Source organism: Streptomyces sp. NPDC050806 (assembly GCF_055586425.1).
In genome coordinates this window covers 1-57,671 of record NZ_JBVJIF010000009.1, presented here as the reverse complement: position 1 = coordinate 57,671, position 57,671 = coordinate 1, and the positions used below count along the sequence as shown (strand labels likewise).

The 57,671-nt window shown below is 72.2% G+C and carries 44 protein-coding genes, 2 tRNA genes and 1 pseudogene (1 of these 47 running past the window's edge); 33 read left to right on the top strand and 14 right to left on the bottom strand.

Annotated features, from left to right (window positions below; all coding sequences use genetic code 11):
- The 8 genes and pseudogenes from nadD to phsA form a co-directional block, all read left to right on the top strand.
- On the top strand, nt 1-318 hold the 3' portion of the coding sequence (nadD, locus tag ACZ6WH_RS27565; RefSeq protein ID WP_361557582.1) for a nicotinate-nucleotide adenylyltransferase. The gene continues 306 nt to the left of window position 1, outside the view; 318 of the gene's 624 nt are visible here — the last part of the coding sequence; its start codon lies off the left edge, out of view; its stop codon occupies nt 316-318.
- Nucleotides 319-356: 38 nt separating this feature from the next.
- On the top strand, nt 357-2,153 hold the full coding sequence (locus tag ACZ6WH_RS27560) for an LCP family protein (RefSeq protein WP_469731478.1): 1,797 nt from the start codon (nt 357-359) through the stop codon (nt 2,151-2,153).
- A gap of 224 nt (nt 2,154-2,377) precedes the next feature.
- Complete coding sequence (gene rsfS, locus ACZ6WH_RS27555) at nt 2,378-2,812, top strand: ribosome silencing factor (RefSeq protein WP_361557576.1); 435 nt, start codon at nt 2,378-2,380, stop codon at nt 2,810-2,812.
- The gene (locus ACZ6WH_RS27550; protein WP_361557772.1) at nt 2,809-3,462 is read left to right on the top strand and encodes a histidine phosphatase family protein; all 654 of its coding nucleotides are present in this window, start codon (nt 2,809-2,811) and stop codon (nt 3,460-3,462) included. The genes rsfS and ACZ6WH_RS27550 overlap by 4 nt, the downstream gene beginning before the upstream one ends.
- A gap of 147 nt (nt 3,463-3,609) precedes the next feature.
- Nucleotides 3,610-3,682 (top strand) — tRNA-Ala (locus tag ACZ6WH_RS27545).
- Between the two features lie 256 nt (nt 3,683-3,938).
- A complete protein-coding gene (locus ACZ6WH_RS27540; protein ID WP_103834116.1) occupies nt 3,939-4,097 on the top strand; it encodes a hypothetical protein in 159 nt (52 codons plus the stop codon).
- A gap of 3 nt (nt 4,098-4,100) precedes the next feature.
- Nucleotides 4,101-4,334, top strand: a complete 234-nt coding sequence (locus ACZ6WH_RS27535) for a hypothetical protein (RefSeq protein WP_361557572.1) — start codon at nt 4,101-4,103, stop codon at nt 4,332-4,334.
- Between the two features lie 328 nt (nt 4,335-4,662).
- Nucleotides 4,663-6,399 (top strand): annotated as a pseudogene (gene phsA, locus ACZ6WH_RS27530) (O-aminophenol oxidase PhsA); the annotation flags it as partial.
- On the opposite strand, the gene ACZ6WH_RS27525 reads toward phsA, so the two are convergent.
- On the bottom strand, nt 6,365-7,819 hold the full coding sequence (locus ACZ6WH_RS27525; RefSeq protein WP_469731475.1) for a glycosyltransferase 87 family protein: 1,455 nt from the start codon (nt 7,817-7,819) through the stop codon (nt 6,365-6,367). The pseudogene phsA and the gene ACZ6WH_RS27525 sit on opposite strands and share 35 nt — an antisense overlap.
- A 230-nt stretch (nt 7,820-8,049) precedes the next feature.
- Between ACZ6WH_RS27525 and ACZ6WH_RS27520 the strand changes: the two genes are divergently transcribed.
- Nucleotides 8,050-8,122 (top strand) — tRNA-Ala (locus ACZ6WH_RS27520).
- Between the two features lie 186 nt (nt 8,123-8,308).
- Here ACZ6WH_RS27520 and ACZ6WH_RS27515 read toward each other — a convergent pair.
- Together ACZ6WH_RS27515 and ACZ6WH_RS27510 are read right to left on the bottom strand one after the other, a co-directional pair.
- Nucleotides 8,309-9,880, bottom strand: coding sequence for an NADH-ubiquinone oxidoreductase-F iron-sulfur binding region domain-containing protein (locus ACZ6WH_RS27515; RefSeq protein WP_469731473.1), 1,572 nt, complete (start codon nt 9,878-9,880; stop codon nt 8,309-8,311).
- Complete coding sequence (locus ACZ6WH_RS27510) at nt 9,877-11,043, bottom strand: hypothetical protein (RefSeq protein ID WP_469731471.1); 1,167 nt, start codon at nt 11,041-11,043, stop codon at nt 9,877-9,879. Before ACZ6WH_RS27510 ends, ACZ6WH_RS27515 begins: the two co-directional genes overlap by 4 nt.
- A 342-nt stretch (nt 11,044-11,385) precedes the next feature.
- On the opposite strand from ACZ6WH_RS27510, the gene ACZ6WH_RS27505 reads away from it, so the two are divergent.
- The 6 genes from ACZ6WH_RS27505 (at nt 11,386) to ACZ6WH_RS27480 (ending at nt 22,583) form a co-directional block, all read left to right on the top strand.
- Nucleotides 11,386-13,338 (top strand): S53 family peptidase, encoded by a 1,953-nt coding sequence (locus ACZ6WH_RS27505; RefSeq protein WP_469731469.1) that lies wholly within the window; start codon nt 11,386-11,388, stop codon nt 13,336-13,338.
- Nucleotides 13,339-13,641: 303 nt separating this feature from the next.
- Complete coding sequence (gene leuS / locus ACZ6WH_RS27500; RefSeq protein ID WP_469731467.1) at nt 13,642-16,521, top strand: leucine--tRNA ligase; 2,880 nt, start codon at nt 13,642-13,644, stop codon at nt 16,519-16,521.
- A 155-nt stretch (nt 16,522-16,676) separates the two neighbouring features.
- Nucleotides 16,677-17,420, top strand: coding sequence for a hypothetical protein (locus ACZ6WH_RS27495; protein WP_432854267.1), 744 nt, complete (start codon nt 16,677-16,679; stop codon nt 17,418-17,420).
- A 108-nt stretch (nt 17,421-17,528) separates the two neighbouring features.
- Nucleotides 17,529-18,374 carry a DegV family protein gene (locus ACZ6WH_RS27490; RefSeq protein ID WP_469731465.1) on the top strand — a complete coding sequence of 282 codons (846 nt, stop codon included), beginning with the start codon at nt 17,529-17,531 and terminating at the stop codon, nt 18,372-18,374.
- A gap of 148 nt (nt 18,375-18,522) precedes the next feature.
- Complete coding sequence (locus ACZ6WH_RS27485; protein ID WP_469731463.1) at nt 18,523-19,494, top strand: ComEA family DNA-binding protein; 972 nt, start codon at nt 18,523-18,525, stop codon at nt 19,492-19,494.
- Nucleotides 19,491-22,583: a ComEC/Rec2 family competence protein gene (locus tag ACZ6WH_RS27480; protein ID WP_469731461.1), complete on the top strand. Its 3,093-nt coding sequence runs from the start codon at nt 19,491-19,493 to the stop codon at nt 22,581-22,583. The genes ACZ6WH_RS27485 and ACZ6WH_RS27480 overlap by 4 nt, the downstream gene beginning before the upstream one ends.
- Here ACZ6WH_RS27480 and ACZ6WH_RS27475 read toward each other — a convergent pair.
- Complete coding sequence (locus ACZ6WH_RS27475; protein WP_469731459.1) at nt 22,513-24,030, bottom strand: PstS family phosphate ABC transporter substrate-binding protein; 1,518 nt, start codon at nt 24,028-24,030, stop codon at nt 22,513-22,515. The genes ACZ6WH_RS27480 and ACZ6WH_RS27475 overlap by 71 nt on opposite strands.
- A gap of 267 nt (nt 24,031-24,297) precedes the next feature.
- Here ACZ6WH_RS27475 and ACZ6WH_RS27470 point away from each other — a divergent pair, with 267 nt between their 5' ends.
- Both ACZ6WH_RS27470 and ACZ6WH_RS27465 read left to right on the top strand, forming a co-directional pair.
- Complete coding sequence (locus ACZ6WH_RS27470) at nt 24,298-24,783, top strand: RrF2 family transcriptional regulator (RefSeq protein WP_469731457.1); 486 nt, start codon at nt 24,298-24,300, stop codon at nt 24,781-24,783.
- Nucleotides 24,783-25,697, top strand: a complete 915-nt coding sequence (locus ACZ6WH_RS27465; protein WP_469731454.1) for an arylamine N-acetyltransferase family protein — start codon at nt 24,783-24,785, stop codon at nt 25,695-25,697. Before ACZ6WH_RS27470 ends, ACZ6WH_RS27465 begins: the two co-directional genes overlap by 1 nt.
- Nucleotides 25,698-25,866: 169 nt before the next feature.
- On the opposite strand, the gene ACZ6WH_RS27460 is transcribed toward ACZ6WH_RS27465, so the two are convergent.
- Nucleotides 25,867-26,118 carry a hypothetical protein gene (locus ACZ6WH_RS27460; RefSeq protein WP_362207583.1) on the bottom strand — a complete coding sequence of 84 codons (252 nt, stop codon included), beginning with the start codon at nt 26,116-26,118 and terminating at the stop codon, nt 25,867-25,869.
- A gap of 118 nt (nt 26,119-26,236) precedes the next feature.
- Between ACZ6WH_RS27460 and holA the strand changes: the two genes are divergently transcribed.
- Nucleotides 26,237-27,223, top strand: a complete 987-nt coding sequence (holA, locus tag ACZ6WH_RS27455) for a DNA polymerase III subunit delta (RefSeq protein ID WP_469731452.1) — start codon at nt 26,237-26,239, stop codon at nt 27,221-27,223.
- A gap of 246 nt (nt 27,224-27,469) precedes the next feature.
- Here holA and ACZ6WH_RS27450 read toward each other — a convergent pair whose 3' ends face one another.
- Nucleotides 27,470-28,333 (bottom strand): hypothetical protein, encoded by an 864-nt coding sequence (locus ACZ6WH_RS27450; protein ID WP_469731450.1) that lies wholly within the window; start codon nt 28,331-28,333, stop codon nt 27,470-27,472.
- 541 nt (nt 28,334-28,874) lie between these two features.
- Nucleotides 28,875-29,141, bottom strand: coding sequence for a 30S ribosomal protein S20 (rpsT, locus tag ACZ6WH_RS27445; RefSeq protein WP_361557529.1), 267 nt, complete (start codon nt 29,139-29,141; stop codon nt 28,875-28,877).
- A gap of 396 nt (nt 29,142-29,537) precedes the next feature.
- On the opposite strand from rpsT, the gene lepA reads away from it, so the two are divergent.
- Both lepA and ACZ6WH_RS27435 read left to right on the top strand, forming a co-directional pair.
- Nucleotides 29,538-31,406 (top strand): translation elongation factor 4, encoded by a 1,869-nt coding sequence (lepA, locus tag ACZ6WH_RS27440; RefSeq protein WP_432854239.1) that lies wholly within the window; start codon nt 29,538-29,540, stop codon nt 31,404-31,406.
- A gap of 405 nt (nt 31,407-31,811) precedes the next feature.
- Nucleotides 31,812-33,725 (top strand): AMP-dependent synthetase/ligase, encoded by a 1,914-nt coding sequence (locus tag ACZ6WH_RS27435; protein ID WP_469731446.1) that lies wholly within the window; start codon nt 31,812-31,814, stop codon nt 33,723-33,725.
- A gap of 69 nt (nt 33,726-33,794) precedes the next feature.
- Here the strand turns inward: ACZ6WH_RS27435 and ACZ6WH_RS27430 are convergent, their stop codons facing one another.
- Together ACZ6WH_RS27430 and ACZ6WH_RS27425 are read right to left on the bottom strand one after the other, a co-directional pair.
- Nucleotides 33,795-34,382 carry a response regulator gene (locus tag ACZ6WH_RS27430; RefSeq protein WP_469731444.1) on the bottom strand — a complete coding sequence of 196 codons (588 nt, stop codon included), beginning with the start codon at nt 34,380-34,382 and terminating at the stop codon, nt 33,795-33,797.
- Between the two features lie 26 nt (nt 34,383-34,408).
- Entirely contained in the window at nt 34,409-38,461 is a 4,053-nt protein-coding gene (locus ACZ6WH_RS27425; protein WP_469731950.1) for a HAMP domain-containing protein, read from the bottom strand.
- A 199-nt stretch (nt 38,462-38,660) separates the two neighbouring features.
- Between ACZ6WH_RS27425 and ACZ6WH_RS27420 the strand changes: the two genes are divergently transcribed.
- Both ACZ6WH_RS27420 and hemW read left to right on the top strand, forming a co-directional pair.
- Nucleotides 38,661-40,664, top strand: coding sequence for a SpoIIE family protein phosphatase (locus tag ACZ6WH_RS27420; RefSeq protein WP_469731442.1), 2,004 nt, complete (start codon nt 38,661-38,663; stop codon nt 40,662-40,664).
- 45 nt (nt 40,665-40,709) lie between these two features.
- Nucleotides 40,710-41,942 carry a radical SAM family heme chaperone HemW gene (gene hemW / locus ACZ6WH_RS27415; RefSeq protein WP_432854224.1) on the top strand — a complete coding sequence of 411 codons (1,233 nt, stop codon included), beginning with the start codon at nt 40,710-40,712 and terminating at the stop codon, nt 41,940-41,942.
- 12 nt (nt 41,943-41,954) lie between these two features.
- On the opposite strand, the gene ACZ6WH_RS27410 is transcribed toward hemW, so the two are convergent.
- Both ACZ6WH_RS27410 and ACZ6WH_RS27405 read right to left on the bottom strand, forming a co-directional pair.
- Complete coding sequence (locus ACZ6WH_RS27410) at nt 41,955-42,788, bottom strand: DUF3097 domain-containing protein (RefSeq protein ID WP_469731439.1); 834 nt, start codon at nt 42,786-42,788, stop codon at nt 41,955-41,957.
- A gap of 39 nt (nt 42,789-42,827) precedes the next feature.
- Complete coding sequence (locus tag ACZ6WH_RS27405; RefSeq protein WP_432854218.1) at nt 42,828-43,562, bottom strand: MBL fold metallo-hydrolase; 735 nt, start codon at nt 43,560-43,562, stop codon at nt 42,828-42,830.
- A 272-nt stretch (nt 43,563-43,834) separates the two neighbouring features.
- On the opposite strand from ACZ6WH_RS27405, the gene hrcA reads away from it, so the two are divergent.
- The 4 genes from hrcA (at nt 43,835) to ACZ6WH_RS27385 (ending at nt 48,064) form a co-directional block, all read left to right on the top strand.
- Nucleotides 43,835-44,851: a heat-inducible transcriptional repressor HrcA gene (gene hrcA / locus ACZ6WH_RS27400; RefSeq protein ID WP_432854215.1), complete on the top strand. Its 1,017-nt coding sequence runs from the start codon at nt 43,835-43,837 to the stop codon at nt 44,849-44,851.
- On the top strand, nt 44,852-45,985 hold the full coding sequence (dnaJ, locus tag ACZ6WH_RS27395; RefSeq protein ID WP_361557504.1) for a molecular chaperone DnaJ: 1,134 nt from the start codon (nt 44,852-44,854) through the stop codon (nt 45,983-45,985). It begins immediately after the preceding gene.
- 232 nt (nt 45,986-46,217) lie between these two features.
- Nucleotides 46,218-47,324, top strand: a complete 1,107-nt coding sequence (locus ACZ6WH_RS27390; protein WP_469731437.1) for a nitronate monooxygenase — start codon at nt 46,218-46,220, stop codon at nt 47,322-47,324.
- Nucleotides 47,321-48,064, top strand: coding sequence for a 16S rRNA (uracil(1498)-N(3))-methyltransferase (locus tag ACZ6WH_RS27385; protein ID WP_469731435.1), 744 nt, complete (start codon nt 47,321-47,323; stop codon nt 48,062-48,064). Before ACZ6WH_RS27390 ends, ACZ6WH_RS27385 begins: the two co-directional genes overlap by 4 nt.
- A gap of 30 nt (nt 48,065-48,094) precedes the next feature.
- Here ACZ6WH_RS27385 and ACZ6WH_RS27380 read toward each other — a convergent pair whose 3' ends face one another.
- Nucleotides 48,095-48,523: an OsmC family protein gene (locus tag ACZ6WH_RS27380; protein WP_432854206.1), complete on the bottom strand. Its 429-nt coding sequence runs from the start codon at nt 48,521-48,523 to the stop codon at nt 48,095-48,097.
- Nucleotides 48,524-48,787: 264 nt separating this feature from the next.
- On the opposite strand from ACZ6WH_RS27380, the gene ACZ6WH_RS27375 reads away from it, so the two are divergent.
- The 3 genes from ACZ6WH_RS27375 to ACZ6WH_RS27365 all read left to right on the top strand — a co-directional run bounded on the left by ACZ6WH_RS27375 (nt 48,788) and on the right by ACZ6WH_RS27365 (nt 51,316).
- Nucleotides 48,788-49,639 carry a hypothetical protein gene (locus tag ACZ6WH_RS27375; RefSeq protein WP_469731433.1) on the top strand — a complete coding sequence of 284 codons (852 nt, stop codon included), beginning with the start codon at nt 48,788-48,790 and terminating at the stop codon, nt 49,637-49,639.
- Nucleotides 49,640-49,709: 70 nt separating this feature from the next.
- On the top strand, nt 49,710-50,069 hold the full coding sequence (locus tag ACZ6WH_RS27370; protein WP_361557490.1) for a histidine triad nucleotide-binding protein: 360 nt from the start codon (nt 49,710-49,712) through the stop codon (nt 50,067-50,069).
- Nucleotides 50,070-50,335: 266 nt separating this feature from the next.
- Nucleotides 50,336-51,316, top strand: a complete 981-nt coding sequence (locus ACZ6WH_RS27365; RefSeq protein ID WP_469731431.1) for a ribonuclease Z — start codon at nt 50,336-50,338, stop codon at nt 51,314-51,316.
- Here the strand turns inward: ACZ6WH_RS27365 and ACZ6WH_RS27360 are convergent.
- On the bottom strand, nt 51,304-52,080 hold the full coding sequence (locus ACZ6WH_RS27360; protein WP_469731429.1) for an HAD family acid phosphatase: 777 nt from the start codon (nt 52,078-52,080) through the stop codon (nt 51,304-51,306). The genes ACZ6WH_RS27365 and ACZ6WH_RS27360 overlap by 13 nt on opposite strands.
- A gap of 134 nt (nt 52,081-52,214) precedes the next feature.
- Nucleotides 52,215-53,030, bottom strand: a complete 816-nt coding sequence (locus ACZ6WH_RS27355; RefSeq protein WP_469731427.1) for an IclR family transcriptional regulator — start codon at nt 53,028-53,030, stop codon at nt 52,215-52,217.
- A 127-nt stretch (nt 53,031-53,157) separates the two neighbouring features.
- Here ACZ6WH_RS27355 and ACZ6WH_RS27350 point away from each other — a divergent pair, with 127 nt between their 5' ends.
- The 4 genes from ACZ6WH_RS27350 to ACZ6WH_RS27335 form a co-directional block, all read left to right on the top strand.
- Nucleotides 53,158-54,093 carry a 5-dehydro-4-deoxyglucarate dehydratase gene (locus ACZ6WH_RS27350; protein WP_469731426.1) on the top strand — a complete coding sequence of 312 codons (936 nt, stop codon included), beginning with the start codon at nt 53,158-53,160 and terminating at the stop codon, nt 54,091-54,093.
- The gene (locus tag ACZ6WH_RS27345; protein WP_469731424.1) at nt 54,090-55,412 is read left to right on the top strand and encodes a glucarate dehydratase family protein; all 1,323 of its coding nucleotides are present in this window, start codon (nt 54,090-54,092) and stop codon (nt 55,410-55,412) included. Before ACZ6WH_RS27350 ends, ACZ6WH_RS27345 begins: the two co-directional genes overlap by 4 nt.
- A gap of 60 nt (nt 55,413-55,472) precedes the next feature.
- Complete coding sequence (locus ACZ6WH_RS27340; protein ID WP_469731422.1) at nt 55,473-56,876, top strand: MFS transporter; 1,404 nt, start codon at nt 55,473-55,475, stop codon at nt 56,874-56,876.
- Between the two features lie 121 nt (nt 56,877-56,997).
- Nucleotides 56,998-57,671: alcohol dehydrogenase catalytic domain-containing protein (locus ACZ6WH_RS27335; RefSeq protein WP_469731420.1), on the top strand; the 674-nt coding region annotated here is incomplete at its 3' end.

Sequence of the window (57,671 nt, the reverse complement as noted above, 5' to 3'; positions counted from 1 at the left end):
GAGCACACGGACGCTGATCTCTTCTTCATCACCGGCGCCGACGCGCTCGGCCAGATCCTGACCTGGCGGGACGCGGAGGAGCTGTTCTCGCTCGCGCACTTCATCGGGGTGACCAGGCCCGGCCACGTGCTGGCCGACCCCGGCCTGCCCGAGGGCGGGGTCTCCCTGGTCGAGGTGCCGGCCCTGGCCATCTCCTCGACCGACTGCCGGGCGCGCGTCGCCCAGGGTGAGCCGGTCTGGTACCTGGTGCCGGACGGCGTGGTGCGCTACATCGACAAGCGCCGTCTCTACCGGGACGACCGCGACGACGACCGCTGACGACGACCGCCGACGGGGCCGACGGAAAGAGGGCACCGGTGAACGACCGACAGGATCCGTACGCGCCACGGGACCCGTACGCCCAGGACCCCTACGAAGGGGGTCAGGAACAGCAGAACGGGCCCGGGTACGCCTACGACGCCTATGGGCAGCCGGTGTACCAGGAGGCGCCGAGCCAGTACGACCCCTATGGCACGCCGTACGGGCACCAGCAGGGCCAGGGGTACGAGCAGCCGTACGGCGGCCGGGCCCAGGGATACGGCCAGGGCGGCTACGAGCAGGGGCACGGCCAGGGCTACGACCCGTACGGCGGCTACCAGCAGCCCGTACAGCAGGCCCAGCAGCAGAGCTGGGTGCCGCAGCAGCCGCAGTACGGGCAGCAGGAGTACGTCCAGCCGCAGCCCCACGAAGCGCAGCCCTCGTACGAGCCGCAGGCCCCGTACGAGGCACCGGCTCCGTACGAGGCGCAGGCCCCGTCCGGCGGCCGGCCCGCGCACGACGCGGCCCCTTCGGGCCCGGCGCAGGCCCGGTCGGCCGGCGCCGGCAGCCGCGGTGACGGCACGGACCGCCCGTCCGGTGAGGAGTACCGCACCGAGCAGTTCTCCTTCATCGAGGAGCAGGACGAGGACTCCGAAGACGTCATCGACTGGCTGAAGTTCACCGAGAGCCGCACCGAACGGCGCGAGGAGGCCAAGCGCCGCGGCCGCAGCCGCATCATCGCGCTGACCGTCGTCCTCGTCCTGCTGGCCGCGGGCGGCGTCGGCTACCTGTGGTGGGCCGGCAAGCTCCCGGGCCTGGGCGGCGCCGCCACCGGGGACGCGGCCGCCGCCGCGGGCCAGAAGCGTGACGTGCTGCTGGTCCACCTCCGGCAGACCGGCAGCGAGGAGAGCTCGACTGCGCTGCTCGTCGAGAACGAGACCACGCACAAGGGCACGACCGTCCTGCTCCCCAACAGCCTCGCGATCACCGGGGACGACGGCCAGGCCACCACCCTCGGCAAGTCCGTGCAGGACGCCGGCACCGAGCCGACGCGCGACTCCCTGAACACGCTGCTGGGCGCCGACATCAAGGCGAGCTGGCGGCTGGACACGCCGTACCTGGAGAACCTCGTCGAGACGGTCGGCGGCATCACCGTGGACGCCGACGCCACCGTGCCCGGCGCCAAGAAGGGCGACGACCCGCTGGTCAAGGCGGGCAGGGGGCGCGTCATGAACGGCCAGGCGGCCGTCGCGTACGCCACCTACCGGGGCCCCGGCGAGCTGCAGACCAAGCAGCTGGCGCGCTTCGGGCAGGTGATGCAGGCCACCCTGAAGCGGATGTCCAGCGACGCGGACGGTGCGACCGCCACCGTGAAGGCCCTCATGCAGGTCCTGGACCCGCCGCTCACCGTGGGCCAGCTCGGCAGCTCCCTCGCGCAGCGCGCCGAGCTCGCCAAGACCGGCGCGTACCGGACGACCGTGCTGCCCGTGCAGCAGGACGGCACGCTCAGCGCGGGGACCGCCTCCGACGTGGTCAAGGACGTCCTGGGCGGCAAGGTGAAGAAGACCGACCCGAGCGCGACCGCCAGGGTCGGCGTCCGGAACGCCTCGGGCAGCCAGAAGGCGGTCGGACAGGCACAGGCCGCGCTGGTCAACGGCGGGTACTCCTTCGTGGACGGCGGCACCGCAGCGGGCTCCCTGTCGGCGTCCCGGGTGACGTACGCGGACGAGGCGTACAAGCCGCGCGCCGAGGAGGTCGCGAAGACGCTGGGCCTGCCGGCGGGCGCGGTGAGGAAGGGCAAGGTCGCCTCGAACGCCGACATCACGGTGCTGCTGGGGAGCGACTACAAGGGGTGAGCGACGCGGGGCGGGGGCCGGCCACGACAGCGGCCCCCGCGCCCGCCGCGCTTCTCCCCTTCACGGCCTGACCAGCAGCGATTCCCGCTTGTCCACAAGCTCGCCGGGGTTTCAGCGGTCCGTGAGACCCTTGAGGGGTACTTGACCGCTGACTCGGCTGCGGTCGGCGGGCCTTCCCGCGGACGGGGCCGGGCAGCATCGCCACCGACCCGGAAGTTTGGCTTGTGACCGCCACGGACCGCTCCATCGAGCTCATCAACGCCGCCGCGCAGGCGGCCGCCGACAAGCTCGCGCACGACATCATCGCGTACGACGTCAGCGACGTCCTCTCGATCACCGACGCCTTCCTGCTGGCCTCGGCGCCCAACGACCGCCAGGTCAAGTCGATCGTCGACGAGATCGAGGAGCGGCTGAACAAGGACCTGGGCGCCAAGCCGGTGCGCCGCGAGGGCGACCGCGAGGCCCGCTGGGTGCTCCTGGACTACGTCGACATCGTCGTCCACGTCCAGCACAGCGAGGAGCGCGTGTTCTACGCCCTGGAGCGGCTGTGGAAGGACTGCCCCGAGCTGGAGCTGCCCGAGGACGCCAAGGCGACCCGCGGCAAGGCTGCGGAGCACGCCGAGGAGACCGCCGCCGAGCAGGACGGAGAGCTGCGCTGAACGGCACGAAGGGGGGCCGTGGCCGCAAGATCGTCCTGTGGCGGCACGGCCAGACGGCATGGAACCTGGAGCGGCGCTTCCAGGGCACCACGGACATCGAGCTCACCGAGGCGGGCGTCGAGCAGGCCCGCCGCGCCGCTCGGCTGCTCGCCGCGCTGAAGCCGGACGCGATCATCGCTTCCGACCTCAAGCGGGCGCGGCGCACGGCCGCTGAGCTGTCGGAGGTCACGCGTCTTGACGTGACGCACGACGAGGCGCTGCGCGAGACGTACGCGGGCGCCTGGCAGGGCCTGACGCACGAAGAGATCATGGCCGCGTACGGCGAGCAGTACGCCGCCTGGAAGCGCGGCGAGCCGGTGCGCCGTGGTGGCGGCGAGCTGGAGACCGAGGTCGCGGACCGCGCGGCGCCGCTCGTGCGGCTGGCGGCAGACAAGCTGCCCGACGACGGCACTCTGGTCGTGGTGAGCCACGGCGGCACGATCCGTACGACGATCGGCCGGCTGCTGGGCCTGGAGCCGCACCACTGGGAGGGCCTGGGCGGCCTGTCGAACTGCTGCTGGTCCGTCCTGGGCGAGGGCGCGCGCGGCTGGCGCCTGCTGGAGCACAACGCCGGCACCCTTCCCGAGCCGGTGCTCGGCGACGACGACTGACGCCCGGCGGACCGGTCGGCGGTGGCTCTCCGGGGGCCGTCCGGCGGCCGGCCGGACCCGGATTTCACATCTGGGCAGGTCGCAGGCTAAAGTTCTTCTTGTTCGCGGCGCCGCCGGGGAAAACCCCGAAGGAGCGGAACAAGACCCGGGGCTATAGCTCAGTTGGTAGAGCGCCTGCATGGCATGCAGGAGGTCAGGAGTTCAATTCTCCTTAGCTCCACAACCCGGATGATCCCGCCCTCTGGCGGAGACGGAGAGCGATTCTCCGCCTCGCCAGGAGGCGGGATCACTGCTGTTTCCGGGCTTTGAGGGCGCGTTCCTCGCCGTGCGCGCCGTAGTGAGCGCCCGCGCGATGGCCTGTGCGTAACTGCGCGGCGACAGCGGGAAGCCCGTCCGAACCGGCGAGGCTGCGGGCCTGACCTGGTCGGCGGTCCGTGGCAGAATCGGACGGCGCCGGCAGGGGAGGAGAGAACGCGATGCCCACGAGCATCATCGAGGAGGTCCGTGACCTGCTCGGCGTTGCCACCTCCGCGCTGCAATGCCCTTCCTGCGGCTCGCCGCACGTGGCGCAGATGCTGGGCGACAACGGTGGGATCTCGTTCGTCTGCACGGCCTGCGGCCACAGCTGGAGCTGACTGATGGGGGCACACAGCCGGAAGTGCGACTGGTGCGCCAGCGGTACGCCCATCGTGCGTGACATGGAGCCGCCGAACCCCGACTTCCAGTACTGGTGCGAGGAATGCGCCCGGGCACTGGTCATCAAGGGCGACCCCATCGAGACCTACCGTGAGCTGGACGGCGAGCCCATCTACGGCCGCCTGCTCGACGAGCACTGCACGCTGAAGCGGTTCTACTCCTTCGCCACCGCCTGAGGCACACCCGCGAGTTCGGCTCCCGAGGCCCTGTCGCCCGAGGCCTCTTTCCCGGCGCATTTCCCGGCGCACCACCGCGCTCGCAGCGCCTCCGCCATCCTTGCATGACCGTTTCTCCACAACTTCGGCGCATAACAAGCGCCCTGAGATATTTTCAGCTCCGACGCCACGGACCGGACCGGTCCGCTCCTCTATGTGCCTACTGGCGACGATTGGCCGGAAAATTCACGTTGAGGGTGGAACTCCGGCCGTACCGTGAGGCGTTGTAAGTCTCAGAACTGCCGCCGCGGAACGGCCGGCGGCAAGGGGGAAGCGACGGGGGTCGCAAGTGACCGACACAGTTGTGGGGGCCGCACCGCAGACGGGGACCATCGCGGAGCGGGACGACGGACGGGCGACGGCGGCGGGACTCACGCCATTCGTCGACGCATTGCGCGTGCCGCCCGTCATCAAACCGGGCCGCGCGGAAGCCCTGCGCGGCATCACCATCGAGCAGAAGACCAGCTGGGTGCGGCTGCACTCCCAGCTCCCGCCCACCAAGGTGTGGGCGTACGAGGGGCATTATCCGGGCCCGACCATCGACATCCGCCGCGGCCGGCGGCTCCGGGTGTCCTGGACGAACCGCCTCACGGGCGCCTTCCCGGTGACCGCTGTGGAGGTGGCGGCGACGCCGGAGGTGCCCGCGCCGCTGGACGAGCCGGGGCGCGGCGGGACCGCCCCGGTGCCCGGCGTGGCCGAACTCCCGGCGTGGGTCGTCACGCACCTGCACGGCGCGGTGACCGGCGGCGGCAACGACGGCTGGTCGGAGAACGCCGTATCGCCCGGAGACGCCCAGCTCTCCGAGTATCCGAACGACCACCGGGCGACGACCTGGTGGTACCACGACCACGCCATGGACATCACCCGCTGGAACGTCTTCTCCGGCCTGGCGGGCATGTACCTCCTGCGGGACGACGAGGAGGACGCGCTGCACCTCCCGTCCGGCGAGCGCGAGATCCCGCTCGTGATCCAGGACCGCAACCTCGACACGGACGAGGAAGGACGGCTGACCGGCAGGCTGCTCCACAAGACCCTGATCGTCGGCAAGGACAACCAGGGCAAGAACATCACCATCCCGTTCTCGGGCCCCTACACGCTGGTGAACGGCACGATCTGGCCTCACCTGGACGTCGATGCACGCTGGTACCGCTTCCGGCTGCTCAACGCCTCCAACGCCCGGACGTACGCCCTCCAGCTGATCGATGAGGAGACGGGCCGTCCGGTCACCGGCGCGGTGCACCAGATCGGTTCGGACGGCGGGCTGCTGCCGCGCCCGCTGCCGGTGGACGGGACGCTGTCGGTGGCCTCCGCCGAGCGGATGGACCTGCTGATCGACTTCGGCCGGTTGCGCGGCCGGCGGCTGCGGCTGGTCAACGCCGCGCCGGGCGTGAAGTACCCCCAGGTGATGCAGTTCCGGGTCGGTTCGAAGAAGGTGACCGATTCCTTCGTGCTGCCCGCGGTGATCTCGCCGACCTTCGAGCGGATCACTCACGGCAACGCCCCGAAGCACGAGCACCGCCTGATAGCCCTCACCCCGCCGGGCCCGATCGGCAACGGCCACCCGGAGATGTGGGAGATGCACGAGGTCGACCCCGGCCACGTGACCATCCCGTCCGAGGGGATCATCCAGATCAAGGGGCCCGACGGCACGACGCGTACGTACCAGCGCGGCGCCCGTATGTTCGACGACGCCCTCGGCTTCATGGTCCGGTACGACGACTGGGAGCAGTGGAGCTTCCTGAACCTGGGCGGCGCCGGTACGCACCCGATGCACATCCACCTGATCGACTTCCAGGTGCTCGGCCGCGACCGGTATCCGGCGGTGCCGGACAGCCCGTACGACAACGCGCTGGGAGGCACGCGCAGCCCGCTGGAGTACGGGGGCCAGATCCCGGTGGCCCCGGGCGATCAGGGCTGGAAGGACGTCATACAGGTGCCGCCGGGGCAGATGGTGAACGTGATCGGCCGCTTCCACGGCGCCAAGGGCCGCTTCATGTACCACTGCCATCTGCTGGAACACGAGGACATGGGGATGATGCGCCCGTTCGTGGTGATGCCTCCGGAAGTGCTGGCGTTCCATCACCACCAACCGGGTGGGGGGCACGACCACGGGGAGCACTGACCCGGGGCGCGCCGGTCCGGCGCAGGAGGACGGCGGTCAGCAGCAGAAGCGTGACACCCGCGATCGGGTAGACGCCCGAGAGCAGCATCTGGCCGCCGTTCTGGTGCAGTTCCGCGTGGGAGTGGGGCCGGTGCGGCACCCACCACAGAGCGAAGGAGGCGAAGAGCAGCCCGAGTACCCCGGTCGCGGCCCAGAGCCGGCGGCCCGCCCGGGTGGCCCGGCCGCCGCGGCGCACGGCCTCGGTGCCGAGCAGGATCAGCATCGGTACGGCCCATACCCAGTGGTGCGACCAGGAGACCGGACTGACCAGCAGCGCGGTGGTGGCGCAGACCACGGCCGCCCAGGCGCGCTCTCCCCGCAGCAGGGCGGTGGTGGCGAGCGTCAGCCCCGCGATCGCCGCCACGGCCGCCGCGGCCGGCCACCACAGGCCGGTGTCGGGGGTGTGCAGCAGTCGGGCGAGGACGCCGCGCAGCGACTGATTCGCGGTGATCTCCACATCGCCCGGCCGGTCGGAGGCGAAGACGATCTCGGTCCAGAAGCGGGCCGAGTCGCGGGGGAGGGCCAGGGCGGAGAGGAGGACGGTGCCGAGGAAGGCCAGGATCGCGACGCAGGCCTGACGCAGCCAGGGGTTCCAGGTGCCGCGCAGCCCGTGGCCGGGGCGGTGCAGCTGACGGGCGCGCAGCAGTCCGGCCAGCGCGAGCCACACGGCGAAGAGGGCCGGCGTGAGCTTGATCCCGGCCGCGATGCCGATGCCGATGCCTGCCCAGCGGCTGGTGTCCCGGCGGGTGACGTCCCAGAGCACGAGCACGGCGAGGAGGAGGTTGATCTGCCCGTAGCGCAGCGTGGTCCACACGGGCTCGCACCACACCAGCAGCGCGGAGAGCGCGAGCGTCAGGGCCGCCTGCCGGGTGCGCGGGGCGCGGGCCTCGGGGGCGGCCGAGGGCAGGCCGGTCAGCCGCAGGGTGAGGTGCACCACGGCGACCAGGAGCAGGAGGTTGCCGAGGGTGGCGAGCGTGCGCATCTCCGGTACGCCGAGGACGGTCAGCGGCATGAAGAGCAGGGCGGCGAAGGGCGGATAGGTGTTGGGCAGCCGCGCGGAGGTGGCGAGCATGTCGTAGAGGTCGCCGCCGGTGCGGGCGGTCCAGCCCTCGGCGCGGTAGACCATCAGGTCCAGCATGGTCACGCCGGCCAGCCGCTGGACGATCCAGAAGACCGTGAAGGAGAGCGCACAGGCGAGGGCGGCAGCCAGGACGCGGCGGTGCGCGCCCGGGTGAGAGGACGGGCCGCGGAGTCCGGCGGACTGGTCGAGCTTCGGCGCGGTCACGTTCCAGGCCCCCGGTTTCTTTCGAGCACTGACGATCGACAGTACCTCTGCCGACCGCCTCGCCGGGTGCGGTGCGGGTGCCGTGCGGGGGCCCGCGTCGGTCCTCAGGAGGCTCGGCGGAGCGGTGCCGGAAAGGGCCGGGGAAAGCGATTTGGCAAAGGCCCGGGGCAGCCGTGTAATGTAGTCGATGTCGCCGCGAGGGAAACCCCGCGAAGACCACAACAGAACACGGGGCTATAGCTCAGTTGGTAGAGCGCCTGCATGGCATGCAGGAGGTCAGGAGTTCAATTCTCCTTAGCTCCACAGTGATCAGAGCGGGCCGTCCGAAGAGGACGGCCCGCTCTGTCGTGCATGCGGAATTCCTCGTACGCCGTGGCCGCCCGCCCGCCCGCACTCGCCCGGCCGTGGTGGCGAGCCCCTGCCCCCACCCCCTGCCCCCTGTCGGCCCGGCTGTGCCGCGCGTCACGCGCGGTGCGCCGCTGCCGGCGGTCACGGCTTCTCCAGGCGGAGCGCCAGGGCCGGGCAGCGGCGTACGGCGCGCTGGGCGCGGGCCCGCAGCGCTCCGGGGAGCACGTCGTCGGAGAGCACGGGGAAACCGTCCCGGTCGAGCCGTACGGCCTCGGGGAGCAGCCCGGCGCACAGCCCGTGCCCCTCGCACAGCGTCCAGTCCACCGCCAGCCGCTCCCCGGCGGCCTCCCGGGCCCCGGCTCCCTCTCCCGCGCCGTCCGCCGCACCGGCGGCCCCCTCGGGCGGCAACGGGAGCAGCTCGGCGGTGGGCCGGCCGCAGCCGTCGCCCAGGACGTGCGCGGCGAGGTCGTCGGGGAAGGCGGCGAGCGCCGACAGGACGAACCGGGCCGCGCCGTCGGGGTGTTTGCAGGCGCCCCGCCCCCGTACGCCGCGCGCCGCCGCCCGTACCGCCTCCAGGGCCGGCTGCCCGCCGCCGCTCAGCGCTTCCGCGAGGACGTCGGCCAGGGAGGGCAGGCCCAGTCGGCACGGCCCGCACTGCCCCGCCGACTCCGCCGCCAGCCACCGCGCGATCCGCAGTGCCTCGCCGAGCGGGCATGTCCGCGCGGACAGCGGCAGTACCGCGCCCGCGCCCAGCGCACCGCCGCGCGCCGCGAGCGCCTCCCGGGAGAGCGGCGTCCCGTACGCCGTGGCGGGGTCCAGCCAGGCCCCGTGGTACCCGCCGATCAGCACGCCGGGCGGCGCCGGATCCGCCCCGCAGGCCTGCAGGACGTACGGCAGCGGCACGCCGCTGGGGGCCTCGACCACCACGGGCGTGGGGACGGCGCCGGAGACCGTGAGCAGGATCGTGCCCGGCTCGCCGGGCAGGCCGGTGCCGGCGTAGCGGTCGGGGCCGAGGCGGGCGGCGACGGCGAGTTGGGCGAAGGTCTCGGCGTTCGACAGCAGCGTCGGGGCGCCGCCGAGCCCGGACTCGGCGGCCCGCGCCCGGCGGCCCGGGGGCACCGGCGGCCCGCCCTCGGCGGCCCTGATCAGCGCGGACGCCTCCCCGGAGACCAGGCGTTCGGGCGAGCGCACGACCTGCGCGCGCAGCGCACGCCCGCGCCGTTTGCGCGCCAGTCCACGTTCCGCGAGGGCTTCCCGTACGGAGTTCTCGGCGGTCGCCTTCGTGACGCCGACGACGACCAGGCGGGCGCCGAGCGCCGTGGCGGCCAGCAGCGCCCCGTCCAGGACGAGGTGCGGCGCACGGCACAGCAGCACGGTGTCCTTGCGGCAGGCGGGCTCGCCCTCGCAGCCATTGACCACGACGACGGGACGCACCCCGCGGCGGGCCGCCGCCTCGGCGACCGCCGTCAGCTTCCGCGCGAGCGGGAAGCCGGCGCCGCCCCGGCCGCGCAACGCCACGGCGTCGGCGACGGCGGCCAGCTGGTCACCGGTCAGTACGGGCGGCGAGCCGTGGAGGAGCAGGTGCTGCTTACGGTTCAGCCGCTCCGTGTCGTCGAACCCGGCGCACAATCGTGGCAGCCCGAGTACCTGCACGCCGGGCACATCGGGCAGCGGCCCGCCGGCCGCATACGGGACCAGCGTGGCGACGGTCACGTGGTCCGGCCGTTCGGAGCGTGCGGGACGGAAGCGCCTTCGGGGACCACGGGCTGCACGAGGGTGGGCGGTCCGGCCCACTCGGAGCCGTGGGGCGCGGCCCCGAGACCGGCGTACGGGAGACGCTCCGCGTGCACCTCGCCCGGGGCGAGGTCGCTGTCCGGGAGGCCGTCGTCGTACGGCGCGTACGGTGCGGAGACGTACGGCAGCCTCTGCGTGGGGGCGTCGGCCAAGGCCCACGAGGGGACCGCTTGCGCTGCGTCTACGGGGACAGCGCTCGCGCCGTGCTCGAAGCCCGGCGCTGCCGCCTCCTGGGAGGCCGTGTGCGCCTCGGGGGCGGAGTGCGTCTGCCTACGTCCCGCCGCCCTGCGTCCGGTCCGTCGCCTGCCCGGCTTCCGGGAGCGCAGCGGCAAGGAGAACGGCAGATCCCGCCGCAACGTGAGGTACGGGAACTGCGCGCACGGGGTGAACAGCAGGCGCGCCAGCAGCGCGCCCAGGACCGCGGTGAGACACAGCACGTACCCCGCCGTGACCCAGCCGGCGGGCGCACGGCCGGACTTGAGCCCGTGCACGAGAGCCAGGCACCACGCGGCGTACGCGCTGGTGTGCAGGGCCCGCCAGCGCCCGGAGGTCCGCCCGCGCCCGGCGAACGCGCTGCGCAGCGCGCCGGTCGCGGCGGCCAGCACCATGAGCAGCCCGGCCAGCGTGCCGAACCCGATCAGCGGTGCGGTGCCGGGTGCGACGGGCCCGGCGAGCACCACGGAGGCGAAGGGCAGGAACGCGTCCAGGAAGCGGGCGTGCGCCTCGGCCACCTTGACGGCGATGTGCAGCACCAGGAAGCCGAGCGAGGCGGTGGCGAGCGCCCTGTGGATGCCCTGCGCGAGGAGTCTGGTGCGCGGATCCAAGACCGTACGGCCGGTCGAGAGCAGGCCCCAGACCACGGCGGAGGTCAGCGAGACGAGCGTGAGCACTCCGGCGGTCTGGTCGAAGAACGTGCGGAAGGCGGGTGCTGCGGCGAGGAGCGGGAGGGCCAGCAGGGCGCCGGCCCCGAGGGTGAGCGCGGGGCGCGGCTTCCGGAGGCGCTGGGGGAGGGGTGCGCGGGGGAGGCGGGGACGGCGGGGGCGGGCCGCTCGGCGCGCCGTCCGGCCCGATAAGAGTGGCATGCCCGGCAAGCTAGGGGCCGTCGCGCGGGCGTAGCGGCGGCTTGCCGTATCCCGCCCGTACGGCACGACCCGCTGCTAACGTCGGTCCGTTCGCGCCCCGCACACCCGCTCGGCCGTTCCTCGTCCCACGTGAACACTACTGTCTGTGCAGGACAGTTGGTAATTGCTCCGTGGTCATTTCTTGTCCGTCCTTGGACGCTTCTTGGCCATCTCATGCCCCTGGCGTGAACAGATCATCGAAAGAGTGACGCAGCGCGTGCGAGTGGCCGCCCTCGCGTGCACCGCGCGCCATCGCGGAGACCGCGTGCACCGCACGCGACGCGTCGCATCGCAGGGGGTTTCATGAGATCAAGACGCTCCGGAGCGCGCCGCGGACGCGCCGGACTGGCTGTGGCGGTGACGCTGCCGCTCGCCGCCGGTGCGCTGGCGCTGGGCACGCCCGCCGCCGGTGCCGCCGGGCACGACGGCCGGGACGCGCTGCACGGCACGAAGCCGCAGTGGGCCACGCAGCAGGCCGACCGTGGCAGCACCAAGGGGACCGACCGGGTCACGGCCCGGGTGTTCCTGGCCGGACGGGACGCGAAGGGCCTCGCGGCCTACGCCAGGGCCGTCTCGGACCCGTCCTCGGCCTCGTACGGGAAGTACCTCGGCGCCGACCGCGCGCAGGCACGTTTCGGCGCCACCGAGGAGCAGGTGTCGGCGGTCACCCACTGGCTCACGGGCGCCGGCCTGAAGGTCACCGGGAAGGACCGCCGCTCCATATCCGTGACCGGCACCACCGCGGCGGCCGAGCAGGCCTTCGCCACGGACCTGCACGACTACCGCAGGGGCGCGCACACGTACCACGCCCCCTCCCGCACGGCCTCGGCCCCGGAGTCGCTGCACGGCGCGGTCCTCACGGTCACCGGGCTGGACAACGCACCGCACATGGCGCGGCACGACGCCCAGCTGCCGCCGCCCAGCGGGGTCTTCCGCAATTCCGGCCCGTTCTCCGGCCACTACGGCTCCAGGACGGACAAGAGCCTGCCCTCCGCCTACGGGGCGAAGCAGCCGTACGCGGTGAAGGGCTACACGGGCAAGCAACTGCGCGCCGCCTACGGGGCGGGCAAGCGCACCGGCAAGGGCGTCACGGTGGCCATCACCGACGCGTACGCCTCGCCGACCATCGCCGCCGACGCCCGCAAGTACGCCGACCGCAACGGGGACGCCGGCTACACGAAGGGGCAGCTCTCGCAGGTGCTGCCCAAGAAGTACTCGCACATCGATGAGTGCGACGCGGCCGGCTGGTGCGGGGAGGAGACTCTCGACGTGGAGGCCGTGCACGCGGTCGCCCCCGAGGCCGACATCGTCTACGTGGGCGGCGCGTCCTGCATGGACGACGACCTCCTGGACTCCCTGGGGAAGATCGTCGACGGGCGGCTCGCCGACGTCGTCTCGAACAGCTGGGGTGACATCGAGGCCAACGAGACCCCGGACGTGGCCGCCGCGTACGACCAGATCTTCCAGCTGGGCGCCGTCGAGGGCATCGGCTTCTACTTCTCCTCCGGCGACAACGGCGACGAGGTCGCCAACACCGGCACCAAGCAGGTCGACACCCCCGCGAACTCCGCGTGGGTGACCGCCGTGGGCGGTACCGCCCTCGCCGTCGGCAAGGGCGACAAGTACCTCTGGGAGACCGGCTGGGGCACGCAAAAGGCCGATCTGGCGGCCGACGGCGGCAGCTGGCAGGACTTCCCCGGCGCGTTCACCTCCGGGGCCGGCGGCGGCACCAGTAGGACCGTCGCGCAGCCCTTCTATCAGCGCGGCGTCGTGCCGAACGAGCTTTCGAAGGCGAACGGCGGCACCCCGATGCGCACCGTTCCCGACATCTCAGCGGTGGCCGACCCGAACACCGGCTTCCTCGTGGGCCAGACCCAGTCGCTCCCCGACGGCTCGCTCGCCTACGACGAGTACCGCATCGGCGGCACCTCGCTGGCGGCGCCGGTGATCGCGGGCGTGCAGGCGCTGTCCCAGGAGGCCCGGCACGGGGTCGCGATCGGCTTCGCCAACCCCGCCATCTACCAGCGGTACGGCACCTCCGCGTACCACGACGTCACCGACCACCCGCTGGGCGCCGGGCAGGACCTCGCGGTGGTCCGGGTGGACTACGTGAACGGGATCGACGCCAGTGACGGCACGACCACCTCGCTGCGCAGCCTGGGCAAGGACAGCTCGCTGCACGCCGTCGTCGGCTACGACGACGTCACGGGCGTCGGCACGCCGGGCAGGGGCTACGTGGCCTCCTACCGGCCCTGAGGCCCCGTGTGCCGGGCCGCTGTCCGGTCCGGCATGTGGGACGGGGGCCCGCGCGGGGGAATCCTCGGCGCGGGCCCCTGGCGCCCTGCGGTACCCTGACGCCATGCGTGCCGTACGCCTTCTGCTTAGCGGGCCGCGCTGATCAGTACCGACCGGACCGGAGACTGCGAGGTCCGAGTCGGAATCGGCGCGGCGTCCCCTCCTGTGCGAGGGGCCTTTTTGTTTCCGGCGCCGACCGGCAAGAAGGTGCCCGCAAGGGGTGCGTTTCCGCAGGCAGAGACGATCGATGGAGCTTTGAGGACGATGAGCGAGACGACCACGGCCGCTGAGGCGGCGGCCCCGCACCGCTATACGGCCGCGCTGGCCGCGGACATCGAGGCACGCTGGCAGGACTTCTGGGACGCGAACGGCACCTACGAGGCGCCGAACCCCAGCGGTGACCTGGCCGGCGACCCGGAGCTGGTGGCCAGGCCGAAGAAGTTCATCATGGACATGTTCCCGTACCCCTCGGGTGCGGGTCTGCACGTCGGCCACCCCCTGGGCTACATCGCCACCGACGTCTACGCCCGCCACCAGCGCATGACGGGCCACAACGTCCTGCACACCCTGGGCTTCGACGCCTTCGGCCTGCCCGCCGAGCAGTACGCCGTCCAGACGGGCACCCACCCGCGGGTCTCCACCGAGGCCAACATCGTCAACATGAAGGCGCAGCTGCGCCGCCTGGGCCTGGGGCACGACCAGCGCCGTTCGGTCGAGACGATCGACCCGGCGTACTACAAGTGGACCCAGTGGATCTTCCTGCAGATCTTCAACTCCTGGTACGACGCCGAGGCCGGGAAGGCACGCCCGATCGACGAGCTGGTCGCCCAGTTCGAGGCGGGGGAGCGGGAGACCCCGGACGGCCGCGCGTGGGCCGACCTGGCCGCCATCGAGCGCGCCAACATCCTGGGTGAGTACCGCCTGGCGTACGCCTCCGACGCGCCGGTCAACTGGTGCCCCGGTCTGGGCACCGTGCTGGCCAACGAGGAGGTCACCGCCGACGGCCGCTCCGAGCGCGGGAACTTCCCCGTCTTCAAGGCCAAGCTGCGCCAGTGGAACATGCGCATCACGGCCTACGCGGACCGCCTGCTGAACGACCTGGACGGGCTGGACTGGCCCGACGCGATCAAGCTGCAGCAGCGCAACTGGATCGGCCGCTCCGAGGGCGCGCGGGTCGACTTCCCCGTGGGCGGCCGGCGCATCACCGTCTTCACCACGCGCCAGGACACGCTGTTCGGCGCGACCTACATGGTGCTGGCCCCGGAGCACGAGCTGGTCTCCGGAGAGGACTCGATCGTCCCGGACGCCTGGCCCGAGGGCACGCACGACGTGTGGACCGGCGGCTACGCCACCCCGGCCGAGGCCGTCGCGGCCTACCGCAAGCAGGCCGCCTCGAAGTCCGACGTCGAGCGCCAGGCCGAGGCCAAGGACAAGACCGGCGTCTTCACCGGTGCGTACGCGACCAACCCGGTCAGCGGCGAGCGGGTCCCGGTCTTCATCGCCGACTACGTCCTGATGGGCTACGGCACCGGCGCGATCATGGCGGTCCCGGCGCACGACAGCCGCGACTTCGCCTTCGCGCGCGCCTTCGAGCTGCCCATGCGCTGCGTGGTCGAGCCCTCCGACGACCGTGGCACGGACCCGGCCACCTGGGACGACGCGTTCTCCTCGTACGAGGCGAAGATCGTCAACTCCGCGTCCGAAGCCGTCTCCCTGGACGGCCTGTCGGTCACCGAGGCCAAGGCGAAGATCACCGAGTGGCTGGCCGGACAGGGCATCGGTGAGGGAACCGTGAACTTCCGGCTGCGCGACTGGCTGTTCAGCCGGCAGCGCTACTGGGGCGAGCCCTTCCCGATCGTGTACGACGAGGACGGCGTGGCGCACGCGCTGCCCGAGTCGATGCTGCCGCTGGAGCTGCCCGAGGTCGAGGACTACTCCCCGCGCACCTTCGACCCGGACGACGCCAACACCTCCCCGGAGACCCCGCTGTCCCGGAACGAGGAGTGGGTCAACGTCGATCTGGACCTGGGCGACGGCCGAGGCGTGCGGCGCTACCGCCGCGAGACCAACACCATGCCCAACTGGGCCGGCTCCTGCTGGTACGAGCTGCGCTACCTGGACCCGAACAACGACCAGAAGCTGGTCGACCCGGGCATCGAGCAGTACTGGATGGGCCCGCGCGAGGGCCAGCCGCACGGCGGGGTCGACCTGTACGTGGGCGGCGCCGAGCACGCCGTGCTGCACCTGCTGTACGCGCGCTTCTGGTCCAAGGTGCTGTTCGACCTGGGGCACATCTCCTCGGCCGAGCCGTTCCACAAGCTGTACAACCAGGGCATGATCCAGGCCTTCGTGTACCGGGACAAGCGCGGCATCGCCGTCCCGGCGGCCGAGGTCGAGGAGCGCGACGGCGCGTACTACTACCAGGGCGAGAAGGTCAGCCGCGTCCTGGGCAAGATGGGCAAGTCCCTGAAGAACGCCGTCACTCCGGACGAGATCTGCCAGGAGTACGGCGCTGACACGCTGCGCCTGTACGAGATGGCGATGGGCCCGCTGGACGTGTCGCGCCCGTGGGACACCCGCGCCGTCGTCGGCCAGTACCGCCTGCTGCAGCGCCTGTGGCGCAACATCGTCGAGGAGGCCACCGGCGAGGTCACCGTCACGGACGCGGAGCCGGACGAGGACACCCTGCGTGCCCTGCACAAGGCCATCGACGGCGTCAGCCAGGACATGGCCGGCCTGCGCTTCAACACCGCGATCGCCAAGATCACGGAGCTGAACAACCACCTGACGAAGGCCGGCGGCAGCGTCCCGCGCAGCGTCGCCGAGCAGCTGGTCCTGCTGGTCGCGCCGCTGGCCCCGCACATCGGTGAGGAGCTGTGGCGCAAGCTGGGCCACACCGACTCCGTGGTGCACGCGGACTTCCCGGTCGCCGACCCGGCGTACGTCGTGGACGAGACCGTGACCTGCGTCGTGCAGATCAAGGGCAAGGTCAAGGCCCGCCTGGAGGTCTCGCCGGCCATCTCGGACGCGGACCTGGAGGCGGCGGCGCTGGCCGAGCCCGCGGTCGTGACGGCACTGGGCGGTGCCGGCATCCGCAAGGTGATCGTCCGGGCGCCGAAGCTGGTCAACATCGTTCCGGCGTGATCCGGGCCGGGGCGCGCCCGTCCGGCGGGCGTGCCCCGGGGAAGACCACTAGGGGCAGGTTGGGGGTTCTTGGGGAACCCTTGACCTGCCGGGCCCGTTTACGGTGGGAGAAGGAAGCCGTCCGCCCGGCGGCCGAGCCCACGTGAGGGAAGCCCATGACCACCGCGCTCGTGATCCTCGCCCTGCTCTTCGTGCTGTTCGTCGCGGCAGGGGTCTTCGTGACGGTCAAGGCCGTCTCGGCGGCCAAGCGCGGGGTGGACCGTACGGTCGCGCAGGCCCGCCGCACCGTCGAGGACACCACGCTGCGCGCCCGCCGGTACACCCAGACCGGCCCCGCCGGGCAGCTGGCGGAGCTGCGGCACTCCCTGCGCACGTCGATGCGCGCCACCCAGGAGGCGCTGCGTACGGCGTCCGCCGAGGACCAGTCGCTGCAGGAAGCACTGAACCTCTTCGGGCGGCTCAGCGCGCACGGCCATGAGCTGGACGACGAACTGAAGCGCCTGGAGCGCGAGCCGGACCGGGCGCGCATCGCCGAATGCCTTCCCGAGCTGCGCGACCGCGTGGAGCGCTGCACGCACGCCGCGGATTCGCTGCGCTGGGCGGCCCAGGACCGGGCCCGCAGGTTCGCCGACGACGACCTGAGCGCGCTGACGGGGCAGATCGACATGGAGGCCGGAGCGCTGCGGCACTGGACCCCCGCGCCCGGTGCCGACGAGACCCCGCACGACCGGGGCGCGGGCGCCGCGCCGGATCCGCTCGCCGCGTGGCCGCCGCCCGAGCAGCCCGGCACGTCCGAGGGCCGGGCCGAGGAGAGCCCGCGGGCCCTCAACGCCCCCGATCCGCGCATACAGGCCCCGTACCCCTGGCAGAAGACGGCCCGTCCGGAGAACTCGGGCTGACGCGGGCACCGTGAAGATTGGCTGTGGCGCATCGCTCGGGAATGGGAGAGGATCTTGAAAGAGGGCCCGCACTGTCGGGCTCCGGGATCCCCGGATAACCTCCCAGTCATGTCCCGCCATGTCGCGATCGTCACCGATTCAACGGCCTACCTGCCGCGGGCGGCGCTGGAGCGCCACGGCATCACGGCAGTGCCGCTGACCGTCGTCCTCGGCGACGAGGCTCTGGAAGAGGGAACGGAGATCTCGGCCAAGTCGGTCGCGCACGCGCTGCAGAAGCGAAAATACGTCACCACCTCCCGCCCCGGGCCCGAATCGTTCGCCGAGACCTACCGCCGGGTCGCGGCGGCCGGCGCGAGCGGCATCGTCTCCCTCCACCTCTCCTCGGAGTTCTCCGGCACGTACGACGCGGCGGTGCTGGCCGCCAAGGAGGCGCCGGTCCCGGTACGCGTCGTGGACACCGGCATGGTCGCGATGGCACTGGGCTTCTGCGCCCTGGCCGCCGCGGAGGTCGCACAGGCCGGCGGAGACATCGACGAGGCGGTCGCCGCGGCCGAGAAGCGAGCCGAAGGCACCTCCGCGTACTTCTACGTCGACACCCTGGAGTACCTGCGCCGAGGCGGCCGCATCGGCGCCGCCCAGGCCCTGCTGGGGTCCGCGCTCGCGGTCAAGCCCCTGCTCCAGCTGACCGACGGGCGCATCGAACTGCTGGAGAAGGTCCGCACCGCCTCCAAGGCCATCGCACGCCTGGAGGAGATCGTGGCGGAAAGGGCGGGTACGGATCCGGTCGATGTCGCGGTGCACCACCTCGCGGCGACCGAGCGCGCCGACGCTCTGGCCGACCGTCTCCGCGCCCGGGTACCGGGCCTGGCCGACCTGCACGTCAGTGAGGTCGGCGCGGTGATCGGCGCACACACGGGACCGGGGCTGCTCGGGGTCGTGCTCTCGCCGCGGTAGACGGCGCTGGTGGCCGGCCCCGGTGGTCGGTTCCGGTGGTCGGTTCGGTTCCCTCGATCGAGGGTCCGAGTTATCCACAACTCCCGGGTTTTCCACGGAATTCGACGGTGATCGACGCGATCGGCGGAATGTCTCTAGCGTCGTCGTCATGACTTCGCGATCTCCTTCCTCGGCCCGTGTTCCCGCTCCCGACTCCGAGCGCCCGCACCGTCCGTCGGACCGCTCTTCGAACAGCCCGGCGGGCCGTCCACCGGGCCGTCCGCCGGACCGACCTCCGCCAGCCGGCCTCTTCTCCTCGTCATCCGCGCCCTTTGCTTCCGCACCCGGTTCTGTCCCGCCGGCTTCGGCGGTGTGCGGGACGCCGACGCCGTCCCGCTGGCGGATCGCGCTGCAGGAGCGCCTGCCGTTATGGGTGCAACTGCGCTGCGGTACGGACCCGAAGGCGCTCGGCGCGCTCGCCGTCGTGCTCCTGATCGCCGTGGTCTTCGCCGTCCACCACTTCTGGACAGCCCGACCCCAGCCCGTACGGGCGCCGGCCGCCCAGCACGCCTCCGTACCCGCCCCAAGCAGCGCCGTGAGCGCGGCCGGTGTGCCGACCGCCGCCCCGGCCCGCCGCATCGTCGTGGACATCGCCGGCAAGGTGCGCCGACCCGGCATCCACCGCCTTCCGCAGGGCGCCCGGGTCGCCGACGCGCTGCGTGCCGCGGGCGGTGTGCTCTCCGGGGCGAGCACCCGCACGCTGAACCGCGCCCGCCTCCTGGTGGACGGCGAACAGATCATCGTCGGGGCGCGGGCCGCCGCCCCGCCGGGACCGGGCGGGCAGCCCGCTGCCGGTGCCGCCGGCTCCGCGGGCGCTCCGGCGGCTTCGGGAGCGTCGGGTGGGTCAAGTGCGCCGGGCGGCTCTGCCGGTGCCATCGCCGCCCCGGCCGGACCGGTCAGCCTGAACTCCGCGACCCCCGAGCAACTCGACACCCTCCCCGGCGTCGGCCCCGTACTCGCCCAGCACATCATCGATTTCCGCACCCAGCACGGCGGCTTCACCTCCGTCGATCAACTGCAGGAGGTCAATGGCATCGGCGACCGCCGCTTCGCCGACCTGCGCCCCCTGGTGCAGCCATGACCACCCCTCGCGACCCGGCCTCCGTGTACGGCCCGACGGAGCCGCGCCCGGAAGACGATGCTCCCCGGCCCGACACCTGGCAGGCCGGCGCCCGGCTGGGCTCGTCGTCCACAGGTCGGGCGGGCGCCTCACCGGGGCAGGCGGATTCTTCACCGGCTCGGGCCGACGCCTCACAGGCCGACGTCACACCGGACGACTCCTCGCCAGGGTGGGCCGACTTCTCAACGGTCGAGCCGGTCGGGGCGGTCGAGCCGGTCGAGTCGGCTGGGGCGGCCGGGGTGGTCGAGCCGGTCGGGCCGGAGGTGCAGCGGCCGGTGGTGTCGCCGGGCGAAGGCCCCGCGGACCTGCGGCTGGTCGCGCCCGCGCTCGCCGCCTGGGGAGCCGCGGCGCTGGCCCTGGATGCGCCCGTTCGCCCGCTCGTCCTGGCGGGCGCCGGCGCCCTGGTCCTGGCCGGTCTCGTGCTCTCGCGGGCCGTACGCCGTCGCGCGGGGACGCTGGTCGCGGTGGCCGCGGTACTGCTCTGCGCGGTGGCCGGCGCGGCCTCGGCGGCACTCCAGGGGGCCGATCTGCGGCGCGGCCCGGTGCCCCGGCTCGCCCATGAGTACGCGCAAGCCACCCTCGAGCTGGAGGTGGCCGAGGATCCGCATCTCGCCCGGCAGCGAGTGCGCGGCGCTCAACGTATGCCGCCCGCCGTCGTGTTCGCCGCTGAGGTACGGCGCGTCACCGCACCGGACGGTGCGGTGACCATCGCCCGCACCCCTGTCCTGGTCGTCGTCCCGCAGCGGCAGGGCCGGGAGGGCGAGCAGAGCCCGCAGGACGGGCAGGGCCGAGTGGGCGGGCCAGTCCGACAGGAGAGGCAGGGCCGGGAGGGCGGCCGGGGTGCGGCTGGCTCCGGCGCCTGGCGGTCGCTGTTGCCCTCCACACGTATCCGGGTCGAGGCCCGGTTCGCGCCGCCGCTGCCGCCCGGCGACCGTGCGGCAGCCGTGTTGCGGGTGGCCGCCGACGCACCACCGCCGCGGCGCATCGGCGGCCCCACGCCCCTGCAACGGTTCGCCGGCTCCCTTCGGGCAGGACTGCGCGAGGCTTCCGAGGACCTGCGTCCCGATGCCCGCGCACTGCTTCCGGGGCTCGTCGTGGGGGACACCTCCCGTGTGACGCCGGAGCTGGACGACGCCTTCCGGGCCACGGACCTGACGCATCTGCTCGCCGTCTCCGGCAGCAACCTCACCATCGTGCTGGCCCTGCTCATCGGTCCGCCGCACCTCGCCGTACGCGCCGAACGCCGCGGTATCGCGCCCCGGCTGGGCCTCTCGCTGCGCACCACGGCGGTGATCGGCGGCGCGGTCGCGCTCGCCTTCGTCGTCGTGTGCCGGCCGGACCCCAGCGTGCTGCGCGCCGCCGCGTGCGGCCTGATCACCCTGCTCGCCATCGGCTCCGGCCGCCGCCGGACGCTGCTCCCCGCGCTCGCCGCCGCCGTCCTGTTGCTCGTCCTCTACGACCCCTGGCTGGCCCGGAGTTACGGCTTCCTGCTCTCCGTACTGGCCACCGGCGCCCTGCTCACCCTGGCGCCCCGTTGGAGCGCCGCTCTCCAACGGCGGCGCGTCCCGCCCCGCCTCGCCGAGGTGATCGCCGCGGCCGCCGCTGCGCAGGCCGTGTGCGCGCCGGTCATCGCCGTGCTCGCCGCCCGCGTCGGGCTGGTGGCCGTGCCCTGCAACCTGCTCGCCGAGGTGGCCGTGGCCCCCGCGACCGTGCTCGGGTTCGCGGCACTGGCCGTCGCGCCCGTCCTGCCGCCGCTCGCCACCGCGCTCGCCTGGTGCGCGGGGTGGCCCGCCGAGTGGATCGCGGTCATCGCCCGCACGGGAGCCGCGCTGCCCGGCGCCGAATTCGGCTGGCCGGGCGGCTGGACCGGGGGTTTCCTGCTGGCCGCCGCCCTCGTCGTCCTGGTACCGGTTGCCAGGACTCTGCTGCGGCGTCGCGGGCTGTGCGTCGCCTGCGCCCTGCTGCTGGTCGTCCTCGTCGTCCGGCCCGCACCGCTGAGCCGGATCGTCACGGGCTGGCCGCCGCCCGGCTGGCGACTGGCCGTGTGCGACGTCGGCCAAGGGGACGGACTGGTGCTCGCCACCGGGCCCGGCAGTGCGCTGGTCGTGGACACCGGCCCCGAACCCCGTGCCATGGACCGCTGCCTCCAGAAGCTGGACGTACGCCGGATCCCGCTGCTCGTCCTCACCCACTTCCACGCCGATCACGTCGACGGCCTCACCGGGGCGCTCCGCGGACGCAGCGTGGGGGCGCTGGAGACCACCACCCGGGAGGACCCGCCGGACCAGGCGGCGTTCGTACGGAGGACGGCAGCCGCCCATGGCGTACCGATGATTCCGGCCGTACCGGGGGAGCGGCGCCGGACGGGCCCCGTGACCTGGGAAGTCCTCTGGCCTCCGCCCCCGGCCTGGGCCCCGGGCGCGGTCCCGGCGTCGGAGGCCTCCCCGGCCCCGTCCCCGGACCCTGTGCCGACATCGACCCCGGCCCCGACCGCGGCTGAGCAGGCCGACGGCCCAGCCGCGCCACCATCCACCGGCTTCATGCCCGAAGGGCCCAACAACGCCAGCGTCACGCTCCTCGTGCGTACTGCCGGACTGACCGTTCTCCTGCTCGGTGACCTCGAACCGCCGGCACAGCAGGCCCTGCTGGCGGCGCATCCCGACCTCCGGGCGGTCGACGTGCTCAAGGTCGCCCACCACGGTTCCGCCTACCAGGACCCCGCGCTCATGGGGGCGTTGGCGCCCCGGCTGGCCGTGATCAGTGCGGGCGCCGGGAACACCTACGGGCATCCCGCGCCCAGTACGCTCGCCGCGCTCCGCTCACAGGGCGCCAGGGTGCTGCGTACGGACACCGACGGCGCGATCGCCGTGACGGGCAGCGCCACCACCGGCCTCGCCGGCGTGACCAGCAACGGCAGGCGCCGCTATCCGGTAGGCCGACGACCGGTGCCGTCGCGTCCGATGCGCGGCCCGACGGGCGTCAGGGACGGCATACGGAGGCCGACAGGCTCCGGCCGTCGGCGCAGGGCACGTGTTTGTACATCCGCATGACGTTCTTCGCCGTGTCGGAGTTCAGGTAGGTCAGGAACTTCGCGGCGAGCGAGCCGTCCGCCGGATGCCCGTAGGCGTAGAGGAACTCCACGGTCCAGAAGGGGTATTCATGCTGCTGTCCCCACTCGATGTCGGGCTCCTGCCCGTCCAGCCGGATGGCGACGACGCGCGGCCGCTTGGCCGCCGCGTAGGTCTCGGCGTAACCGATCGCGCCCGCCACCCGGTCCACCGTGTCGAGCAGCCCCGTCGTGCTGTTGACCTCGCAGCGCGTCACACGGGCCCGCTCGTCCCGGTCCTTGTCGGTGCAGTCGTACGACGACACCACGCCCGGCTCCGAACGGTGCAGCACGGTCGTCTCGAAGGCCCGCCGGGTCCCGGAGTCCGCGTTCCGGCCGACGACATGGATGGGGAGGTCGTTGCCGCCCACGTCCTTCCAGTTGGTGTAGGTGCCGTCGTAGATCTTCCGCACCTGGTCGAGGGTGAGGTTGTCGATGCCGGTGCGCTCGTTGACGACCATGCTCAGCAGGATGACGCCCACCCGTTCGCCCTGCAGGCGGCTGTAGACCGAGGGGGCGGGCACGTCGGACATGGCGAGGAAGGAGGGGCTGCCGGAGCGTGCGGCGCGCCCGGCGCGGTTCAGGTTGGCCAGGCCGGAGAGGCTGCCGCTCCTGGCGACCTCGATCTTGGCGCCGGGGCAGCGTGCCTGGTACTGCCGGGCGATCTCCTGCATCGGGGGCGCGAAGGCGGTGGAGCCGTCGACGGTCAGCCGCCCGGTGGCGCACTCGGCGCGGGCGGGCACGGCAGGCGTGCTGAGCAGCAGCCCGCCGAGCAGTCCGACCAGGACGATGAAGAGGCCGCCGAGGGCGAGGCTCGGTTTGCGGGGGCCCCAGCGCTGGGTGTTCCGGCGGATCCGGCCGCCGCTGAGGAAGCCGCCGACGATCACGTCGTCGCCGGTCCGTGTCCGGCCGCGGGCATGGGTGCCCTCGTCCGTGCCGGAGAGCAGTACGAGCAGTTTGAAGTGGTTACGGGTGTTGAGCGGGACCTTCGGTATGTGCAACCGGTTGCCGCTGTACCGCAGGCCGGCGCCGGACCGGGTGAGCATGCCGATGAGGTCGGCCGGGTTGGCGTCCGGTACCTCGACGCCGATGACCGTGCGGCCCGTGAACTCCACGGTCAGGGGTTCCTGGTAGTCCTGCCGGACGATGTCCTTGCTGCCGTCGTTCTCGATGCGCAGCAGGGCCAGCGTGGCGTCGGTGATCTCCTGTTCCTGTCTCAGGAGTCTCAACTGCACCAGGCTGTGGGCGTCCTGGGGGTTCATGCCGATGGGGGTGTCCATCTGGACGCGGTAGCCGATGCGCTTGCGTCCGGGCAGAAAGCGCTCGACGGCCCAGATCAGGGCGGTCGCCACGAGTCCGGCCAGCGCCAGGACGGTCTCGGTGTCCGGCATGGGCATGGCAACCTCACACGGGAGAAGGGTGATGTCGGGAGTGTTTTCCGTGGCGACGACTGGGGTGACGATTGGAGTGGCGTCTGGGGCGACGTCTGGGGTGACGACTGGAGTGGCGTCTGGGGTGATGCCCGCAATGTAGGGAGGTGCCGTCGTGACGGCGCACGCTTCGGCAAGCCTTCACCAGAGGTTCAGCCGCCGGCCGTCCCGGTCCGGGGCGTCCGGACCGGGACCCGGAAGAGAACCCGGATCTGTAAACTCCAGAATATGAGGATGAGTGAGGGCGTCGAGTGGGGGCTGCACTGCTGCGTGACGCTGGCCTGGCTCGGTGACGACCGGCCCGTGTCCACGGCGAGGCTGGCCGCCTTCTTCGATCTGCCGGCCGCGTACCTGAACAAGCGCCTCCAGGCGCTCGTACGGGCCGGGATCCTCAGCTCGACGCCGGGTGCGCGGGGCGGCTTCCGGCTGGCCCGGCCGCCGGAGGCGATCACGCTCATGGACGTGGTGGCGGCGGTCGAGGGGCCGGACGAGGCGTTCCGGTGCATGGAGATCCGGCAGCAGGGGGCGGGTGCCGAGCTGTCGGGGCGCGACTTCCGGCAGCCGTGCGGCATCGCCACGGCCATGCGCCGGGCCGAGCTGGCCTGGCGCCGGGAGCTGGCGGCGCAGTCCCTCGCCGACATCCTCGCCGCGGCCCCGGCCGCGGCGGCGGGCCGGACCCGCCGCTGGTTCGCCCTGGAGAGGACGGGCAGCTGATGGGCACGGAGGTGAACGCGGTCGACCCCGCCCGTGCCGGGGGCGCGCTTCGCGCTGAGGACGTCGACGCGTATCTGCTGCGGATCGGGGTCGAGCGGCCCGCCGTGCCCGATGTCGAGGCGTTGCGGCGGCTGCATGTCCAGCATCTGCGCACGGTGCCGTTCGAGAACCTTTCCGTGCATCTGGGTGAGGAGATCGTGCTCACCGAGCGGGCGCTGCTGGACAAGATCGTTCGGGACCGGCGCGGTGGTTTCTGCTACGAACTCAACGGCGCTTTCGCGATGCTGCTGACCGCGCTGGGGTACGACGCGGAGTTGCTGTCCGGGCGGGTGTACGGCCCGGACGGGCGGCTGGGCATCCCGTACGATCACGCGGCCGTGCGCGTCCGTACGGCGGACGGGCCCCTGCTGGCCGATGTCGGATTCGGGCGGCACAGCCACTACCCGCTGCGGCTGGACACGGCCGAGGAGCAGACCGAGCCGGGCGGAGTCTTCCGTTTCGTAGCGGCGGACGAGTTTGTGGCGGGGGGCGAGCTTGCGGCGCCGGACGAGTGCATGGCGACGGACGGGTTCGTGGCGCCGGGCGAGTGCGCGGTGGCGGGGGATCTTGACGTACTGCGGGACGGGGCGCCGCAGTACCGGCTCGAACCGCGGCCGCGGGCGCTCGGCGACTTCGAAGCGGGCTGCTGGTGGCAGACCACCTCGCCGAAGTCGCACTTCACGCAGTCGCTGGTCTGCTCGCGGCTCACCGACGACGGCGGGCGGATCACGCTCTCGGACCGTACGTTCGTGAGCACCGCGCCCGACGGCAGCCGGACGGAACGCGAGATCCCCGAGGACGAGCTGCTCGCCGCCTATCGCACCCACTTCGGCATAACCCTCGACCGGGCGCCGGTCGCACCGGTACCGCGGTAGGCCGGGGCCCGGTCGAGGCCGACAGTCCGGTCCCCGTCCCGGCCCCGGCCCGAGGCCGACCCTCCCGGTCCCGGTCCCGGCCCGAGGCCGGCCCCCGGTCCTGGTCCCGGTCCCGGTCCGGTCCCCGGCCCTGCCCGAGTCCGGCCGCAGCCGTGACCCGGCGGGTCGGCTAGGAGCGTTCTGGTTCCAGCCAGCCTTCGTATTCGGCGGCCAGGGTGTCCAGGGTGGCCGGGTCGCAGGTGGAGCCGGGGTCCTCCAGGACGACCAGCCACTGCGCGTCCTCGGCGTCGTCCTCGCCTGCCAGGGCGTCCCGTACGAGCTGTGGCTCCTGGGCCACGCCGTACTCCTCGGTCAGCACCTCGGCCACTTCCTCGGCCGCGTCCCGGTCGGGCAGCACCAGTACATGTCGAACATCGCTCACCCCGCCATTGTCCGACAGCGGTGAGCGTCTCCGGAGGGGTGGTGGGTGAGCGTGACTGCCGGGGTGGTGGGGCGGTCGCGGGCCGGAGTGTCGGTGGCGCGTGGGATGCTGGTCGGCGATGGCCAGGAAGACAGCAAACGACGACCCCCTTGCGCCCGTCACGATCGCCGTGGGGCAGGAAGACCTGCTGCTCGACCGTGCGGTGCAGCAGGTGGTGGCGGCCGCGCGGGCCGCAGACGCGGACACCGACGTGCGCGACCTCACCCCCGACCAGCTGCAGCCGGGCACGCTGGCCGAGCTGACCAGCCCGTCGCTCTTCGCCGAGCGCAAGGTCGTGGTCGTGCGCCAGGCCCAGGACCTCTCCGCCGACACGATCAAGGACGTCAAGGCGTACCTCGGTACGCCGGCCGAGGAGATCACGCTTGTGCTGCTCCACGCGGGCGGCGCGAAGGGCAAGGGGCTGCTGGACGCCGCGCGCAAGGTCGGAGCGCGTGAGGTCGCCTGTCCGAAGATGACCAAGCCCGCCGACCGGCTGTCGTTCGTGCGGGGAGAGTTCCGTACGGCGGGGCGGTCGGCGACGCCGGAGGCGTGCCAGGCGCTGGTGGATGCCATCGGCAGTGACCTGCGGGAGCTGGCCTCGGCGTGTGCGCAGCTCGCGGCGGATGTCGAGGGCACGATCGACGACGCGGTGGTCGCGCGGTACTACACCGGCCGGGCGGAGGCCTCCAGCTTCACGGTGGCCGACCGGGCGGTCGAGGGGCGCGCGGCCGAGGCGCTGGAGGCGTTGCGCTGGGCGGTCTCGACCGGCGTCGCGCCCGTCATGATCACCAGCGCGCTGGCGCAGGGCGTCCGGGCCATCGGCAAGCTCGCCTCCGCGCCGCGCGGTGCCCGGCCCGGGGATCTCGCGCGGGAGCTGGGCATGCCGCCGTGGAAGATCGACCGGGTGCGGCAGCAGATGCGCGGCTGGTCGGCGGACGGCGTGGCGGCGGCGCTCCGCGCGGTCGCCGAGGCCGACGCGGGGGTCAAGGGCGGCGGCGACGATCCGGAGTACGCGCTGGAGAGGGCCGTCGTCACGATCGCCCGAGCGGCCCGCTCCCGCCGCTGAGCATGGCCCTGACGGGCCGGGGTTCCCGACAGCGACAGCGGCCGGGCCAGGGCCCCTGACAGTGACAGCGGCCGGGCCGGGGTTCCCGACAGCCGCCATGTCCGTACCGGGCTGTCTCGCCTTCCGTACCGGGCTGCCCTGCCCCTCGGGCGGCGGCCACGCCGGGCAGCCGTCTCCGCCGGCCGGCGAACGGGGCGTCCGGGCGCGCGCCGGTGCGCCGCACCCCGCCCGCGCGCCCGGCCCGCCTCAGCTCTTCAGCTTCTGGAGGGTTTCTGTGGCGCTGGTGCGGAGCATGTCGGCGACCTCGTCGGAGCCGGGGCGGTTCGTGCTGTCGCTGCTGGAATAGCTGGACCAGGCCGTCTCGTACGTCAGCCAGCCGTCCCGGACGCCGAGCACGACGTATGTGCTCTTGCTGTCGGTGGACTCCTCTCGGCTCACGAGGTACGCCTCGTCGCCGATGCCCTGGACGGGCGTGACCTTGTAGTCGGTGGACGACTCCTGCTGCTCGTACGACCGGTACTGCGCCGCGAACTCGGGGCCCGGGTCGGTCTTCTTGTGCAGGAACGCCTTCGTGTAGACGAAGTTGGTGGAGTAGTCGTCGCTGGTCGCGTCCTCCGGGACCAGGTCGGCATTGCACCACATCGAGTCCAGGGCCGGGTCCTGGTGGCCGCTGGCCGCGGGATTCTCGCCCGCGCTGGTCGAGGTGCTGCTGTCCTCCATCTTGTAGCGCGCGTCCTCGAACGGCGTCCAGGAGGTCGAGCCGCAGAGGTCCGCCGTGTAGCTGTAGCCGCGCAGGTCGGGGCTGGGCTCTCCGCCGAAGCCGCCGGTCGAGAAGACCACGCCGGCCCAGACGGCCGAGGCGACGACGGCTCCGCCGATGGCCCAGAGCCAGGCGGGTACTCCCTTGCCGCCGCCGGCGGGGGCGCCCGCCGGGGCGCTTCCGTAGCCCCCGGGCGTGCCGACGGGGACGCCGCCGGGCATGGTCGGGGCGCCGTGCGGGGCCGGGTAGCCGTAGCCGGCCGGCGGCTGGGCGTACGGGTTCTGCTGCGGCGGCTGACCGTAGGGGTTCGCCGACTGGGGTGGCTGCGGGCCCTGGGGCTGCTGCGACATGTGGGAGGGCGGAGGCGGCGGTCCCTGAGGTGGCGGTCCTTGAGGCGCCGGCCCCTGGGGAGGCTGTGGCGGCTGCTGGGCGTACGGATTGGGCTGTTCCCCCGAGTTGGACATGAGCGGCAGAGTATCCGACAGGAATCGGCCACCGCTGCCCCGCCCACGGCCTGGACCTTTCGCCCCGGCGCCACCGCGGCATCGCCGAAATCGCTGCCCCGGCGCCCCCTCTACAACGCCGAAATCCCCCTCCCGCCCCCTCCCGCGCCCCTCCACCCCCTACTCCCCCCAACGCCAAAAACCCCGCCCAGCCCTGGGGAAGGGCTGGACGGGGTTCTTGGGATGTTTCTCGTGCGCCGCACCCGCGTGGCGAACGCAGGCCGTGTGCGGCGCGGGGTGCCGGGGAGGAGCGGAGAGAGGGGCCGCTGGATCCTCACCGGCGGTGAAGCTGTGAAGCAGGGTGGCTGCCGTAAGGGTCAGGACCTGGAGGTCAGGACCCGGGACGGCGGCCGCAAGACCTCGGAGGCCTCACTGAAGCACCGGAAGGTCAGGCCTTGATGGAGGCGACCTTCTTCGCGAGCGCCGACTTCTTGTTGGCGGCGGCGTTCTTGTGGATGACACCCTTGCTGACGGCCTTGTCGAGCTTCTTGCCGGCCTCAGCCTGGGCGGCGGTGGCCTTCTGCAGGTCACCGGCCTCCACGGCCTCACGGGTGCGACGGATCGCGGTCTTCAGAGTCGACTTGACAGCCTTGTTGCGCTGACGAGCCTTCTCGTTGGTCTTGATCCGCTTCATCTGGGACTTGATGTTCGCCACGAAAGAGCCTTTTCAGGTTCGTTGGATTCCGGGCGGCCGAGCGGCAGCTCGGCCGGCTCCGGGCTTTCTGCGTGTCGCGTACATGAGAGGGCACGAAACACGGTGGACCAGGCTACCAGCAGGGGTAACGGCCGCCCAAACCGGCCCGGCGACCGCCGTGCGGCCGGCCAGGGGACTGCCGTGCGGGCCGCACCGGGACCCGGTCCGGCCCGGCGGCCCCCCTCCCTCCCGGGTGCCTCCCGACTGCCGCCCCCTGCCTCCCGGGCGCCTCCCGAAGGCCGCCCCCCTGCCTCCGGATCAGTTTGAGGCCGCAGCTCATGGGACGATAGGGAGGACGAAATACCCGAGTCCCGCCTACCGCGTTTTCTGACCCGCGTTCTCTGAATGGACCTCTGCGTGCCCGCGACCCCTACGAACGTGCCGGAGCCGAGCCGTACCGACCCGGCTCTCATCCGTAACTTTTGCATCATCGCGCACATCGACCACGGCAAGTCGACGCTTGCCGACCGGATGCTCCAGCTGACGGGAGTCGTGGAGCAGAGGCAGATGCGCGCGCAGTACCTCGACCGCATGGACATCGAGCGTGAGCGGGGCATCACGATCAAGTCCCAGGCGGTCCGGCTGCCCTGGGCCCGTACGGATGAGGAGAACGGGCAGACCCACATCCTCAACATGATCGACACCCCCGGCCACGTCGACTTCACGTATGAGGTCTCGCGGTCGCTCGCGGCCTGCGAGGGGTGCATCCTGCTCGTCGACGCCGCCCAGGGGATCGAGGCGCAGACCCTCGCCAACCTGTATCTGGCGATGGAGCACGATCTGCAGATCATCCCCGTGCTCAACAAGATCGACCTGCCGGCGGCGCAGCCCGAGAAGTTCGCCGCCGAGCTCGCGAACCTGGTCGGCTGTGAGCCCGAGGACGTGCTCAAGGTCTCCGCGAAGACCGGTGTGGGCGTGGATGAGCTGCTGGACAAGGTCGTGCGGGACGTGCCCGCGCCGGTGGGCGTGAAGGACGCGCCGGCCCGCGCGATGATCTTCGACTCGGTGTACGACGCGTACCGCGGTGTCGTCACCTACGTGAAGGTCGTCGACGGCACGCTCAGCAAGCGCGAGCGCATCCGGATGATGTCCACCGGCGCCGCGCACGAGCTGCTGGAGATCGGCACGAACTCGCCGGAGATGACGGCGGCGGACGGGCTGTCGGTCGGCGAGGTCGGTTACCTGATCACCGGTGTGAAGGACGTCCGGCAGTCCAAGGTGGGTGACACGATCACCCAGCTCAACAAGGGCGCGACGGAGGCGCTCGGGGGCTACAAGGACCCGAAGCCGATGGTGTTCTCCGGGCTGTACCCGCTGGACGGCTCGGACTACCCGGAGCTGCGCGAGGCGCTGGACAAGCTCCAGCTGAACGACGCCGCGCTGGTGTACGAGCCGGAGACCTCGGCCGCGCTGGGCTTCGGCTTCCGCGTGGGCTTCCTCGGCCTGCTGCACCTGGAGGTCATCCGGGAGCGGCTGGAGCGCGAGTTCGGGCTGGAGCTCATCGCGACCGCGCCGAACGTGGTCTACGGCGTGACCATGGAGGACGGCACCGAGCACGAGGTGACCAACCCCAGCGAGTTCCCCACCGGCAAGATCGCGGAGGTGCAGGAGCCGGTCGTCCGGGCCACGATCCTGACCCCGAGCGACTTCATCGGCGCGGTCATGGAGCTGTGCCAGAACCGCCGCGGCAACCTGCTGGGCATGGACTACCTCTCCGAGGACCGGGTCGAGATCCGCTACACCCTGCCGCTCGCCGAGGTCGTCTTCGACTTCTTCGACCAGCTGAAGTCCAAGACCCGCGGTTACGCGTCGCTGGACTACGAGCCCACCGGCGACCAGGTCGCCGACCTGGTCAAGGTCGACATCCTGCTGATGGGCGACCAGGTCGACGCCTTCTCCGCGATCTGCCACAAGGACAAGGCGTACGCGTACGGCGTCCGGCTGGTCTCCAAGCTGCGCGAGCTGATCCCGCGGCAGGCCTTCGAGGTGCCGGTCCAGGCCGCCATCGGCAGCCGGGTGATCGCCCGCGAGACCATCCGCGCCATCCGCAAGGACGTCCTCGCCAAGTGCTACGGCGGTGACATCTCCCGTAAGCGGAAGCTGCTGGAGAAGCAGAAGGAAGGCAAGAAGCGGATGAAGATGGTGGGAAGTGTGGAGGTTCCGCAAGAGGCCTTCATCTCGGTCCTGTCCTCGGACTCCGACGGTGACTCCAAGGGCAAGAAGTAACGCCAGAGGGTGACCGCCGCGTGCCGGCGGGACACCGCTGAGCGGTGCAGGGCGTCCGTTCCCGGTCGGGGCGGGCGCCCTTCGCTTTCCGGTCCCGCCGCCGGTCACGCGGTGCGCGCCGGCCCGCCGGAAGATCCCTCCGGTCCGATTCGTGAGAAGTGTCGAAAAGGATGCGGCCGGTCACCTACGGTGAGTGTCCACGCGTTCACCCTCGGGTGGCCGCGGGCCGGTTCGGGTGCCTCCGGGCGGGGGAAGACGGCTCTGAGGACCGTCGTGCGGGGGTGCGGTGCAGGTCGGCGCACACCGATCGGTCACAAGGTGAACGAGTGTGAGGCAGGCCCTTACATGGGGGCGCCACGCACTCTAGTCTGATCCTGCTCGAAGGTTACTCGCGAGTCACCAGCAATGAAGCGGGCCCCGGAGGAACACGTGACGGACAGCCAGTCGTTGATCGAGAACCGGCCACCTTCCGTGGCGACGCTCTTCCTGGAGCGGGTTGCGGCCACCCCCGAGGGCGAGGCCTACCGCTATCCCGTGCCCCCGGCCTCGGGCCAGGGGCCGGACGACTGGAAGTCGCTCACCTGGGCCCAGGCCGCACAGCGCGTGTACGCCACCGCGGCCGGCCTCATCGAGCTGGGCGTGGCCCCCGAGGAGCGGGTCGCGCTGGCCTCCAGCACGCGGGTGGAGTGGATACTGGCCGACCTCGGCGTGCTCTGCTCGGGCGCGGCCACCACGACCGTGTACCCCAGCACCAACGCGGACGAGACGGCGTACATCCTCGCCGACTCCGGCAGCCGCATCATGATCGCCGAGGACGCCGCGCAGCTGGCCAAGGCCCGCGAGTGCCGCGCCGACCTGCCGGACCTCGCGCATGTCATCGTCATCGACGAGGCGGCCGCCGTACCGGCCGAGGGCGACCCCGAGGGCTGGGTGCTCTCGCTCGCGGAGCTGGAGAAGCGCGGCGCCGCGTACCTGGAGAAGAACCCCAGCTGTGTGAAGGAGCGGGTCGCCGCCCTCCGCGCCGACCAGCTGGCCACGCTGATCTACACCTCCGGTACGACGGGCCGTCCCAAGGGCGTCCGGCTGCCGCACGACTGCTGGGCGTACATGGCCCGCGCGATCCAGGCGACCGGGCTGGTCAACGAGGAGGACGTGCAGTACCTCTGGCTGCCGCTGGCGCACGTCTTCGGCAAGGTGCTCACCGCCGGCCAGATCGCCCAGGGACACGTCATCGCGGTGGACGGCCGCGTCGACAAGATCATTGAGAATCTGCCGGTCGTCCGGCCGACGTACATGGCCGCCGTGCCGCGGATCTTCGAGAAGGTCTACAACGGCGTGGCCGCCAAGGCCCGCGAGGGCGGCGGGGCCAAGTACAAGATCTTCCAGTGGGCGGCCGGGGTCGCCCGCGAGTACGCCAAGGTCTCGCAGGACAACTTCCGGCGGACCGGCACCGCCTCGGTGCCCTTCGCGCTCGGCGCCAAGCACCAGGTCGCCGACAAGCTGGTGTACGCCAAGCTGCGCGAGGCGTTCGGCGGGCGGCTGCGCGCCGCGGTATCCGGCTCGGCGGCGCTCGCGCCCGAGATCGGCTACTTCTTCGCCGGCGCAGGCATCCACATCCTGGAGGGCTACGGCCTGACCGAGTCCAGCGCCGCCAGCTTCGTGAACCCCGGCGAGGCGTACCGCACCGGCACGGTCGGCAAGCCGCTGCCCGGTACCGAGGTCCGGATCGCCGAGGACGGTGAGATCCTGCTGCGCGGCCCCGGCATCATGCAGGGCTACCACGGGCTGCCGGAGAAGACGGCCGAGGTGCTGGAGTCCGACGGCTGGTTCCACACCGGCGACATCGGTGAGCTGTCCGCCGACGGCTACCTGCGGATCACCGACCGCAAGAAGGACCTCATCAAGACCTCCGGCGGCAAGTACATCGCGCCCGCCGAGGTCGAGGGCCAGTTCAAGGCGGTCTGCCCGTTCGTCTCCAACGTCCTCGTGCACGGCGCCAACCGGAACTTCTGCACGGCGCTGATCGCCCTGGACGAGCCGACCATCCTGACCTGGGCCAAGGAACACGGCCTTGCGGGCAAGGACTACGCCGCTGTGGTCGCCACCGAGCAGGTCCGCGGGCTGATCGACGGGTACGTCGAGCGGGTCAACGAGGGGCTCCAGCGCTGGCAGCAGATCCGTAAGTTCCGCATCCTGCCGCGCGACCTGGACATCGAGCACGGCGAGGTCACGCCCAGCCTCAAGGTCAAGCGCCCGGTCGTCGAGCGGACCTTCAAGGACCTGCTGGACGACATGTACGCGGGGGCCCGCGAGTCCTGAGCCGCGCCGCGCGCCGGGGCCCGCCACTTGTGGCGGCGGACCCCGGCGCGGCCGGTGGTACGGCAGGCGTCACGGGCGTCCGTGGCGCAGTGCCCGTACCGTGTCCTCCAGTGCGGCCATCCGCGCGCGCAGTTCGCCTGCTTCGAGGTGGTCGCTGGCCGCCAGCGACTCCTCCATGACGGCGATACGGTCCGCCAGTTCCTCGATGCGGTCCCGGTCCTGCTGCCGCAGCCTGCGCAGTTGGCGGCTCTTCTGGTGCAGTTCGAGGAAGACCTTCACCTTGGCGCGCAGTACCCACGGGTCGAAGGGCTTGGTGAGGTAGTCGGCCGCCCCCGTGGAGTAGCCGCGGAAGGCGAAGCCGGAGTCGGCGTCGGTTCCGGTCAGGAAGATGATCGGGATGTGCTTCGCCTGGTCGAGCCGCTTGATGTTGGTCGCGGTCTCGAAGCCGTCCATGCCGGGCATCAAGATGTCCAGCAGGACCACCGCGAACTCTTGCCTGAGCAGTGCTTTCATCGCTTCCTCGCCGGACCGCGCGCGAACGAGCGGCTCACCGAGTGAGCGCAGCACGGCTTCCAGAGCGGCGAGGTTCTCTTCCATGTCGTCGACGAGGAGGATTCCCGCCCGGTCGTCGCTGCGGATGCTGGTGACGTGGGTCATGACTGGCCTTCTGGACTGGTGTGCTCCTACGGACTCTGGTGTTCGTCGCCCCCGTCGGCCGCTTGCGGCGGGGCCGGGTCGTCTTCCCGGCCCGCGGGTGCCCCGCCGTCGGAGGACGGTACGGGCGAGCGGTACTTGGAGAGCAGATCGACGGCGACGTTCAGCAGCCGGTCCACGTCGAGGGGCTTGGGGAGATAGTCGTTGGCGCCTGTCTCCAGGGATTTCTCGCGGTCGCCCGGCATTGCCTTGGCCGTCAGGACGACGACCGGGAGGTCGGCGTACCGGGGCGTGCGCCGGATGGCGCGGATTGTTTCATAGCCGTCCATTTCCGGCATCATGATGTCCATCAGGACGAAGTCGATGCCGGGGTTCTTGCCGAGCATCTCGATGGCCTCCCGGCCGTGCTCGGCGTAGACCACCCGCATGCCGACCCGGCTGAGGACGTTCGTCAGCGCGAAGGCGTTCCGGATGTCGTCGTCGACGACCAGCGCCTGCGCGCCCGACAGCAGCTCGCCCGTGGCGCCCTTGGCCCACTGCTCCACATTGGACACGGCGGGCCAGGAACTCTCCTCCGGGGACCCGCTGGGTGCGGGGAGGGACAGCGGCTGGGGAAGCTCCGGAGAGTCATCGGCGGCCGCTTCCCCGGCGAGTTCCGGAGTGGGGGCGGCCGGCTGCTCGACGGGCTCCGCGGTGCCCCGGCACCTGACGGGGATGCGGAAGACGAAGGCGGAACCGACGCCGGGCTCGCTCGCGGCCGTCAGGACGCCGCCCAGCAGGCCCGCTATCTCCCTGCTGATGGACAGGCCGAGGCCCGTACCGCCGTACTTCCGGTTGGTCGTGCCGTCCGCCTGCTGGAACGCCTCGAAGATGACCGGCAGCTTCTCGGGCGCGATGCCGATGCCGGTGTCGGTGACGGTGAAGGTGACGGTCTCCTCGGCCGCCACGTCCACGCGCAGGTCGATCTTGCCTTTGGGGGTGAACTTCAGCGCGTTGGAGAGGAGGTTCCGCAGCACCTGCTTGATCCGCTTCTCGTCGCTGTACAGCTCCTTGGGCACGGCTTCGGTCACCGAGACCTCGAAGGCCAGGCCGCGGTCCAGGGTGAGCGGGCGGAACGTGTCGTGGACGTAGTTGAGCAGCTTGATCAGAGGAACCCGGGCAGGAAAGACATCCATCCGGCCGGCTTCGATCTTGGAGAGGTCGAGGATGTCGTTGATCAGCTGGAGCAGTTCGGAGCCGGAGCGGTGGATCATCGCCGCGCTCTCCACCTCGTGCCGGCTGAGATGGCCGTGCTCGTTGTCGATGAGCATCTGGGCGAGGATCAGCAGGGAGTTCAGTGGATTGCGCAGCTCGTGCGACATGTTCGCCAGGAACTCCGTCTTGTACCGCGAGGAGCTGGCCAGCAGCGCCGCCTTCTCCTCCAGCGCGGCGTTGGAGCGCTGCAGCTCGGCCTGGCGGCGCTGCAGCTCGCCCGTGCGCTCCTGGAGCTGCCGGGCCAGCCGCTGGGACTCGCTGAGCAGCGACTCCGTACGGGAGTTGGCGACGATGGTGTTGATGGCGACGCCGATGGTGTTCACGAACTGGTCGAAGAAGGCGAGGTGGACGTCGGAGAAGCGGGAGAAGGACGCCAGCTCGATCACGCCGAGGGTCTGGTCCTCGAAGAGCACGGGGATGATCGCGACGGTGGTCGGGGCCGCCTCGCCGAGCCCGGAGTCGACCTTGATGTAGTCGGCGGGCACCTCCTCCACCAGGATGCGCTTCTTCTCGATGGCCGCCTGGCGCACCAGGCCGTGGCCGTGCGAGCCGGGGGTGTCGATGCTGGCGTCGTGCGCCGAGCCGTACCCCGCGATGAAGTCCAGGCGCAGCTCGTCGGTCTCCGAGCTGGCCAGGAAGAACGCGCCGTACTGCGCGTTCACCAGCGGCGTCAGCTCGCGCAGGATCAGATCGGCGACCTCCACCAGATCGCGGTGGCCCTGCATCAGGCCGGCCAGCCGGGCGAGGTTGGCGTCCAGCCAGTCCTTGGCGCGGGTGGTCTCGCGGAGGTTGGACACCATCATGTTGATGTTGTTCTTCAGCTCGTCGACCTCGCCGCGGGCCTCGACCGTGACGTTGCGCGTCATGTCCCCGGAGGCCACCGCGCTGGTCACCTCGGAGATCGCCCGGACCTGCGTGGTGAGGTTCAGCGCCAGCTCGTTCACGCTGGTGGTGAGGGACTTCCACGTGCCGTAGACGCCTTCGACCCGGGCCTGGCCGCCGAGCTGGCCCTCGCTGCCGACCTCGCGGGCCACCCGGGTCACCTCGGAGGCGAACGAGGACAGCGTGTCGACCATGGTGTTGAGCGTGGTCTTCAGCTCCAGGATCTCGCCGCGCGCGTCCACGTCGATCTTCTGCGAGAGATCGCCCTGCGCGACGGCGGTCGCGACAAGCGCGATGTTGCGCACCTGAGTGGTGAGGTTGGAGGCCATGAAGTTGACGTTGTCGGTGAGGTCCTTCCAGACCCCGGATGCGCCGCGGACCTGCGCCCGGCCGCCGAGGTTGCCCTCGGTGCCGACCTCGCGGGCCACCCGGGTCACCTCGTCGGCGAAGGCGCGCAGCTGGTCGACCATGCCGTTGACGGTCTCCTTCACCTCCAGGATCTCCCCGCGCGCGTCCACCGAGATCTTCTTCGACAGATCGCCGTCCGCGACCGCCGTGGTGACCTGGGCGATGTTGCGTACCTGGGAGGTGAGGTTGGAGGCCATGAAGTTGACGTTGTCGGTGAGGTCCTTCCAGACCCCGGATGCGCCGCGGACCTGCGCCTGACCGCCGAGGTTGCCTTCCGTGCCGACCTCGCGGGCCACCCGGGTCACCTCGTCGGCGAACGCGGAGAGCTGGTCGACCATCGTGTTGATCGTGGTCTTCAGCTCCAGGATCTCGCCCTTGGCCTCCACGGTGATCTTCTTGCCGAGGTCGCCCTCCTTCACCGCCGTCGCCACAAGGGCGATGTTGCGTACCTGGGTGGTGAGGTTGTCCGCCATGAAGTTGACGCTGTCAGTGAGGTCCTTCCACATCCCCGACACCCCGCGCACCTGCGCCCGGCCGCCCAGCCGCCCGTCCGTGCCGACCTCGCGGGCCACCCGGGTCACCTCGTCGGCGAACGCGGAGAGCTGGTCGACCATCGTGTTGACGGTCTCCTTCAGCTCCAGGATCTCGCCGCGCGCGTCGACCGTGATCTTCTGACTGAGATCGCCGTTGGCCACCGCGGTGGTGACCTGCGCGATGTTGCGCACCTGGGAGGTGAGGTTGGAGGCCATGAAGTTGACGTTGTCCGTGAGGTCCTTCCAGACCCCGGAGACGCCGGGCACCTGGGCCCGGCCGCCCAGCCGGCCCTCCGTACCGACCTCGCGGGCCACCCGCGTGACCTCGTCGGCGAACGCGGAGAGCTGGTCGACCATCGTGTTGACCGTCAGCTTCAGCTCCAGCAGCTCGCCGGTGGCCTCGACCGTCACCTGACGCGTGAGGTCGCCGCGCGCCACCGCCGTCGTCACCGCCGCGATGTCCCGGACCTGCGCGGTCAGCCGGGCAGCCATGGTGTTGACCGCCTCCGTGACGTCCCGCCAGCTCCCGGACAGCCCCGCGACCTTGGCGCGGCCGCCCAGCCGCCCTTCGTTGCCCGACTCCCGGGCCACCCGCGTGACCTCGCCGGTGAACAGCGAGAGCTGGTCGACCATGGAGTTCACCGCGCGGCCCAGCTGGCAGCGGTCGCCGCGCAGCTTGCGATGGCCGTCGTGCAGCTCGACGCGCTGCGTCAGATCACCGCCCGCCACGGCGTTCAGCACTTTCGTCGCCTGGGCCGCCGGGAACACCAGCGCGTCGATGATGTCGTTGGCCGCGAGCACGGAGGAGGTCCACCTGCCCTGGCCGGGGCTGGCCGACATCCGCTCGTCCAGCCGCCCCTGGCGGATCAGCTCCGAGCGGAGCCGCGTCAGTTCGTCGGCGTGGTGCTGCGTGCGGATGACGATGTCGTTGAAGGCTCCGTGCAGGTCGCCGAGGACGCCGTCGTGCGCCACGGGGAGCCGGGCACGGAAATCACCTGAGGACATCGAGAGGAGCGCGGAGAGCAGCGGCTTGAGGTCGGCTGCGCGCACCCAGTCGGTTCCTGCCTCCCGCGGAACGCGGGGCACTGCGGAATCCACCGACATAATGACCCACTTCAGTAACTCGGTGCGAATGGGTGGGCTCAGTCTGTCACCCTGGCCGTGGCGCAATCGGCGCTATTGCGGAACTGCTCGGGAGTGCTCAATGGGGACGACAACTCCGTCGGAAACCGACGTGGTGCGCAGGCGGACCGCGGCGCGGCCCGACGCCCTGCCCGTCCAGGAGCACACCGAGTCCGCCGACGAGACCGGCGCGGGTGGTCGACAACGCGCCGAGGGCGCATACGGAGGCGAGGCCTCCCGTACCGTCGGGCTGCCCGGCTCGCCCATCGCGGCGCGCGCCGCCCGGCAGTTCGTCCGTACGACGATGGCCGACTGGATCACCCGCGGGCTGCCGGGCGCGCAGCACCTCACCGAGCGCACCGCCGACGAGGCCGAACTGCTCGCGAGCGAGCTGGTCACCAACGCCGTCGTGCACGCCGGGACCGCCGTCGAGCTGCTCTGCCGGCTGGACGAGGACGGCCCGCACACCGCCGTGGTCGTCGAGGTCTCCGACCACCACCCGGCCCGTCCGGTGCGCGGCCGGCACGACGCCGTGACCGCCGAGGGCGCGGGGCGCGGACTGCAACTGGTCGGCGCGCTGGCCGACGCCTGGGGCATCACCTACCGGCGCATGCTGAAGACCGTGTGGTTCCGGGTGACGGCGGACTCGCCGGAGACGGTGTACGAACCGCCGGTGGAGGTCTTCGACGCGGACGGCGCGGCGCCGGGCGGGCAGGCCACCGTCCTGATGTCGCCCGGGCCGCAGCGGGCCGCGCTCCGCCGCTGCGAGGTCGAGCGGCTCAACCACGGCGCGCTGTCCTTCCTCGCCGAGGCCTCCGACCTGCTCAGCGGGCAGCTGGACGCGGACCAGGTGGCCGCGCTGGTCGCGCAGCTGATCGTGCCGCGGATGGCCGACTGGTGCGCGGTCTGGCTGGACGACGGCGGTGACTTCGGCGTGCCCCGCCTGGCCCGCGTCTGGCACGCCACGGAGAGCCGCATCGACGGCCTGCGCGAACTGCTGGTGAAGGACCCGCCGGTGCTGACCGGCCGGGGCGTCGACGGCCAGACCGGCGCGGGGCCCTGGCCGTGGCCCGGCGAGCCCAGCGGCTTCGGCCCCGGCGGCGCGGCCCTGGCCTGCCCGCTGGTCTCGGGCGTGCGCCGGCACGGCACGCTGCTGATCGGCCGGGCCGGCATCGTGCGCTTCCCCGACGAGGTGATCTCGCTCATCGAGGACCTGTCGGGCCGGGTGGCCAGGTCCATCGCGACCGCCGACGCCTACACCCGCCAGGAACGCATCAGCCGGGTGCTGCAGCGCAGGCTGCTGCCGGGGCGGCGCGCCGACGTACCGGGCGTGGCCTCGGCCGTGGTGTACGAACCGCGTGAGGGCGCCTGGGCCGGCGGCGACTTCTGGGACCTCTTCCAGTCGGGCCCCGGCCGCTGGTGCTTCATGCTCGGCGACGTCTGCGGCAGCGGCCCGGAGGCGGCGGCCGTTACCGGCCTGGCCCGCCCGGTGCTGCGGCTGCTGGCCCGCGAGGGGTACGGCGTCGGCGAGGTGCTGGACCGGCTGAACCGTACGGTCGCGATGGAGGCCGCCGACTCCGTCGCCGCGGTGGCCGCCGCGGTGGTCGAGGCCGGCTCCGAGGCGGACATGCAGCCCGGCTTCCGCGAGGAGAGCGAACAGGCCCGCTTCCTCTCCCTTCTCTACGGCGAGATCGTGCCGCACGAGGGCGGCGCCGGGGGCGCCCGCTGCACGATCGCCAGCGCCGGGCACCCGCTCCCGCTGCTCCTCGGCGCGGACGGCACGGTACGGGCGGTCGCAGCGCCCCAGATGCTGCTCGGCGTCCTGGAGGACATGGCGTACGAGACCGAGTCCTTCGACCTCGCGGCCGGGGAGACGCTGCTGTGCGTCACCGACGGCGTGACCGAGCGCCGCTCGGGCGGTCAGCTCTTCGACGACGAGGACGGCCTCGCGCGGGCCCTCGCGGAGTGCGCGGGGCTGGGCGCGGACGGCGTCGCCGAGCACCTCAGGAGCCGGGTGCACGCCTTCGCGCCGACCCCGCCCGACGACGACCTGGCGCTGCTGGTCCTCCAGGCGCTGCGGCCGTAGCGGCACGGGGGAGAGGGCACTCGCCGGGTACCGGACAATGGAGGCATGCCTTCTGCACTCCCCGACGGCGAGCCCCTGCCCGAGGACGGGGCGCTGCCCGCCTCCGCCCTGGCCGGAGCGGGCGAGCGGCCCCTCGGGTTCTATCTGCACGTGCCGTACTGCGCGACCCGCTGCGGATACTGCGACTTCAACACCTACACCGCGAACGAGCTGCGCGGCTCCGGCGGCGCGCTCGCCTCGCGCGAGAACTACGCCGACACGCTGATCGAGGAGATCCGGCAGGCCCGCAAGGTCCTCGGCGCCGACCCCCGGCGCGTCGAGACGGTCTTCGTCGGCGGCGGCACCCCGACGCTGCTGCCCGCTGCCGACCTCTCCCGGATGCTCGCCGCGATCCGCGACGAATTCGGCTTCACGCCGGACGCGGAGATCACCACCGAGGCGAACCCGGAGTCCGTCGACCCGCGCTACCTCGCGGAGCTCCGCGCCGGCGGCTTCAACCGGGTCTCCTTCGGCATGCAGAGCGCCAAGCAGCACGTCCTGAAGATCCTCGACCGTACGCACACCCCGGGCCGGCCCGAGGCCTGCGTCGCCGAGGCCCGCGCCGCCGGCTTCGACCACGTCAACCTCGACCTGATCTACGGCACGCCCGGCGAGTCCGACGACGACTGGCGGGCCACCCTGGACGCGGCCGTCGGCGCCGGTCCGGACCACGTCTCCGCCTATGCGCTGATCGTCGAGGAGGGCACGCAGCTCGCCCGCCGCATCCGCCGCGGCGAGGTCCCGATGACGGACGACGACGAACACGCCGACCGCTACCTCATCGCCGAGGAGACCCTGACCGCGGCGGGCTTCACCTGGTACGAGGTCTCCAACTGGGCCACCTCGGCCCCGGCCCGCTGCCGCCACAACGAGCTGTACTGGACCGGCGCGGACTGGTGGGGCGCGGGCCCCGGCGCGCACAGCCACGTCGGCGGCGTCCGCTGGTGGAACGTGAAGCACCCCGGCGCGTACGCCCAGGCACTCTCCGAGGGCCGCACGCCGGGCGCGGGCCGCGAGGTCCTGTCGGCCGAGGACCGCCGCGTCGAACGCATCCTCCTGGAACTGCGGCTGGCGGCCGGGTGCCCGCTGTCCCTGCTCCGCCCCGACGGCCTCGCCGCGGCGGAGAAGGCCCTGGCCGACGGCCTCCTGGACCCGGCCCCGTACGAGGCCGGCCGGGCCGTCCTGACACTGCGCGGCCGACTGCTGGCGGACGCGGTGGTGCGGGACCTGGTCGACTGACCCCGGCCGGGGTCAGTCCGCCGGTGCCGTGACGAAGTCGATCAGTTCCTCCACCCGTCCCAGCAGCGCCGGCTCCAGGTCCTTGTACGAGTGGACCGAGGCGAGGATGCGCTGCCAGGCGGCGCCCGTGTTCTCCGGCCAGCCGAGTGCCCGGCAGACGCCCGTCTTCCAGTCCTGGCCGCGGGGGACCGAGGGCCAGGCGGGGATGCCGACGGAGGCGGGCTTCACGGCCTCCCAGATGTCGATGTAGGGATGGCCGACGATCAGGACGTTCGCGTCCGTGACCGACGCGGCGATGCGGGACTCCTTGGAACCGGGCACGAGGTGGTCGACGAGGACGCCGAGCCGGGCGTCCGGGCCGGGGGAGAAGGAGCCGACGATCGAGGGAAGGTCGTCGACGCCTTCCAGGTACTCCACGACGACGCCCTCGATGCGCAGGTCGTCGCCCCAGACGCGTTCCACCAGCTCCGCGTCGTGGCGGCCCTCGACGTAGATGCGGCCGGCGCGGGCCACACGGGCGCGGGCACCCGGGACGGCGAGGGAGCCGGAGGCGGTGCGCCGCGGCCCCTGGGGGCGTGCGGACGCGGCGGAGGGGCGTACGAGAGTGACGACCTTGCCCTCCAGCAGGAAGCCGCGGGGCGTCATCGGGAAGACCCGGTGCTTGCCGAAGCGGTCCTCCAGGGTGACGGTCGGGCCCTCGGCGGTCTTCTCGCAGCGGATGACGGCACCGCAGAACCCCGTGGCGACCTCCTCCACGACGAGGTCGGGCTCGGCCGGCACCTCGGGCGCGGGGCGCTGCTTCTTCCACGGAGGGGTCAGGTCGGGGCCGTATTCTCTGCTGCGCATTCGACAGACGATATGCGGGGCGGGCGTCCCCCGGGTGGGCTAGCCGGGCGACACGCCGAAGCGGCGGGCCAGCTCGTCGCGCTGGGCGCGGACGAAGCGGGCATCCACGACGGCGCCGTGGCCGGGTACGTACCGTGCGTCCTCGCCGCCGAGGGACAGCAGCCGGTCCAGCGCGGCCGGCCAGCAGGCGGGGAGCGCGTCGGGCCCGGCCTGCGGTTCCCCCGACTCCTCGACGAGGTCGCCGCAGAAGACGATCTCCGGCTCACCCGGCCCGCACCGCACGCAGACCGCCAGGTCGTGCGCGGTGTGCCCGGGCCCGACGTTCGCCAGCAGGACGCGGCGGTCGCCCAGGTCGAGGGTGCGCTCCCCGCAGATCGCGTGATCGGGGACGACGAGGGTGTCCACGGCCACCGCCGTCGCCTCCGGGTCGGCCCCGTTCCGTACCGCGTCGCCGGCCAGCGCCTCCGGCTCGCGGCGCAGCAGCTCGCCCAGCCCGGTCGGCCCGAAAACCGTCACTCCCGCGAACGCCGCGGTGCCCAGCACATGGTCGAAGTGCGGATGGGTGAGGACGATGTGCGTCACCTCACGGCCCAGGACGTCGCGCACCTGGCGGCGCAGCTCGGCGCCCTCGCGCAGCCCGGACCCCGTGTCGATCAGGAGAACGCCGGTGGTGCCGGCCACGACCCCGGCGGTGGCGTCCCAGGTCGGCAGCCGGCGCCGCGCGACGCCGTCCGCGAGCCGTTCCCACCCGGCCTCTTCCCAAGTCGTGCGCATACCGCGACGCTAGCCCGTATACCGGGAAATCGCGCGCGGCCGCCCGGCTGACCTGGGCCGATCCCGGGGACACGGACCGGTCTCGGCGCGATACGGTGGCCCGCCGGGCCGCGAGCCGTGTCGCCCGGCCTTGCCCCGGCCGTGCTACCCGGCCGTACACTGGACGGGGTTTGGCACTCGGGCAGGTCGAGTGCCAGGGACGGCCGGCCGGGCCGCCCCGGACGGACGGCCGCGAACGGCCTGGCGAGAGCGCGGGACTGGAGGTGTACGCGATGCTCAGCGAACGCAGACTCGAAGTGCTGCGTGCCATCGTCCAGGACTACGTCGGCACCGAGGAGCCCGTCGGCTCCAAGGCGCTCACGGAGCGCCACCAGCTCGGCGTCTCGCCCGCCACCGTCCGCAACGACATGGCCGCGCTGGAGGACGAGGGCTTCATCGCCCAGCCTCACACGAGCGCCGGCCGTATCCCCACCGACAAGGGCTACCGCCTGTTCGTCGACAAGCTGGCGGCCGTCAAGCCGCTGTCGGGTCCCGAGCGCAAGGCGATCCACAGCTTCCTCGACAGCGCGGTGGACCTCGACGACGTCGTGGCCCGTACGGTCCGGCTGCTCGCGCAGCTGACCCGGCAGGTCGCGGTGGTGCAGTACCCCTCGCTGACCCGGTCCACCGTCCGGCACGTGGAACTGCTGTCGCTGGCGCCCGCGCGGCTGATGCTCGTCCTGATCACCGATACCGGGCGGGTCGAGCAGCGCATGATCGACTGCCCCGCGCCGTTCGGCGAAACGTCCCTGGCGGACCTGCGGGCGCGGCTCAACAGCCGTGTCGTGGGGCGCCGGTTCACGGATGTGCCGCAACTGGTGCAGGACCTTCCCGAGTCCTTCGAGGCGGAGGACCGGGGCACGGTCTCGACAGTGCTGTCGGTGTTGCTGGAGACTCTGGTGGAGGAGACCGAGGAGCGGCTGATGATCGGCGGTACCGCCAATCTCACGCGCTTCGGTCATGATTTCCCGCTGACGATCCGGCCGGTGCTGGAGGCGCTGGAGGAGCAGGTCGTGCTCCTCAAGCTGCTGGGAGAGGCCAAGGACTCGAGCATGACCGTGCGCATCGGGCACGAGAACGCTCACGAGGGCCTCACTTCCACATCGGTCGTCGCCGTCGGCTACGGTTCGGGCGACGAGGCAGTCGCCAAACTCGGCGTGGTCGGACCGACCCGCATGGACTACCCCGGAACGATGGGAGCGGTACGCGCAGTGGCACGTTACGTCGGACAGATCCTCGCGGAGTCGTAAGTGGCCACGGACTACTACACGGTCCTCGGTGTCAGTCGCGACGCCTCGCAGGACCAGATCAAGAAGGCTTTCCGGCGGCTGGCGCGCGAGCTGCACCCGGATGTGAACCCCGATCCCAAGACCCAGGAGCGGTTCAAGGAGATCAACGCCGCTTACGAGGTGCTGTCGGACCCGCAGAAGAAGCAGGTCTACGACCTCGGCGGGGACCCGAATTCCCAGGGCGGCGGCGCCGGTGCCGGCGGCTTCGGTGCGGGCTTCGGCAACTTCTCCGACATCATGGACGCGTTCTTCGGCACGGCGTCGCAGCGCGGGCCGCGCTCGCGCACCCGGCGCGGCCAGGACGCGATGATCCGGCTGGACGTGGAGCTGCACGAGGCCGCGTTCGGTACGACCAAGGACATCCAGGTCGACACGGCGGTCGTGTGCACGACCTGCTCCGGCGAGGGCGCCGCGCCCGGCACCTCCGCGCAGACCTGTGACATGTGCCGCGGCCGCGGCGAGGTCTCGCAGGTCACCCGGTCCTTCCTGGGCCAGGTCATGACCTCGCGGCCCTGCCCGCAGTGCCAGGGGTTCGGCACGGTCGTACCGACCCCGTGCCCCGAGTGCGCGGGCGACGGCCGCATCCGGTCCCGCCGGACGCTCACGGTCAAGATCCCGGCCGGTGTCGACAACGGCACCCGCATCCAGCTCGCGGGCGAGGGCGAGGTCGGCCCCGGCGGCGGCCCGGCCGGCGACCTGTACGTCGAGATCCACGAGGTCGCGCACCCGGTCTTCCAGCGGCGCGGCGACGACCTGCACTGCACGGTCACGATCCCGATGACCGCGGCGGCGCTGGGCACGAAGTGTCCGCTGGAGACGCTGGACGGGGTGCGCGACGTCGACATCCGGCCCGGCACCCAGTCCGGCCAGTCCATCCCGCTGCACGGCTGCGGCATCACGCACCTGCGCGGCGGCGGCCGCGGCGACCTGGTCGTCCACGTCGAGGTGCAGACCCCCGGCAAGCTCGACGCGGAGCAGGAGGAGCTGCTGACCCGGCTCGCCAAGCTCCGCGGCGAGGAGCGCCCCACGGGGCAGTTCCAGCCGGGCCAGCAGGGCCTCTTCTCGCGTCTGAAGGATGCGTTCAACGGGCGGTAGGCGCGGGCCGGGGGTCCGGGGGTCGTCCCCCGGACAGGCACGGTCAGCCGGGACAGCAGGGCCTCTTCTCGCGCCTGAAGGATGCGTTCAACGGGCGGTAGGCACCGGGCCGGGGGGCCCGCGGATCATCCCCCGGACAGGCACAGCCAACGGCCGGTAGAAGCCGTTGGAATGTACGCGTCACGGCCGCCCCCGATTCGGGGGCGGCCGTGACGCGTGACACGATATGGACATGCCCACCGCGCTGACCGAGCTGAGCGCTCACCCGATCGTGCAGGCTCCCATGGCCGGCGGCGCCTCGTGCCCCGAGCTGGCCGCGGCCGTCAGCGGGGCCGGCGGCCTGGGCTTCCTCGCCGCGGGCTACAAGACGGCCGACGGCATGTACCAGGAGATCGAGCGGCTGCGCGGAATGACCGGCCGGCCCTTCGGCGTGAACCTCTTCATGCCGCATCCGGAGCTCGCCGACGACGCGGCCGTCGAGGTCTACCGCGACCAGCTCGCGGGCGAGGCCGACTGGTACAAGGCCGCGCTCGGCGACCCCCGGGGCGCCGCCGACGACGGGTACGAGGCCAAGCTCGCCATCCTCCGTGAGGACCCGGTACCGGTCGTCTCGTTCACCTTCGGCTGCCCCACCGCCGAGACCGTCGAGTCCCTGGCCCGGGTGGGCACGTACACCGTCGTGACCGTCACCACGGCCGCCGAGGCGCGCGCCGCGCAGGCGGCCGGCGCCGACGCCGTGTGCGTGCAGGGCATAGAAGCGGGCGGCCACCAGGGCACCCACCGCGACGACCCGCAGAGCGACGGCACCGGCGCGGGCGTCGGCCTGCTGGCGCTGATCGCCGAGGTCCGCGAGGCGGTGCGGCTGCCGGTCATCGCGGCGGGCGGCCTGATGCGCGGCGCGCAGATCGCCGCCGTACTGGCGGCCGGCGCGGCGTCCGCGCAGCTCGGTACGGCCTTCCTGGCCTGCCCCGAGTCCGGCGCCCACCCGCTGCACAAGCAGGCGCTGACCGACCCCCTGTACACGCGCACCGAGCTGACCCGGGCGTTCTCCGGGCGCCCGGCCCGCGGGCTGGCGAACCGTTTCCTGCGCGAACACGGCCCGTACGCGCCGGCCGCCTACCCGGCCGTCCACCTCCTCACCTCACCGGTACGCAAGGCCGCGGCCAAGGCCGGCGATCCGCAGGCCATGAGCCTGTGGGCGGGCCAGGGCCACCGGCTGGCCCGGCGGCTGCCCGCCGCCGAGCTGATGGAGGTGCTGGCGGCCGAACTGGCCGCGGCGCGCGCCGAATCGAACCCCGCCGGCCCCGCCGGATCCGGACCTCTTGGGAGTGCCTCGTGACCGCCCCGGTCTTCCTCGTCGACTCACTGGCCGGCGCCGCGCCGGGCGCTGCCCTCACCCTGGACGGCCCCGAGGGACGCCACGCGGTCTCCGTACGCCGGCTGCGCGTCGGCGAGGAGATCGTGCTCACGGACGGCTCGGGAAGGGGCGCGTACGGGACGGTCGCCGCGGTCGAGGGCAAGGACCGCCTCGACGTCGCCGTGACGGACGTACGGACCGAGGAGGCGCCGCGGCCCCGCATCACGGTCGTGCAGGCGCTGCCCAAGGGCGACCGCGGCGAACTGGCCGTGGAGACCATGACCGAGACCGGCGTGGACGCGATCGTGCCGTGGCAGGCGTCCCGTTGTGTGACGCAGTGGAAGGGCGAGCGGGGCGCCAAGTCGCTGACGAAGTGGCGCAACACCGCCCGGGAGGCCGGGAAGCAGGCCAGGCGCCTGATGTTCCCGGAGGTCGCGGCGGCGGCCTCGACGAAGGACGTGGCGGAGCTGCTGAGCGGCGCCGCCTTCGCCGCCGTGCTCCACGAGGAGGGCAGCGAGCCGCTGGCCCGCGCCGAACTCCCCGCCGACGGCGGCATCGTGCTCGTCGTCGGGCCCGAGGGCGGGGTGTCCCCCGAGGAGCTGGAACTGTTCGCGGCGGCCGGGGCGAAGCCGTACCGGCTCGGCGCGAGCGTGCTGCGCACCTCCACCGCCGGCACGGCTGCCACGGCGCTGCTGCTGGGCCGTACGGGCCGCTGGGACTGAGCGCAGCGGGGCCCGTACGGCCTCGCGGCCTCAGATCAGCGTGGCGTCGAGCGTGATGTTCTTGACGCCCGCCAGTGCCTGGCTGACCGGGCAGTTCTTCTTGGCGTCCTCGGCGGCGGCCCGGAAGTCGTCCTGGGACAGGCCGGGCACCTTGGCCCGCACGGTCAGTGCGATGGCGGTGATGCCCTCGCCCGGCTGGAAGGTGACGTCGGCCCGGGTGTCGACCGTCTCGACGGTGTAGCCCTGGCCGGCCAGGCCGTGCGAGAACGCCATGGAGTAGCAGGAGGAGTGGGCCGCCGCGATCAGCTCCTCAGGGCTGGTCTTCCCGCCCGGCTCCTCGGCGCGGGCCGGCCAGCTCACGTCGTACGTACCGACCTTGGAGGAGTCCAGGGCCACCTGGCCCTTGCCCTCCATCAGGTTGCCTTCCCAGTGGGTCTTGGCCGTGCGCGTCGTTGCCATGGTGGGTCGCTCCCGTAGGTGGCGGAACTTGACTCTTCGCGCCCCAGGTTAGTGACGATCGGCGTGGCCCGGGCCGCGCCGCGCGGAGTTGGCCGGAGCGGGCCTGTCGGGCCGCGCGGCGCCGGTGGCACGCTGCCGGACATGAAGGGACGCGTGCGGGGCCGTTGGTTACGGGCGTTGGCAGCGGCGGGTGCCGCGGGTGCGGTGGCCGCAGGAACAGCGGCGTGCGAGCCCACCGGTTACTCCAACACATCTGCGATAGCGGTGACGACGGATCGTCAGGCAACCCGGGCGCTGGAGTGGGAGAGCGTCAATGTGAGCTGGCTGAGCTGTACGGCGTCGGCGCCCAACGGCGGCGAACCGGCACCCAGGGCGACCGCCGACGCCACCCCCGTCACGACGGACCGCGCCCGGGTCAGCTGCCAGGGCCAGACCGTCAGCGGGGAGCGGATCGCCATCAACGGCAATGTGACCAGGGTGGTCGACGGCCGGTGCGTGGAGGGCAGCGGCCTGGTCGCCAGGGTCGACGACCGGGTGATCTTCCGTACGAACACCATCGGCAACTGCAACGCCCCGGCCTCCGGCAGCACGGACCGGCCCAACGAGGGTTCCACCTCCCGGCCCGCACGCGATGACAACAGCGGTGGCGGCGGCGAGGACGGCAGCAGCGGCGGCGGGGGCGGCAGCGAACCCGGGAACAGCGGCGGCAACAGCGGCGGTGGCGGCAGCGACAACGGGGACGGCAACGGAAACGACAACGGCGGGGGCGGCGGCCGGAACGGCGACGGCTGGAACGGCGACGGCCACGACGACGGGAACGGCGGTCACGACGGCGACCACGGTGACGGCCACGACGACTGCCCCGACGGCGACCACGACAACGGTCACCACGACGACCAGGGCGACCACGACGAGGGCAAGTGGGACGAGGGCAAGGACGGTCACGACGACGGTAAGTGGGACGAAGGCAAGGACGACGGCGGCAAGTGGGAGGACGGCAAGGACGGTCACGACGGGGGCAAGTCGGACGACGGCAAGTGGGACGAGGGCAAGGACGCTGAGGACGACCCGGGTGACGGCGCGAAGGACCGTTCCGGCACGTGGGTGGCACGGTAGTGACGGTCTCCCGGCCGCCGGTCGGTACGATGCGGGTCGTACGAGCCGACGACCCGTGAGGAGCGCTCCGGTGGCGGGAGAACCGCAGGCCGACTGCCTGTTCTGCAAGATCGTGGCGGGCGACGTGCCCGCGACGATCGTCCGAGAGACCGAGACGACCGTCGCCTTCCGCGACATCAACCCCCAGGCGCCGACCCACGTCCTGGTGATCCCCAAGGTTCACCACCCGGACGCCGCGTCGCTGGCCGCCGCCGAGCCGCAGATCGCCGCCGACGTGCTGCGCGAGGCGGGCGAGGTCGCGGCCGAGGAGAAGATCGACGGCACCGGCTTCCGCATCGTCTTCAACACCGGCTCCGGCGCCGGTCAGACCGTCTTCCACGCGCACGCCCACGTACTCGGCGGCCGCGGCCTCAACTGGCCCCCCGGATAACCACCGGGGCCGCCCTGCGGACACCTCCGCCGTGCGGACACCTCCGCCGTGCGGACACCTCCGCCCTGTGGACAACTCGGGGCCGCTCCCCCGGACCGCATAAAATCCCCGGTCGTAAGGGGGGCCACAAGCCGAACCGTTACTGCCCGGCCGCCCCTTCGGCCCCGGGGCCCAGCTCGGCCCACCGGCCTCAGCTCGGCCCCGGCCCTCCGCCCCGGCCCCCGACCGCGCCCCCGGCCCCCGCCCCTCGGAGCAGGATCAGCACCTTGTCCGTACGTGAACTGGTCGTTCTCGGCACCGCCAGCCAGGTGCCCACCCGGCACCGCAATCACAACGGCTACCTGCTGCGCTGGGACGGTGCCGGGCTGCTCTTCGATCCCGGTGAGGGAACGCAGCGCCAGATGCTGCGGGCCGGGGTCGCCGCGCACGACCTGAACCGGCTGTGCGTCACGCACTTCCACGGTGACCACAGCCTGGGGCTGGCCGGGGTGATCCAGCGGATCAACCTCGACCGGGTGCCGCATCCGGTCACCGCGCACTACCCCGCGAGCGGGGCGCACTTCTTCGAGCGGCTGCGCTATTCGACGGCGTACCGGGAGACCGTGCGGCTGCGCCAGGAGCCGGTGTCCGGTGACGGCGGCACCCTCGCGGAGACGCCGGCCTTCACGCTCACCGCGCGCCGCCTCTCGCACCCGGTCGAGTCCTACGGCTACCGCCTCCAGGAGCCGGACGGGCGGCGGATGCTGCCCGAGCGGCTGGCCGCGCACGGCATCGCGGGACCGGAGGTCGGCCGGCTGAACCGGGAGGGCTCGGTCGTCCGCGAGGACGGCCGTACGGTCACCCTGGAGGAGGTCAGCGAGGTACGGCCGGGCCAGTCGTTCGCGTTCGTGATGGACACCCGGCTGTGCGTCGGCGCGCACGAGCTGGCGGCGGGCTGCGACATGCTCGTCATCGAGTCCACGTTCCTGGACGGCGACCGGCAGCTGGCCGAGGAGCACGGCCACCTGACGGCGGGCCAGGCGGCCATGGTCGCGCGCAACGCCGGCGTCCGGCACCTGGTGCTCACGCACTTCTCGCAGCGCTACGCGGACCCGGCGGAATTTGAGCGCGAGGCCCGTGCGGCCGGTTACGACGGCGAACTGACCGTCGCCCGGGACCTGATGCGGGTGCCGCTGCCCAAGCGCCGCCCGGCCCCGGGCGGCGGCCCCGGCCCGTACCCCGCCCCCTGCCCTGATCAGGGCAGGTAGTACATCGGGTTCGGCAGCTTGAAGGTGCGGTTCGCGTAGCCGCCCTTCAGGTCCGAGTGCTGGTCGCCGAAGTTGGCCACGATGTCGTAGCCGAGCGACTCGATGTGCTTGCGGGTGCCGGACTTGTACTCGATCGTCGAGCAGCCGGCGCCGCAGGGCAGGTAGGCCGGCGGGTTCTCCTTGTCCTTGAGGTAGACGTGGCCGCGGTCCAGCGGGACGTCGTAGCCGACGTTCTTGAGGTTGCGGACGCTCCAGGCGCGCTGGGCCTCCTTGCGGCCGGTGACGAAGAAGACCTCGTACCCCTTGGCGCGGGCGTGGTTCACCAGCGCGTCCATCCCGAAGACCGGCTCCATGTCGTGGCTCTTCAGGTACGCGTCCTGGGCCTTGTCGCTGAAGGCGAAGCCGATCCGCAGCTCGAAGTTGTAGGTCAGCAGGGTGGTGTCGTCCATGTCGAGCACGATGGCGGGCTTGCCGGAGCCGCCGTGGTGCCGCGCGGCCGAGTCCAGGTACCGCTGCGCCTTCGCCTCGATGCCGCGGACCTGGCGGGCGTAGTTGCTCTTGGGGGAGGCGTAGTGCTCCCCGTCGGCGGTCACGGTGTCGCCGTAGTACGCCTTGATCCGGTCCTGCACCTGGGTGAGGTTCGGTATCTCCTTGTCCGAGTGCGGGACGGAGTGCTCGGCGGTGGCCTGGCCGACGCCGAACGCCGTGGTGGCGGCGACGGCCGCGGCGGCGGCGAGGGCGCCCAGGCGCGCGCGGAAACGCATGTACTTCTCCTGCGGGGTGGGGCGGAAAGGGGGACCCCGGTAGATCTAGCAGGCGTTGCTTCTGCGTATCTACGCGCGGAGATTAAATGCTTGGCAAAGCATGGTGAGGGTGGGGGAGGGGAGTCGGGGAGCGGTCAGCGCCACTCGGGCGCGCCCGCGCCCGGTGCGCGCGGCGCGGCGGCCTCGATCTTCGCGCGCGCCTCGGTCATGACGGCGACGATCCGCCGCTCGTGCTCCTCGCTGAGCCGGACGACCGGGACGGAGGCGCTGATCGCGTCGGTCGCGGGGGAGTCGTACCGCTCGTACCGGTCGTACCGCAGCGCGAAGCCGAAGCCCGCGATGCCCGCCACGCCCTCTTCGCGCTCGATCGCGTAGCCGCGTGCGCGGACCCGGGCCAGGTCGGCGATCAGGGCCGCCCGGTCGGTGAGCGTCCGCTCCGTCAGCGGCTCCAACGGGCCGTCCGGAAGCGGCAGTCGGTCGTCCGGGCGCTCGGCCAGCAGCGACTTGCCGAGCGCGCTCGCGTGGGCCGGCAGCCGCCGCCCGACCCGGCTGATCGTCCGGAGGTACGCATGGGACTCACGGGTGGCGAGGTAGACCACGTCCGGGCCGTCCAGCCGGGCCAGGTGCACGGTCTCGCCCAGCGCCTCGGACGCCTCGTCGAGGTACGGGCGCGCGGCCCGCACCCGGGGGTCGGTGTCGAGGTAGCTGGTGCCCGCGAGCAGGGCGTGGATGCCGATGCCGTACAGCGAGCCGGTGGTGTCGGTGCGCACCCAGCCGCGGTCGATGAGGGTCTGGAGCAGCGCGTACATGCTGCTGCGCGGCACGCCCAGCTCCTCGGCCAGCTCGCGGAGCCGGGCCGGGCGGTCGCCGCGGGCCGCGAGCACCTCCAGCAGCTCGACGGTGCGGGCCGCCGACTTCACTTCGCGGACCCCGCCGCCCCTCTCCGACATGGGCCGATGGTAGCCGCGGCGGGCGGCGGGGGCCCCGTACGGGTGCGGGACCTATTGACGGCGGTGATGCGCATCTCTAGCCTCCATTCTCATCCGTGGACGCCATCTACATATGGAGACAGTCCTCATGTCGGACCCGACGGTCACCGAACGGCTGCGCACGGGCATGACCCGCGGCGTGCTGTCCTTTCCGCTCACCTCCTTCACCGACGACGGCGCGCTGGACCTGCCCGCCTACCGCGACTACCTCGCGAGCCGGATCGCGGCCGGGCCCGGAGCGCTCTTCCCGGCCTGCGGCACCGGCGAGTTCTTCTCCCTGGACGAGGCCGAGTACGGCCAGGTGATCAGCGCCGCGGTGGCGGCGGCGGACGGACGGCTGCCGGTCGTCGCGGGCGTCGGCTACGGGTGGCCGCAGGCCGTCCGGTTCGCCCGGATCGCCGAGGAGGCCGGGGCCGACGCCGCGCTGCTGATGCCGCACTACCTCGTCAAGGCCCCGCAGGACGGCCTGGTCGCGCAGGTGCGCGAGGTCGCCTCCCGCACCCGGCTGCCGCTCATCGCGTACCAGCGCGACCACGTCGCCTTCTCCGCCGCCGCCGTCCGCCGGATCGCGGAGATCCCCGGCGTCATCGGCCTCAAGGACGGCCACAGCGACCTGGACCGGCTCCAGCGCCTCAAGCTCGCCGCGCCCGACGGCTTCCTGTTCTTCAACGGCGCGGCCACCGCCGAACTGCAGGCCCGCCAGTACGCGAGCCTGGGCGTCACCGCGTACTCCTCCGCCGTGCACGCCTTCGCGCCCGAGATCTCCCGCGCCTTCTTCACGGCGCTCGGCGAGCGGGACGACGCCACCGTCGAGAAGCTGCTGACCGGTTTCTACATCCCCTTTGTAGAGCTGCGGGACCGGGTGCCCGGGTACGCCGTTTCGCTCGTCAAGGCGGCGGCCCGGCTGCGCGGCCTGCCCGTCGGCCCGGTACGCGCCCCGCTCACCGACCCCTCGTCCACCGATCTCACCGACCTCGCCGCGCTCCTGGAGCGCGGCCTCGACCTGGTAGGAGCCACCCGATGACCGGCAACCCGACCCCTGGGACCTCCCCCGACCTGGCCATCAGCGAGGTACGGCTCACCCCGATCCTGGTTGCCGACCCGCCGCTGCTCAACACCCAGGGCGTGCACCAGCCCTACACCCCCCGGCTGATCGTCGAGGTGGTCACCGCCGGCGGCGTCACCGGCCTCGGCGAGACCTACGGCGACACCAAGTACCTCGACCTCGCCCGCCCGCTGGCCGAAGCCCTCACCGGCCGCTCGGTCACGGACCTGAACGCGCTGCCCGCCCTGGCCGCCGAGGTCTGCGGCGACTCGCCGGACGCGACCGCCGCCGGCGCGGTGGACGTCGGCGGCCTGCGCGGCGTCCAGACCGCCGACAAGCTGCGCCTCTCCGTCCTCTCCGGCTTCGAGGTCGCCTGCCTGGACGCGTGGGGCAAGGCCGCCGGGCTCCCGGTGCACGCCCTGCTCGGCGGCAAGGTCCGGGACCGCGTCGACTACAGCGCCTATCTCTTCTACCGCTGGGCCGAGCACCCCGGCGGCCGCGGCGAGGCCGACGACTGGAACGCCGCCCTCGACCCGGCGGGCGTCGTCGCCCAGGCACGGAAGCTCGCCGACACCTACGGCTTCGGCTCGTTCAAGCTCAAGGGCGGGGTCTTCGAGCCGAAGGAGGAGATCGCCGCCATCCGGGCGCTGGCCGAGGAGTTCCCGGGCAAGCCGCTCCGCCTGGACCCGAACGGCGCCTGGTCGGTGGAGACCTCCCTGATGGTCGCCGAGGAGCTGAAGGACGTCCTGGAGTACCTGGAGGACCCGGCCAGCACGACCGACCGGATGGCGCAGGTCGCGGCCCGTACAGAGGTACCGCTCGCGACCAATATGTGCGTGACGACCTTCGACGAGATCGCCGAGGCGTTCACCCGGGGCGCCGTCCAGGTCGTCCTCTCCGACCACCACTACTGGGGCGGCCTGCGCAACACCCGCGAACTGGCCGCGATCTGCCGCACCTTCGGCGTCGGCGTCTCCATGCACTCCAACACCCACCTCGGCATCAGCCTCGCCGCCATGACGCACGTCGCGGCCACCGTGCCCAACCTCCACCACGCCTGCGACAGCCACTACCCCTGGCAGACCGAGGACGTGCTCACCGAGCGCCTCACCTTCGAGGGCGGCGCCGTCGCGGTCACCGACGCCCCGGGACTGGGCGTCGAGCTGGACCGCGACCGGCTCGCCGCGCTGCACCGGCGCTGGCTGGACGACGACGGCAGCCAGCGCGACCGGGACGACGCGGCGGCCATGCGGACCGCCGACCCGGAGTGGATGACGCCGGCCGTGCCCCGCTGGTAATCCCCCCTGCTGCCAGGAGCCCCGCAGCGCCGCGGGGCCCCCTGACCCCCGGAGCCGCACGTGAAAGCAGTACCCGCGCACGTCGATCCGCACGACCCGGCGGTGCGCAGCGCCGTCGGAAAGATCTTCAAACGGGTCGTCCCGCTGTTCTTCGTCATGTTCGTCGCCAACTACATCGACCGCGTCAACATCGGATTCGCGCAGGATCAATTCCGTGCCGACGTCGGGCTCTCGGCCGGCGCGTTCGGCTTCGGCGCCGGCCTGTTCTTCGTCGCGTACGCGATCTTCGAAGTCCCCAGCAACATGCTCATGGAGCGCTTCGGGCCGAAGGTCTGGCTCACCCGCATCATGATCACCTGGGGTCTGGTGGCCGCCGCGATGGCCTTCGTCACCAGCGCCGAGATGTTCTACGTCCTCCGCTTCCTCCTCGGCGTCGCCGAAGCGGGCTTCTTCCCCGCCGTCATCTACTACTTCACCCGCTGGCTGCCCGACTCCGACCGCGGCCGGGCCACCGCGATCTTCCTGATGGGCTCCGGCACCGCCTCGGTCATCGCCGGGCCGGTCTCCGGCGCGCTGCTGGAGATGCACGGGCTGTGGGGACACAGCGGCTGGCAGTGGATGTTCTTCATCGAAGGCATCGCCTCCGTCCTCCTCGGCCTGGTCGTCTACCGCTTCCTGGACTCCCGCCTGGAGGACGCCACCTGGCTGACGTCCGCCGAGAAGACCGCCCTGACCGCGGCCATCGACGCCGAGCAGGCCGCCCGTACGCGGACCCGGGGCACGGCCACCGTCTCGCGCTGGAAGCTCCTCGCCGACCCGCAGATGCTCCTCTTCTGCTGGCTGTACTTCGCCATCTCCATCGCGCTCTACGCGGTCACCTTCTGGCTCCCGAGCATCGTCGACGACATCGGCGGCCTGTCGGAGTTCGAGGTGGGGCTGCTCGTCGCGGTGCCCTGGCTGTGCGCCATCGCCGCCGTGTACGTCACAGGGCGGCTCTCGGACCGCGCCGGCAAGCGCCGCCCCTTCCTGGTCGGCATGCTCCTGCTCGGCTCGGTGGGCACCCTCCTCGCCACCCTGGTCTCCCCGTGGCTCGCGCTCGCCGCGCTCTGCCTGGCCGCCATGGGCTTCAAGACGTCTTCCCCCGTCTTCTGGACCATCCCGCAGAGCTATCTGGACGCCCGGATCGCGGCCCCCGCGATCGCGCTGGTCAATTCGCTCGGCAACCTCGGCGGCTTCGTCTCACCGACCGCTTTCGGCCTGTTGGAGGACGCCACCGGGTCCACTCGCGGCGGCCTCATCGGCCTCTCCGTCGTCGGCGTCCTCGCCGCGGTCACGGTGGCCCTCGTACGGGGCGGCGGCCGCAACGACAGGCGCCGCGTACCGGATGGCACGCAGGCCGCTGAGCACCCGGCCCAGGGCCCCGCGGACGGCCCGGCAGCGGGCCCGGCCCCGGCGGGAGCCTGAGCGGGAGAAACCGTTTTCGGCCGGGTATGCATGCTCGTCCAGGGGCGAGGCCTCTGGGCGGGAATGCGCCGGGCGCGTACGGTATGGGTCCCGCACGTGATCATCGAAAGGGGCTGCTCCCATGGCGCAGGAAGTACGCGGAGTGATCGCACCGGGGAAGGGTGAGCCGGTGCGGGTGGAGACGATCGTGGTGCCGGATCCGGGTCCGGGTGAGGCCGTGGTGCGGGTGCAGGCGTGCGGGGTGTGTCATACGGATCTGCATTACAAGCAGGGTGGGATCAGCGACGAGTTTCCGTTTCTGTTGGGGCATGAGGCGGCGGGGGTGGTGGAGTCGGTGGGGGATGGTGTCACCGAGGTCGGGCCCGGGGATTTTGTGGTTTTGAATTGGCGTGCGGTGTGTGGTCAGTGTCGTGCGTGTTTGCGGGGGCGTCCGCAGTATTGCTTTGCGACGCATAATGCGGAGCAGAAGATGACGCTGGTGGATGGTACGGAGCTGAGTCCGGCGTTGGGTATTGGGGCGTTTGCGGAGAAGACGCTGGTGGCGGCGGGGCAGTGTACGAAGGTGGATCCGGGGGTGTCGCCTGCGGTGGCGGGGTTGTTGGGGTGTGGGGTGATGGCGGGTATTGGTGCGGCCATCAATACCGGCAATGTCGGCCGGGGGGATTCGGTGGCTGTCATTGGCTGTGGTGGGGTCGGTGATGCGGCGGTTGCGGGGGCGCGGTTGGCGGGGGCGGCGAAGATCATCGCGGTGGATATTGATGATCGGAAGCTGGCGAAGGCGGAGTCGATCGGGGC

Coding starts and splice junctions, on each gene's coding strand:
- ACZ6WH_RS27485 (WP_469731463.1), top strand. CDS start 18,523: ATGACTTCGCGATCTCCTTCCTCGGCCCGTGTTCCCGCTCCCGACTCC.
- ACZ6WH_RS27420 (WP_469731442.1), top strand. CDS start 38,661: ATGGGGACGACAACTCCGTCGGAAACCGACGTGGTGCGCAGGCGGACC.
- ACZ6WH_RS27505 (WP_469731469.1), top strand. CDS start 11,386: ATGAGATCAAGACGCTCCGGAGCGCGCCGCGGACGCGCCGGACTGGCT.
- leuS (WP_469731467.1), top strand. CDS start 13,642: ATGAGCGAGACGACCACGGCCGCTGAGGCGGCGGCCCCGCACCGCTAT.
- ACZ6WH_RS27390 (WP_469731437.1), top strand. CDS start 46,218: ATGCCCACCGCGCTGACCGAGCTGAGCGCTCACCCGATCGTGCAGGCT.
- ACZ6WH_RS27480 (WP_469731461.1), top strand. CDS start 19,491: ATGACCACCCCTCGCGACCCGGCCTCCGTGTACGGCCCGACGGAGCCG.
- ACZ6WH_RS27355 (WP_469731427.1), bottom strand. CDS start 53,030: ATGTCGGAGAGGGGCGGCGGGGTCCGCGAAGTGAAGTCGGCGGCCCGC.
- ACZ6WH_RS27450 (WP_469731450.1), bottom strand. CDS start 28,333: ATGTCGCAGCAGCCCCAGGGCCCGCAGCCACCCCAGTCGGCGAACCCC.
- ACZ6WH_RS27435 (WP_469731446.1), top strand. CDS start 31,812: ATGAAGCGGGCCCCGGAGGAACACGTGACGGACAGCCAGTCGTTGATC.
- ACZ6WH_RS27360 (WP_469731429.1), bottom strand. CDS start 52,080: ATGCGTTTCCGCGCGCGCCTGGGCGCCCTCGCCGCCGCCGCGGCCGTC.
- ACZ6WH_RS27345 (WP_469731424.1), top strand. CDS start 54,090: ATGACCGGCAACCCGACCCCTGGGACCTCCCCCGACCTGGCCATCAGC.
- ACZ6WH_RS27430 (WP_469731444.1), bottom strand. CDS start 34,382: ATGACCCACGTCACCAGCATCCGCAGCGACGACCGGGCGGGAATCCTC.
- ACZ6WH_RS27540 (WP_103834116.1), top strand. CDS start 3,939: ATGCCCACGAGCATCATCGAGGAGGTCCGTGACCTGCTCGGCGTTGCC.
- ACZ6WH_RS27475 (WP_469731459.1), bottom strand. CDS start 24,030: ATGCCGGACACCGAGACCGTCCTGGCGCTGGCCGGACTCGTGGCGACC.
- ACZ6WH_RS27465 (WP_469731454.1), top strand. CDS start 24,783: ATGGGCACGGAGGTGAACGCGGTCGACCCCGCCCGTGCCGGGGGCGCG.
- ACZ6WH_RS27410 (WP_469731439.1), bottom strand. CDS start 42,788: ATGCGCAGCAGAGAATACGGCCCCGACCTGACCCCTCCGTGGAAGAAG.
- ACZ6WH_RS27425 (WP_469731950.1), bottom strand. CDS start 38,461: ATGTCCTCAGGTGATTTCCGTGCCCGGCTCCCCGTGGCGCACGACGGC.
- ACZ6WH_RS27405 (WP_432854218.1), bottom strand. CDS start 43,562: ATGCGCACGACTTGGGAAGAGGCCGGGTGGGAACGGCTCGCGGACGGC.
- ACZ6WH_RS27350 (WP_469731426.1), top strand. CDS start 53,158: ATGTCGGACCCGACGGTCACCGAACGGCTGCGCACGGGCATGACCCGC.
- hemW (WP_432854224.1), top strand. CDS start 40,710: ATGCCTTCTGCACTCCCCGACGGCGAGCCCCTGCCCGAGGACGGGGCG.
- hrcA (WP_432854215.1), top strand. CDS start 43,835: ATGCTCAGCGAACGCAGACTCGAAGTGCTGCGTGCCATCGTCCAGGAC.
- ACZ6WH_RS27535 (WP_361557572.1), top strand. CDS start 4,101: ATGGGGGCACACAGCCGGAAGTGCGACTGGTGCGCCAGCGGTACGCCC.
- ACZ6WH_RS27510 (WP_469731471.1), bottom strand. CDS start 11,043: ATGCCACTCTTATCGGGCCGGACGGCGCGCCGAGCGGCCCGCCCCCGC.
- ACZ6WH_RS27470 (WP_469731457.1), top strand. CDS start 24,298: ATGAGGATGAGTGAGGGCGTCGAGTGGGGGCTGCACTGCTGCGTGACG.
- ACZ6WH_RS27495 (WP_432854267.1), top strand. CDS start 16,677: ATGACCACCGCGCTCGTGATCCTCGCCCTGCTCTTCGTGCTGTTCGTC.
- ACZ6WH_RS27490 (WP_469731465.1), top strand. CDS start 17,529: ATGTCCCGCCATGTCGCGATCGTCACCGATTCAACGGCCTACCTGCCG.
- holA (WP_469731452.1), top strand. CDS start 26,237: ATGGCCAGGAAGACAGCAAACGACGACCCCCTTGCGCCCGTCACGATC.
- ACZ6WH_RS27380 (WP_432854206.1), bottom strand. CDS start 48,523: ATGGCAACGACGCGCACGGCCAAGACCCACTGGGAAGGCAACCTGATG.